A 57,671-nucleotide genomic window follows, 5' to 3' on the forward strand; every position below is an offset into this window, starting at 1 on the left:
AGGTAACGCAGAACGGCGCGGGCCGCCCCACTATCTGGAGCCAGGCCGGGGCCGATGCCCTGTCTATCAACGGGCTGCCCGGCCTACCCGGCCAGGCTATTCCGCTGGGCGTGCGCGTGAGCGAAGCCGGCCGGCACACCCTCGTGCTCACCAGCCAGCTGAACCTACCCGCCGGTACCCGCGTGCTGCTCGAAGACCGGCTGCTCAACCGCAAGCAGGACCTCTCGCTCGACTCGGTGTATTCCTTCACTCTGCACCCCGACTCCGTGCGCCAGCGCTTCTACCTCTGGTTGGGTGCGGGCTCGGTAACGGCTACCGCTCCGGCGGCGCTGCAGGCCGGCACCGCCCTGTATCCCAACCCCACCACAACCGGCTTTGCCACGCTGGAAGTGCACGGGCTGAAAGAGCAGGGCCCAGTAACGGGTAGTATCTACAACAGCATCGGCCAGCGGGTAAAGCAGCTCACCCTGCGCCCCCGTCAGGGCGTGGTGCGCCAGCAGCTGGACCTGCGGGCCCTGCCTACGGGCGTGTACACGGTGCGCCTGCAGGCGGCCGAGGGCACCGTTGTCAAGCGCCTCGTGAAAGACTAGCCACCTCGTTTTTTCATGCATTCGAGCACCCCGGTGGGCTTCCTGCCGGGGTGCTTTTTAATTAAGCGCAGTGCTTAGGCTACTGGTGATGGTAGCTTCTAAGCGCCACAATAGGCAAGGCCTTTTGGTGGTATGAGAAAATAATATCTGTTTTGAGTAATATACCTTGAGTATCGGATAAAAATCTGGTTTCTGACGGTAGTGGTGTTCCCAAACTTCTGGTCGACATATACATGCGTGCTTTCGTTGTTGTAACTGCTGGTCTATTGACGGTAGCCGGTCTACTGGACGCTTTTCCGGCGGCGGCCCAACCGGACGCGGGCCGCAATGCCCGCCTCGATTCGCTGGAGGCGCGCCTACCCCAGCAGCCGCAGCCCGACACCAATCGGGTGAAGACGCTAAACGAGCTGGTGTGGGAAAACCGCAACAGCCGCCCGCAGCGGGCCCTGGCGCTGGCGGCTGAGGCCCTGCAACTGGGGCAGCAGCTCAGTTACCGCAAGGGCCTGGCCAAAACCTATATTCTGCGGGGTATTCTTTACGCTACCACGGGCCGCTACCGGGAGGCCATTGCCGATTTTGAAGCCTGCCGCCGGGAACGGGCCGCCCTTGGCGACTGGCAGGGCGTAGCCGGCGCCATCAACAACGTGGGGGAGGTGCTGGCCATGCAGGGGTATTACCGGCAAGCCGTGGAGCACTATATCCGGGCGCTGAGGCTGGAAGAAAAGTACGGCACCCCCGAACGCATTGCCGCCGACTGGGCCAACATCGGCATGGTCTACCAGCAAATGGGGCGCTACCGCGAGGCCCTGGCGTACCACCGGCAGTACCTGTACCTGCCCGGCCGCACCCGCGATGCGTACAACGATGCCCAGGCCCACAACATCGTGGGGCAGGATTTTGCGAAGCTCGGCCAAGCCGACTCGGCTCAGGTTCATTTTCAGCAGGCCCTGCGCATCAGCCAGCAGGCCGCCGACCGCCAGAACCAGGTGCAGGCTCAGGCTGGGTTGGGCGGTTTGGCCCTGGCCCGGCGGCAGCACGAACTGGCCCAGGCCTACTTTCAGAGTGCCCTCACCCTGGCCCGCACCCTCGACGACCAGGCGGCCGTAGCATCCCAGCTCAACTCCCTGGGAGAGCTGGCGCTGCGCCAAAATCAGCCGGCCGCCGCGGTACCCTATTTTGAGGAAGCGCGCCAGCTAAGCCGCCGTATTCGCTCGGCCGAGGCTGTACGTACAGCCCTGCAAGGCCTGGCTGCTGCCTACGCTCGTATGAGCCGCTACCCGGAGGCCTATCGGTATCAGCAGCAGGTGATGCAGGTAAAGGACTCGTTGCTGAACGAAGCCAGTGCCCGCCAGATTACGGAAATGCAGGTGCGCTATGATACGGAGCGCAAGGAAGCCCGTAATCAGCTGCAGGCCGCCCAGCTGCGCACCCAGCAGCAACTGCTGCGCCGCCGCAACGTGCAGCTGGTGGCCGGACTGGCCGTGGTAAGCTTGCTAGTGCTGGTCGGGTGGCTATTGTACACGCGGCAGCGCCTGCGCGAGCAGGTAGCCCACGAGCAGGAGCGTCAGCAGCAGGAACGCCAGCGCGTGGCGGCGGTGCTGGAAGCCGAAGAAAACGAGCGGCGCCGCATCGGCTCCGATCTGCACGACGGTATTGGTCAGCTACTCACCGCCGCCAAGCTCAACCTCCACGCCCTCGAGCAGCGCGGCCCCCGCTCCGAGGAACAGGCTGCCCTGCTGCACAACGCCATCGACGTGGTGGATGAGTCCTTTCGGGAAGTGCGGGGAATTTCGCACAACCTCATGCCGAATGTGCTGTTGACGCGGGGTCTGCCGGCTGCCGTGCGCGACCTGGCTGCCAAGATGACTACCTACCACACCGGCCCCCAAATTGTGATAGAGGTGTTTGGGCTGGAAGAGGAACGCTTGGCCTCAACTACGGAAAGCGTCCTGTTTCGCGTGATTCAGGAGTTGATGCAAAACGTCATCAAGCACGCGCAGGCCACGCGCGTAAACCTGCAGCTGGTACGCAACGAGCAGGAGCTGACCGTGGTAGTAGAGGATGATGGCATCGGCTTCGACCCATTGCAGCCCGGTAAAGGGGCTGGTATCGGGCTGCGCAACATGCGCACGCGTCTGGCTTACCTGGGCGGGGAGGCCCACATCGATGCCACTCCTGGCCATGGTACCACCATCACGCTGGAGGTACCGTTAGTGCCAGGCCAGAGGTACGTTGCTAGCCGTCCGCTGAGCAAGTCGGCCTAGTTATGCTAATCAGGCGGGGGCGGCTTCGCCCGTAGGAAAAGCCGCCCCCGCCTGCGGGATGCTCAGCGCGGCTATACCGAAATCAGCTTGTAGCGCAGCGCGTACTGAATCAGGCCCACAATGGACTTGGACTTGGTCTTGGTGAAGATGTTTTTGCGGTGGGTTTCCACCGTCCGCTCGCTAATAAAGAGCTTCTGGGCAATATCGGCGTTGGAATATTCGCCGGCAATCAGCTGCAGAATCTCCTGTTCCCGGAGCGTGAGCGGCACGGGCCGGTCGCCCTGCTCCCGCGTGACGGGCACGTCGAGGTGGTCGAGCAATGTGGCGCCTACTTCGGCATTGAAGAACGTGCGCCCGGCGGCCACCCGCCGGATGGCGGTGCTCAGTTCCGCCGCGTTGGTGTTCTTGAGCAGGTAGCCCGAGCCCCCGGCCGCCAGCACTTCCTGCACCGAGGCATGGTCGTGAAACATGCTGAGAGCCAGCACATGTACCCCCGGGTGCGCTTCCCGGATGGCCTGCGTAAGCTGCACCCCCGACATCTGCGGCATGTTCAGGTCCACCACGGCCACCTGCACTTCGGGGTGCTCGCGCAGGCGGCGCAGGGCCTCCGCACCCGAGTTGGCCGTGGCTACTACGGGTAGGTCGGTTTCGTCCTGCAATAGCACCCGCACGCCTTCCAGCACCAGCTGGTGGTCATCAACCAGCATCACGGGAATGGGCAGCGCAGCAACGGAAGCAGAGGCAGGATACATAAGGAAACTAAAACGGAAGGCTGATTACGTACCGAGGCACGGACCGAGGAGGCTGCAGGACAAGCTCTGGGAAGGCAGGGCCAAAGGGCGGCTACTTTACTCCAGCGGCATCTGGCCAAACCACAACGTTTTGCCAGTCTTGTTCTCGCCGAAAAATACCACTTGGCGGCCACCATCCCCAACCGGCAGCAAAGGAAATTTATTGCTCATGTAGTATTTGCCTTCCTTGGATACGCCAAACGTCTTTTGGGCGCTGATGGTGGCGCTGGCCAGCTCGATGCGCGTGACGCTGGGGTAGCTGATGGTTTCGCGCTGGGTAGGCTCAAACAGCCCACCCCGGGCGCCGTCCTCCGTCAGGCCATTTACCGTGCGGAACCCATCCAGCTCCTGCACTATCCAGTACACGCTCTTGGCATCGGGGGTGGCGCGCATAAACTGGCCCGTGGGCATGGCCTTGGCGGTGCTGTTGTTTTCGGCGCGGCGCAGGCCATACTGGGCCCGCAGCTGCCCTTGCTTGTCGAAGTGAAACAGCAGCAGGTCCCCGTAGGTGGTTTCAATGGCGTCGTTGCCGGAAGCGCGGCCATTGGCCAGGGTGTTGAGCATCTTGTTGCCCCCGCCCGATACTTTGTAGTTCTGCCCGCCCACGAAGATGTCGCCGTTGGGCGTTTCGGAGGCCAGGTTGATGCGGAATCTTTTGCCCGTGTAATCAGGGGTGCGCTTCTGGCCCTCGGGCACGCGCTGCTTTTTCTCGAACTCCTTGAGGTCGGTGGCGGTAAGCCAGGCCACGCGGCCCTGTTGCACTTTCAGTAGCTGGAAATGCTTGCCCTTGAACTCGTCGCCGGTGGGCACTTCGGCGTGAAACTTTTTCTGGTCGTCGATGGCGGGACCGTAAGCCAGCACGCCGCCGTCGGCCATGGGCACGAAGCCCGCCACCTGCCAGCCGCTGTTCGGGGAATTCACGGCCAGCTTTTCCTTTACCTGTCCATCGGCCGAGACGCGCAGGTACTGGTAGTCGGTGGCTTTGTGAGCATCCTTAAGCTTACCGGCGCCTTTGGTGTAGGCCAGCATAATGGCCACATCGGGGGCCACTGTGAGCTGGCTGTCGTCGGCATCCTCGTCGGTATCCAGGGCAATGGGGCCCATTTCCACGAAGCTCTGGGCCACATCGGTTTCCAAATAGGTGTCGCGCGCCAGTTCCAGCTGGCTGTTGAAGTACAGCAGGTGCAGGCCAATCTTCATGCCCTTCACGTTGCTAAGCTTCACGTTTTCCGAGGCCAGCACCAGCACACCCCCGTTCACGTCGTCGTCTACGTGGCTGAGGTAGTGGTAGCCGGCTCCGCTTTCCGTTTTGGGCTTTTCGGTGTTCAGCAGCTTCACCTTCTTGCGGTAGCCCCCGCCCAGCCAGCTCCACTTGTAGTCGATGCGCTTGCGGCGAAGCAGCAGGGTGCCGGCTGGGTTTTTCAAGGCACTCACGAAGCTGGCCCCCGGAATCATGCTGGCCGCGCCCCCGGCCATGCCCGTGCTGACTTCCATGGTCACGGCTTCCTTGCTGAAATTTTCGCCGCGGTAGCCTTTCACCTTTTCCATGGGGATGGTCGCCTCATCAATACCCAGCAGGTTGTACTTGGTATCGAAGTGGTAGGTCTGAGTGGCTACCTGCTTGTCGGTTGATTTTGTCACGAACAGCATGTCCACTTTCCCAGCCTCGTTGTTCACGTTCACCTCCGACAGGTAGCCGCGCTTGGCCTTGCCCGACACGTCGTGGGTTTTTTCTACCTCCAGGTGCTGGGCAAAAACGGGCGTGCCCAGCATGGCAGCCAGGGCGGTGAAAAGCAGGGTGCGGTGCGTAAACATTGGGCTGAACGTGAGGAAAAACAAGCAGTATTGCTTTCCTCAAAGGAACAGCGCCCAAAGGCCGGCGTCAATCCGCGCTACGGGGCATTTTATCTGCCAGCTACCCCGCAGTAAGGGCTCCGTGCTGGTACGGAGCCCTTACTGCAATTTTTTCGAAAAGAGCCACTGATTGCCGGCAAAGCGCCTTTCCAGCCCCAGGCAAGCATGCCGGGGCACCGAAGCTGGCCGGGTCTCTATTCCGTGGCTGGCAGGGCCAGCACCGGCAGGGTAGCATGGCGAATAACGTCGGCCGTGATGCTCCGGTGAAACAGGCTGCCCAGCACGCTGCGGCGGCGGGCCAGCAGCAGCAGCAAATCGGCCTGGGCATCGTGGGCGGCTTCCCGGATGCCTACCGCCACTTCCAGGTGGCGCACCCCGCGGGGGCGCACCTGCTCGAACCCGGTCAGGATGCCTGCTTGCAGCATGCGCGTATGGGCCGTGGCGCAAGAGTCACTTTCTTCCGGCTCTACCACGTGCACCAGGGTGAGCACAGCATCCGGGGCCAACAGTTGGCGCGGCAGCGCGGCTATGGCCGCAGGTAGCTGCACGGGGTAGTCGTCGGCGGAGAGCACCGCTGCCCGGGGAGGCACGGCGGCCGTGCTGCCCACTGGTACAATCAGCAGGGGAAGCCGGCACTCGCGCAGCAGGTCCAGGGAGGTGGTGTGCACCAGCGGGTCGGGAATAGCTTCGCTGTCGGGCTTGCCTACTACCAGCAGCTGGGGCTGGTGGTGAGCAATAACCTCGCGGGTAGCCTGCATCATCTGGGCCGAGGCTACTTCTACCCGCACAGGCACCTGGACAGCAGCCGTGCGCAAGGCCAGCGCGGCGGCAATTTCTCCCTCGCTGAGGTGAGGAATTTTCCCGGAAAAGGTTTCCGGGTCAAGCCAGGAGGTCCGGCGCACGTGCAGCAGCACCAGGGAAGTGTTCAGGTGCGCAGCCAGCGCGGCGGCGTAGGCCAGGGCCTGATCGGCAGCGGGCGAGAAATCCGTGAGAACGAGAAGAGGAGCAGCCATACGCAGGGCAAGATAGAAGGCAAGAGAAAAACGAGCAACCCTACGAGAAAGGCACAAACATACCAACGCCGCCCGGCAGCTGCCGGGCGGCGTGGAAGCCAAGCTTCAGCAGCTTAGCGGTTGTTGTCGTCGATGGGGTTGTTGAAGTCCGGGTACAGCCGTTCTTCGCCCTGGGTATCGGTATCGGGGTCAGGGCCCGTGACGGAGCTGCCGGTCGGGATACCGGTGGTTTCTTCTTCGAGTCGGGCGGAGGTATCGAGGGTACCTTCTTCGTCGCGCTTATAGCCGTATAGCTCCTCGCGGTGCTTGCGCTGCTCTTCCGTGAGGTGGGCGCCGGCCTTAGGGTCGAGGGCCCCGGCCGGGTCCTGGGGGTTGGGGTTGTCAGTTGCCATGGGAGGGAGAAAGTAAAATCAAACGAAAAGAGCCGGCTTACTTGCCCGGAATGCCTTTGCCGTGGTCGTCGCGCAGGGCGCTGAACTCGTCGGGGTTGTCGTTGCTGCCGTCGTTGTAGTTGGGTAGCCGGTCTTCGTTGGTCTCAGCGGGGCCATTGCTGTGGTTGGCGGGCTCGGCAGTTTCCCAGTTGCGGGTGCCGCTACCATAGCGCGGGTCGTCCTTGGCCCAGCCTTCGCGCTGCTCGGTATATTCGGCGTCGGACACGGCCCGTACTTCCTGGGAGTCCAGGTTCTGGGGCACACTGCCGCGCTGCTCGGGCGCCGGGGTAGAGGGAGCGGCTACGCCGCCCGGGTTGGCACCGGCCGGGCGCTGGCGTGAGGTCGAAGCAGTAGGCGTGGCGTGGCCAAACTCGCCGTACTGAGGGGTATGGTTGGTGCGCGGAGTGCCATCCTGCGAAAAGGCAGCATCATCGGGCGTAGGCGTCAGGTTATCGGGTTGCTCTTGCATGGGAGGGAAACGTGAGGGAGTACAGAGAATACATCAGGGTACGCAGGAGCGTACCGTCCAGTTGTGCCGGCGGGCACTAGCGAGGTCGGATAGCCCCGCGCTTGGTAGTTGCGTATACGAGGGGGCCACGCTAGTGGATATTTTTCGTTGGTTTTTCCAGTTACCTTTCCTTACATGCCCAACGCCCGTATTCAACACCATCCCCAGGATCAAGAATTTACCGCCGAGCTGAGCGGAGCTACTGCGGAACTGGCTTACAGCCGTCCCGATGAGCAGACCATAGACTTCACTCACACCTTTGTAGATGAGGCCCTGCGCGGGCAGGGCGTAGGTGAGCAACTGGCCCGCCACGGCCTCGCCTTTGCCCGGGAGGAAAAGCTGCGGGTCCGGACCTCCTGCCGCTTCATGCAGATCTTCGTGAAAAAGCACCACGAGGAGTACGCCGATTTGCTGGCTGGATAAGCACTGCCCCGCCAACCCATCCAAAAAGAAGCCGGCCCGGCTCTGCTCTTTCTTCGTGAAAGAACAAAGCCGGGCCGGCCGTTGCACTGGTGTGATGTTAGTGGCGTACCACTACCCGGCCCGTGTACCGGACGGGGCCAGCCTGCACTTGCACGGAGTAGAGGCCCGCGGGCAGCCCGGCCGTGCGAATGGTAGTGACGCTGCTGCTAGCCAACTGCGTGCAGACGCGCTGCCCGACGGTGTTGAACAAGCTGATGGTAGCACCTGCCGCGCCCTGGGGCAGACGTACCAGCACCGATTCGGAAGCCGGATTGGGGTAAAGCTCCAGGCCGCCCAGCGCAGTAGCGGGGCGGGTGCTGGTCGTAGTGCAGGCTGTGCTGGTGTAGCTGCCTACGCCCGTAAAGCTGTTCGTGCCAACAGCTTGCCAGGTGGCGGCCGCAGCTTCGTTCCAGCGGACCGAGCCCATGGTTACCGTGGGCAGGCGCACCAGCGTGTTGTTGAGCGTAGTACCGCCAGCAACGGCCCAGCCTACGGTTGCGCCCGGGTCCTGGCCAGGCTGGCCGATAACGTCCAGGGTATCGGTGCCTGAGAACAGGGCTATAGCGTCGTTGCCGTTGAAGAAGGTTACCTGGGCCGTGGTGTTGTCGGCCTGGGTCAGCACGGCTGCATCGGAGCCCCCGTTGGCAATAACGTACACGTCGTGCGCGGCCAGGGTACCCGTCAGGCTGAACGAATACAGAGGAGTTTTGTCGCCATTGGCAAACAGCTCCACCCGGTGACCAGCCAGATCCACGGCATTGGCCGAGGGGTTGTAGATTTCCAGCACTTTAGTATTCCCGCCCGACGACTCAATATACTGCGAGAAGTACAGGGAGGCGCAGGGCGTACCGGCCGGCGTCAGGTCGTCGTTGACGATGGTAAGCGCGTGCGTGGAGGGCGTGCCGAGTACGGCATTGCCGCCGGTGGGCGTACCCAGGCGCAGCAGTAGGGTTTCGCTGGCTTCCGGGGTTAGGTCGCCGCGTACAATCACGCCCACGGTCTGCCGCTGGGGTACGGGCGCGTTGGTAAAAGTGAGCGTGGTTTTCTCCAGGGTGTAGTCCTCGCTGCCGGCCGTGGTACCGGCCGCGTCAACCAGTAGCGGCACCTGGATATCGGTGGCCGGAGCCGCTCCGCTCAGGATTACTTCAATGGTATAGACCGAGGTGCCGTCGTTGCCTTCCGTGGCGGAGCCGGTGGCTACCTGGAAGCTGAGCGTGGGCACGTCGCCGTCGTCGTTGGTAATGGTGAGCGTGTGCGTCAGGTTGGTGCCGGAAGCCAGGCCCGCTGAAAGGCTGCGCAGCTGCAGCTGTACTGTTTCACTGGCCTCGGCCGTAGCATCACCCAGCACCGTGATGGTGACGGGAACCGACGTGACCGTGGGTGAGAAGGTGAGTGTCTGCGTCGAAAAGGTGTAGTCTTCCGTCGCCGTTGCCGACGACTGCGCCCCCGCTACGGCCACTTCCACCGTTTGGGTGGTAGTGGGAGCCATATCCAGGCTCACGTTCACGGTATAGGTTTTCGTGCCGCTGTTGCCTTCGTCTATCGTGCCCGTCGCCGCCGCAAACGATACACTCGGGCTGGCCGTAAAGCCCCAGGCGCGGGCTACCAGCTCGGGATAAGCAATGTAGGGGTTGAAGTTGCCCTGAGCCTTGGCGGCGCGCCGGTTCCGCTCCGTCTCGTGCTTGTCTACCGGGTCTTGCAGGTGCCATTTGTAGAGTGTTTCCAGGTCGGCCACGGCCGTGATAACGCCCTTGCCCGAGTCGAAGCTCTGGCCGGCATGCATGGTGTAGAAATAGAAGACGGCCCGGGCCAGGTTGCCTTTGTGGTCTTCGCGGGGCTCAAACTGGGAGCCGGTATCCTCGCTGTACTCCTCGATGTTGGCCGTAGGCTTGGCGCTGGTGCCCTGCGTACCGCGGATCCACTTGGTGGTTTTGTCGTCGGGAATGTCGGCGAAGGGGTCGGAGCCCCGGTCGCTGTTCCACTGGTCGTAGGTGGGAAACAGGTGGTGGATGTCGGACTTCATCCGTTCCACCTCGTTAAACCACGACTGCGGCACGGTGTGCTCGCAGTTGATGGGAGCCACCCCCGTACTCGTGCCGGTGGAATCAAGCTTAAACGACAGCTGGTAGCCCGAGTACACGCACGTGAGCTTATTGTCGTAGTTATCCACGTAGTTGTACATGCGGCCCCGGGCCAGGTTGTAGCCCAGCACCTGGCGCTTGCCGTCGTACCAGTTTTCCCGAAGCCAGGTTTTGAGGGCCTCGCCTTTGAGGCTGGCGTCCGGCGCAGCCGGGAGCTTGGTTTGGGCATGTGCCGCGCCCGTAGCCAGCAGCAGCCCGGTCAGACACAAGGAGAAAAAGTGTTTCATACGCAATGGTGAGATGAAAAAACCCGCGGGCCTAGCCCGTAAATGTCGGGAATATGCGCGGGAAACTGCCAGCCGGCGGGCACAAAAAAAGCCCGGCGAAAAGTTTCGCCGGGCTTGCGTACCCCGTACGGGGGCAGAGGGTTAGCGCGTGGGCATCAGCACCGTATCCACCACGTGCGTGACGCCGTTGCTGGACACTATGTTGGGAATCGTTACGGTAGAGGTGCCGCCTTTGGCATCCTGAATCGTTACGCTGTTGCCGGCGCGGCGCACCGTTAGCATTTCGCCTTCCACGGTCGTCAGCTGCTGGCCGTCTTTCAGGTCGGCCGCCAGGTAGCGGCCGGGCACTACGTGGTAGGTGAGGATGGTGCTGAGCTTAGCCTTGTTTTCGGGCATCACCAAGGTTGAAACGGTGCCAGCCGGCAGTTTGTCAAAGGCGGCGTTGGTGGGCGCAAATACCGTGAACGGGCCGGCGCCCTGCAGGGTGCCTACCAGGTCGGCGGCCTTCACGGCGGTTACCAGGGTGGTGTGCTCCGAAGAGCCCAGGGCATTGGCTACAATGTCCTTGTCGGGCGTCATCATGGCGCCGCCTACCATCACGCCGGCCGAGGAGCCCATGCTGGCGTTGCTCATGCCGTTGCCCATGTCGGTAGAGACTTTGTCGCCTTTCATGGGCTTGGTGGTGGCCTTCATCTTGTCGCCCTTGCCCGATTTGCCCTTCATCTTCTTCTTGCCATCCTTGGCGTCCTTGGTTTTCATCACCATGTCGCCATCTTTGGTCTTGGTCTTCTCATCGTCCGTTTTCGTGCTGGTTTGCGCGCGTAGAGCGGGGGCGGTGGCTACTGTGAGGGCAAGGCCCAGGGCCAGCGTGGAAAAGAGGCTTTTGATCATCATCGTAAGGAAAGGTTAAGTAAAGGGTGGGAAGATTTGACCCTTACATACGCAGGCCCGCGCAAAATGGCTTGCGCCGCCGGCCACCCCGGCACGGCCAGCGGTGTGGGCAATACAAACTAGCCTGCGGCATCCACCACGTAAAGTGCTGCCTGCTAAGCTCGACGGTTGCGGCGGGCTGCACCTGCCGGGCTCCATCTTCCGCAAAAAAGAATAGCGGAAATCAGCCGCCAGAAAAGTAGCCGATGGGGGAGAGGCCGCTTTTTAGTGCTTGCCGGATTTCCGGCCCGATGGGTACGGCGGGTAGTATGCAGGCCCCGTGCTCCAGCGTCTGCGAAAAGCCGCTGGAGCACGGGGCTATACCTTTCACGGCTTTGCAAGTAAGCAGCACCCTTTGGCCCCGGGTACTGCAGCCGACCAACTGATTGGGGCCGTTAGCCGGCGGCTACTAAAATTTCCAGGCTTACAAACCGGCCCTGCTCAAACTGATACACCAACTGGCTGCCGGCCGGCCCAAGCACCTTCTGGTCGTCGGGCTGCACGGTGAGCGTAGCGACTCCCTGCTCCGAGCCTTGCAACTGAACCGGCACACCAAAAGTCTGGGCCAGCAAGGCCTGCGTTTTCGTTAGGTCGCTCATAGAATAGGGTGGGTGAAGGAAAGCGGATATGGAAAATGCTGAACGTGAAAGTACGGCCTCAGCCCGCGTTGGGGCAAGCTGCACGGCAGGCTGACTAGGCTGGTTGGCTGCCGGCTAGTGGGAGTTGGTGTTGGTAAGTAAATGGTAGGCTGGTTGCACCAGGGTACCCGCTGCTTGGGCTCCAGGCAGCGCCTACCGTAGCGCCGCTAAGGGAAGTTGCAGGAGCTCCGTAGTTTTCTTTTGAGCCTACTGAATTACCGCGGGCTCCAAGATGAAATCACGTAAATTCAGCTTCCAAGGGTCTTTTTTGCAGCTCGCGGGGCACCGATTCCGTTTGAGAAATGCACCGGGGCGGCAGCTGCTGCCCCGCCACGTAGCCAACCTCAGCTCCTATGAAACCCACTGCCCGCACCTCCGCCCAGCGCCCGTCGCTTGCGAGTCGGCCCACGCCGGCTCCTGTGCCCCGCAATTCCTTCTCCATCGAAGACCTACCCCTGCCCGGCGAGTAGGATCAGGATTTTCTTCCTCTGCTGGCGCACCCACTGTCAGCGGGACGCCTGGAGATACTTGGCCGCCCACGCTGGTAGCCCGCGCTGCCTGCGCTCGGGAGCCCCTCCACCCCGGAGGGGCTTTTTTGTAGCCGGTCGGGCCAAGCGGGCGGCAATAGCGCAGCAGGTTGAAGCAGCCTGCCGCCCGTCAATGGTCCGTAGCCGGGCAGAGCGGCACACCCGCCTCTGGTCCCGGCAACGCTGTTTTCTGCTTAAGTTCGGCCTTTCTTACCCTGGGTTCTGCGCTCGTGAATCAGTATATACGTCTGCTGTGGGTGCTGCTCACGGCCCGCTTTCGCCCCGCATGCCCGGTGCTGGGTCCTTGCTACACTTCCTTCCGGGTAGGCCTGACGGATCTGGATATGCTGCGCCACGTCAACAACGGTGTCTACTTATCCATGGGCGACGTGGGCCGCATGGACTTGCTGCTGCGCTCCGGCCTGTGGGCCCGGCTTAAACGGACGATGCCCTTCGCCGTAGTGGCGGCCGAAACCATTCAGTTCAGCCGCCCCTTGAACCTGTGGCAGGCGTTTCGCCTCGAAACCTGCGTGCTTGGTTGGGATGACCGGTTTTTCTACTTGCAGCAACGCTTTCTGCGCGGGGAGCAGGCCGTGGCTACCGCCGTAGTAGCCTTGCGGTTCCTGCGCCGAAGCGGGGGCACGGTGGGGCCGGAGGAAGTCTTGACCACGGCCGGTCAGCAACTGGCGTCGCCGGTTCTGCCCCCGTGGGTAGCCAACTGGAGCACGGCCATGCGCGGCCTGCGCCAGCAATAAGTGGGGCGCTTTGTGCCCTTACATTTTCGCTCTTAAGTAAACCAGCGCATGAGTACAAGCAACGGCCCCCGGTTTCAGACCCCGGCAGGCGTGATTATCGGACGGCGCGATGGAGCCATGGTGCGGGCTACGGGTATTCGGTACGCCCGCGCGGCCCGGTTTCAGGCCCCCGTTCCGGAGCCCGATACCGCCGCACCCATCGAGGCCACTACCCCGGGGCCGGCCTGCCCGCAGGTAGTCGACTCTATTCTGGGCCAGGCGCTGGGGCCGGTGCTGGCGGGCGTTACCTACAGCGAAGACTGCCTGCGCCTCTCCGTAACCCTGCCCGCGGATGTGGTGCCGGCCGAACAACTGCCGGTCTTGTTCTGGATTCACGGCGGCTCCTACGTGTCGGGGGCCGGCGACCTGGCCTTCTACGACCCGGTTCACTTAGTGACGGAGCAGCGGGTAGTTGTGGTGGCCGTGACGTACCGTCTGGGGCTGTTCGGGTTCCTGGGCACGGCCAACGGTCCGGCAAATCTGGGGCTGTTGGATTTGCTGGCCGCCCTCCGCTGGGTACAGCGCAACATAGTGGCCTTTGGCGGCCACCCCGGCAACGTTACCTTGCTGGGCCACTCCTCCGGGGGCGACGCCGCGGCTCATCTCATGATTACGGAAGGGGCGCAGGGGCTATTCCGGCGCGTAATCCTGCACAGTGCCCCGCTAGGTCTGGCCCGCAACCGCTCCGCCATGACGCGGGCCATGGCCGCGGCCGTGGGGCCCTTCGCGGCGGCAGCCTCGGGCGATGAGGTGCTGGCCCGCGAACCGCGCGCCTGGGCGGCCGCGCGTCGCTTTGGCTTGAAAAGCGGCATGCCCTTTGGCACGCAGTACGGCGAGTTTCCGTTGCCCGCTGAAGCGCAGTCCGAGGTCGCCTGGCGCGCCGTGGCGAAAGATGTGGACGTGCTGATTGGGGACACAGCCGAGGAGCTACGTTTTTTTGCCGTCATCGACCCCAAGTTCAACTGGCTGCTCCGCGTGCCCGGGCTGGGCGCGCCCATCATCCGCCTGCTGGTAAAAGCCGGCTCCCACCGGATTTACTCCGGGCCGGCCACCACCTTTGCCCGGCGCCACGCCCGGGCCGGGGGCCGCGCCTACCGGTTCACGTTCATCTACCGGGCCCCGGGCAGCGTGTTTGGCGCCGCCCACACCATGGACCTGCCTATGCTATTTGGCACGCAGCAAACCTGGGCCGGCGTGCCCCTGCTCGGGCAGGCAAAGTGGGCCGACGTGGAGGCAGCGGGCCGCCGAGTGAGGCAGCTCTGGGCTGATTTCGCCCGTACCGGCGTGCTACCATCCCGCATGCTAATTCCAGAGGTGCTGGCGGTGCACCAGGTATAATCCCGCTCTTCGCCTCGCTGACTAGCACAAACGAGGGCTGAGGCCCCTCGACGCGGCGGTTTTGCGCCGGCGTTACAGTTTGAGGGAGGATGTTCTGACCAGCAAATCGGGCTGGAGGACAATGCGGCGGGGCGAAAACTTGCTGCCGCGTTCCTCCCGCATCTCCAGAAACAGCCGCACTGCCGACTGGCCCATCTGCTCGCAGCGCTGGTCAACGGACGTGAGCATAGGCTCCGTCAGGGAGGTGAAGGTTTCGTTGCTGAACCCGGCCAGGGCAATATCCTGGGGCGACTTAAAGCCCTGCCGCTTGAGCTCCTGCAGGGCGCCCACCGCGGAAAAGTCGCTCGAGGAAAATACGGCATCCGGCGGCTGCGGCAGGGCCAGCATCTGCTGCATGCCGGCGCAACCGTCTTCCAGGGTCATGTCGCAGTAAAAAAACAGCTCCTCTTCGATGGGCAGGCCGGCTTCCAGCAGCGCGTCGATGTAGCCCTGGCGGCGGTTTTTATAGATGTTCAGGTGCTGAGGGCCCCCAAAGTGGGCAATGCGGCGGCAGCCCTGGGCAATCAGGTGCTTGGTGGACTGGTAGCCGCCTTCCCGGTCGTCGAGCACCACGGCATTCACGTCCAGGCCATCCAGCACCCGGTCGAAGAACACCAGCGGAATTTCCTGCTTGCGTACTTTCTCAAAGTGCCGGAAGTCCCGGGTCGTGCGCGACATCGACACCAAAATGCCTTCTACCTGGGCGCTGAGCAGCGTTTCGATGTTTTTCCGCTCGTGGGTCACGTCCTCGTTTGACTGGCAGATCATGATGTTGTAGCCCGCCTTGGTGGCAATGGTTTCGATGCCTTTGACTACCAGGGTAAAGAAGTGGCCGTCGATGTGGGGCACCAGCACGCCCAGCAGGTTGCTGCGGCCCTTGCGCAGGCCGGCAGCTAGGTGGTTGGGCTGGTAGTGCAGCTCCTTAGCCAGCTTCCACACCCGCTTTTTGGTGGAGTCGCTGATGCCCGGATGGTCGCTCAGAGCGCGGGAAACCGTCGAAACGGAAACTCCCAGCTGTAGGGCCAGATCCGTAATAGATGCTTTTGAGCGTGCCAAGGTATTGCGGCTAAAGAGAGAGGCCCTTTGTGCTGGCAGTAGTGCAAAAGGCGTGCAAAAATTTATGCAAAAGTACGCAATGATCTTGCAAGCTGGCCGGCTTCTTTTTCCAGCGCCGACGGTTGAGCTTAGTAAGCCGCTAAGGCAGGGGCTGCGGCGTGTAGCTGGGCCCCTGGCAGCGGGGGCCTAGCGTAGTCCAGGTTAGAGGATCAATGCACAGCTGGCGCTCTGTCATTTCCTTGTTCCAAGCATGGTACACCAAGTATTCGGTTTTGCCATCAGGACTGAGAACGTGGGAGTGGTGGCCCGGGCCGCGCACATGGCCCGCTACGGCGGCCAGCACGCGCGGCCCCTGGCCGCCGCCAGCCTCGGAGTAGGGGCCCATGATGGAGTCAGCAACGCAATAGTCCACGCCGTAGCGGGGCGTCAGGAAGTTGGCGCCGCTGTAGAAGCAGTAGTATTTACCGCCGTGCTGGCGCACAAAAGGTCCTTCCAGGGTGTGCCACTCGGGGAAGGTCTGACCGCCGTACAAAGGCATGGTGCGGTTTTTCTCGAACACCGTCCAGTCGTGGCGGGCCCGCATGACCGTGCGGCTTTCCCCGGCCAGGCGCGTCATGTCCAGCAGCCGGTCTACTACCAGCCCGGTGCCGGGGCGGTAGCCATCCGCCGAGTCAATAAAGTCACGAGCATAAAACAGGTACCACTGCCCGTCGGTATCCTGAAAGGGGTGGGCATCGATGGTGAACTTGCTTGCAGGCACATCCAGCAGCGCCGCCTGGGTGTAGGGCCCTTGCGGGGTAGAACTGGTAGCTACGTGCAGGCGGTGGCCCACACTGGCGCCAATGGCCCCGCCACCCATGGAGTAGTACATGTAAAACGTGCCGTTGTGAAACACTACCTCGGGGGCCCAGAAGTCGGCCCCTTCGGCCCCGGCCGGGGGCATGAGGGCCCCGCCGGCCGGCTTCCAGTCGACCAGGTTATCGGAGGTGAGCAGGGTGAAGATGCGCCCATCAGGCGTGCGCCCCTGCCCGGTGGTGCCGAAGGCGTAGTAGCGGCCTGCGTGGCGTAGCACGAAGGGGTCGGGAAACTGGCCGGCATATACGGGGTTGGTATACATGCGGGCAGCTGCGGCGCAGGCCGTCTGGTTGAGCAAGGCCAGGGACGCCAGGCCAGCGGTGGCCTGCTGCAGGAAGTTGCGACGGGAAGGCATAGAAAACGGGAAAGTAAAGCGACGAGGCCGCTGGGCTACCTCGGAGGCCGGGCAGCGCAAGGAGTATAAGGAAATGGCGGAAGAAAAGGACGGGAGCAAGATGCAGATAAAAATGCAAACGTTTGCATATTTTCTTGGCGGGGCGTAGCTTGCGGCAGCTCTCCGTTGTCTGGCCATCGGTTCAAGCCCGTTCCGGCTGGTTCCGGGGCGGTTGCCAGATACCCCGTCACGCCTCGGGCTGCGCCGCCCGCCCCGGGTATGGGACGCACTTGTCTACCTGAGCCACAGGTAGCTGCTCTGCCCCGTTTTCCTGATTTTCTTCCTCGCCTGACATTGAAACCTGCATGAACAAGCTGCTGCTGATTCTTTTCCTGCTGACGTCAACCAGCACCTTCGCCCAGAAAACCAAAATCAAAACCAAAGGCCCAGCGGCTACTGTCGCCGCGCAGGGCCAGCGCTGGTCGGCGGAGCGGGCCAACGCCTGGTACCGGCAGCATCCCTGGATGTCGGGGGCCAACTTCACGCCCAGCACGGCCATCAACCAGTTGGAAATGTGGCAGGCTGAAACCTTCGACCCCGCCACCATCGACAAGGAGCTGGGCTGGGCCGAGGGCATCGGCTTCAACACCATGCGCGTCTTTCTGCACAGCCTGGCCTGGCAGCAGGATCCGCAGGGCTTCAAAAAGCGGGTAAACGACTACCTGGCCATGGCCGACAAGCACCACATCCAGACCATTCTGGTGTTTTTCGATGACTGCTGGAACAAAGATGCGAAAGTAGGCCTGCAGCCCGCGCCCAAGCCGGGCATTCATAACTCCGGCTGGGTGCAGGACCCGGGCGACCCGGCCTCCCGCGACTCGGCCACGTTCGTGAAGCTTAAGCCCTACGTGCAGGACGTGCTGCGCACCTTTGCCAACGACAAGCGCGTGCTGCTCTGGGATTTGTACAATGAGCCCGGCAATAGTAATAAGGGAATTTCGTCGATGCCGCTGCTGCGCAACGTGTTTGCCTGGGCCCGTGAGGTAAACCCCAGCCAGCCCCTGAGCGTGGGCCTCTGGAACTGGGGCTTCAAAGAGCTCAACACCTTCCAGGCCCTGAACTCCGACGTGCTGACCTACCATAACTACGATGAGGTACCCGCCCACGAGCGGGTGATTGAACTGCTCAAGACTCACGGCCGCCCCATGATCTGCACCGAGTACATGGCCCGGCCGCGTAACTCGCGCTTCGTTAACATCATGCCTCTGCTGAAGAAAAACAACATCGGCGCCATCAACTGGGGCCTTGTGGATGGCAAAACCAACACCAAGTACCAGTGGGACGTGCCCGTGGCCGACGGTGGGGAGCCTGGCGAATGGTTCCACGAGGTATTCCGCAAAGACGGCACGCCCTACCACCCGGACGAAACCGACCTCATCCGCAAAACCAACGGCAAGTAAACGGGGTGACACAGGCCGTTGGGCAACCTCAGCGGCTTCTGCGCAACCATCTGCGTCCTCTGCGGGAACCGCCATCAGCAAACACGGCAACTACCGCCTGAAAAAATGCTTGTATGAAACCATCGTCCCTGCTGCTACTCCTGGGGCTGCTGGCTGGCAATTGTACCCGCGCTCCGCAGCAACCCGCTGCCACGGTCACTGCAGCTACCTTCACCAATCCGCTGCTGCCCGCCGGGGCCGACCCCTGGAGCATCTACCACCACGGCTACTACTACTACACGCACACCACCGGCCGCAATATCACCCTCTGGAAAACGCCTTCGCTTAGCCAGTTGCAAACCGCCCCCAGCAAAGTAGTGTGGACGCCGCCGGCCACCGGCCCCAACTCCCGCGAAATCTGGGCACCCGAGCTGCACCGCCTCAATGGCAAGTGGTACCTCTACTACGCCGCCGACGCCGGCCGCAACCCCGACCACCGGCTGTTCGTGCTCGAAAACAGCGCCGCCGACCCACTGGAAGGCAGCTGGGAAGACAAAGGCCAGATCACCGACGCCACCAACAAGTGGGCTATCGACGGCTCGGTGTTCGAGCACCGGGGGCAGCTGTACTTTGTGTGGTCGGGGTGGGAGGGAGACACCAATGGCCGCCAGGACATCTACCTGGCCCGCATGAAAAATCCCTGGACCATCGAAGGCCCGCGGGTGCGCGTCTCCACGCCGACTTACGCATGGGAGCGAAACGGCGACCTGAACAACCCCAACGACCCGCCGCACGTGGATGTGAACGAAGGCCCCGAGGTACTCAGCCACGCGGGTAAGCTTTACCTCATTTACTCCGCCAGTGGCTGCTGGACGGATACTTACGCCCTGGGCATGCTCACTGCCTCCGCCCAGGCCGACCTGCTACAGCCCACATCCTGGACCAAGTCGCCGACGCCGGTGTTTCAGCAAAACGCGGCCAACAAGGTGTACGCGCCCGGTCACAACTCCTTCTTCAAGTCCCCCGACGGCAAAGAGGACTGGATTCTGTACCACGCCAACGATGAGCCCGGCCAGGGCTGCGGTCGGTTCCGCACGCCCCGCGCCCAGCCCTTCACCTGGAACGCCGATGGCTCCCCCAACTTTGGCAACCCCGTGCCGATAGGCCAGCCGCTAGCGCGGCCTTCGGGGGAGCAGTAACGGGTACCTGGGTTGAGAAATACCAATAGAAGGGGCCATAAAAGCGTCTGTTATCCTGAGCAAAGCAAAGGACCTTATCACGCCTGCTGTTCTAGCGTGATAAGGCCCTTTGCTTTGCTCAGTATAACAGACGTTTCCAGTTAGTTAGTCACCCGTTTACACCGTTTGCTTGTAGTGCACGGCGGGCAGCTCGCGCAGGCGCTGGGCGGCCGCCTCGGGGGTGATGTCGCGCTGCGGGTCGCCCAGCATTTCGTAGCCCACCATAAACTTGCGCACCGTAGCCGAGCGCAGCAGAGGGGGGTAGAAGTGCATATGCAGGTGCCACTCCGGGTGCTCCAGCCCATCGGTGGGGCGCTGGTGCAGGCCGGCGGAGTAGGGGAAGGAAATCTGGAACAGGTTGTCGTAGCGAATAGTGAGCTGCTGCAGTATGCTGGCAAAAGCGTCTTTTTCTTCGTCCGAGAGCTGGGTGATGTCCGCGACGTGGCGGCGCGGCAGTACCAGCGTCTCGAAGGGCCACACGGCCCAATAGGGCACCAGGGCTACCCAATGCGCGTTTTCCAGCACTACCCGCTGCTGCTCCTGCAGCTCCAGGGTCAGGTAGTCGGTGAGCAGGCTGCGGCCGTGCTCCTGAAAGTAGGCGGCTTGTTGCACAGTCTCCTTAGCCGGCTTACCGGGCACAGTGCGCTGGGCCCAGATCTGCCCGTGCGGGTGCGGGTTCGAGCAGCCCATTACCTGGCCCTTGTTCTCGAAAATCTGCACGTAGTTGATATCGGGGCGGGCACCCAGTTCGCGGAACTGCTCCACCCACACGTCTACCACCCCACGGATGGCCGCTTCATCCATTTCGGGTAGCGTAAGATCGTGGCGGGGCGAAAAGCAGATAACGCGGCCCACCCCCGACTCAGCTTCGGCCCGCAACAGCCCACCCACGTTCACCGTGCCCACGGGCGCATCGGCGGTAAGGGCCGCAAAGTCGTTGTCGAACACAAACGTGCCCGTGTAGGGCGGGTTCACCGCGCCGCCGGCGCGGGTGTTGCCGGGGCAGAGGTAGCAGGTGGAGTCGTAAGCCGGGCGCTGCTCAGCCTCAGTGGTTTCCTGCTGCCCCTGCCAGGGGCGCTTGGAGCGGTGCGGCGACACCAGCAGCCACTCCCCGGTAAGGGCGTTGTAGCGGCGGTGGGGGTGTTCGGTGATGTCAAACTCAGCCATGAAGAAAGGAAACGGAAGTAAGTATTAGGAAACGGCAACGGGTGACAGCGCACCTACGCCATCGACAATCGTGGTTTGGTACGTTTCCAGGGCAATACCCGTTTGCTTTTCATAGGCGGGCCGCATGGCGGCCACAAACTCCTCTACGGCGTCGGCCGCCACCAGATTGATGGTGCAGCCGCCAAAGCCCCCGCCCATCATGCGGGCACCCACCACGCCCGGCAGGGGGCGGGCCAGCTCTACCAGGATGTCCAGCTCCGGGCAGCTAACCTCGTACTGGTCGCGCAGGCCGGCGTGGGAAGCGTACATCTCCTGGCCAAAGGCCGGCAGATCGTGGGCCAGCAGGTGCTGGCAGGCGCGCTCCACGCGCAGGTTTTCCTCTACCACGTAGCGGCAGCGCCGGTACACCACCTCGCCCAGTTCCGCCTGGTGCTTTTCGAGCTGCTCCAGGGTGGCATCGCGCAGGGAGTGTACTTCGGGATAATACTGCTGCAATACAGTTACGCCCTGCTCACACTCCCGGCGGCGCGTGTTGTACTCCGAGCTAGCCAGGGAGTGTTTTACCCCGGAGTTACAGAGCACTACATAGTATGCCTCCGCGTCGAAGGGGAAATAGGCATAGTCTAGGGAGCGGCAATCGAGGCGCACCACGTGCCCGGCCCGCCCAAACAAGCTGGCGAACTGGTCCATGATTCCGCACTGCACCCCGGCGTACTCGTGTTCGGCTTTCTGGCCGAAGCGGGCCAGCTCCAGCCGGTCGAGGCGAGTGGCCAGCAAAGTATCGAGGGCAAACGCCAGCCCGCACTCCACCGCCGCCGACGAGGACATGCCCGCCCCCATGGGAATATTGCCCCCAAACACGCAGTCGAACCCCTGCAGCGGGAGGCCGCGCCGCTGGAACTGGGCGGCTACGCCCAGCAGGTAGTTGGCCCAGTGCGTGGGGCCGGGTGCCAGCTCCCGCACATCCGTGGTATAGGTTTCCTGGTTGTCATAGGCGAACAGCCGCACAGTAGTGCCAGCGGTAAGCCCCACGGCGAAGATAATTTCCCGATTGATGGCAGCGGGCAGCACAAATCCCCCGTTGTAATCGGTGTGTTCGCCAATAAGGTTGATGCGACCGGGAGCCCGCACGAGCAGGGGGGGATGCTGGAAACGGTCCTGGAAGGCTGCCAAAATCAACTCAGCTAGCATAGTGGTCAAGAGAAAGGTGGGGCCCAGTGCCGGGCATGGAGGAGAGGTGAAGTACTAAGGTGAGTATTTAGAACGGTCCGTGCAAACGTTTGTCAAAATTCTCCACGCCTATATTCAGCACGGGTTGGGTAAAATGGCGCTGACGCTCCGGTAAAAGCATTTTATAGGATTTAACACCACTTTAGTTATCCTCATGAGCTCAGCAATAGAAGTATTTCTTTTGATATTTCTTGACAATTGCTTGAATCGTGCTTATTCTTACGCTGCCTTAGCCCAGTAGCCCAACCTGGATCCTGCACGTCCTGGGTCAGAAATCCGGCTTTCATCCTGTTTTTCGTCCTTTTTCTTCAGTCTCACCGCAGCGTAGATCCTTCTTTGCAAACGTTTGCCTTGGCAACACTAGTGCAAACGTTTGCAATACTTCCTCCCCTTACCAATCCCACAAATTCTTTCCTATGAACAAATCTTACCTTAGGCTGGGGCGGCAAGCAGCACCGGCTTTCCTGTGCCTGTTGCCCCTGGCAACGGTGGCCCCGGTAGGGGCGCAAGCAGCCATACCCACGGCGGCCGTGAACCTGAGGAAGGTGCCCGCGCAGCCAGTGTCCGGTACTGTACTGGACGAAAAAGGACAGGCCATGCCCGGCGTAACGGTGCTGGAAAAAGGCACCAGCAACGGTGTAACTACGGACAGCAACGGCCGCTACACGCTTTCCGTGGGCGACAACGCCACCCTGATTTTTTCCTTTGTAGGCTACACCACCCAGGAGGTGGCGGTGAATGGCCGCAGCGACGTGTCCATCACGCTTGGCCAGGATACCAAACTGCTCAATGACGTAGTTGTGGTGGGCTACCTACGCCTGCCCACCGAGCAGGTTACGGGCTCCGTTACGAAGGTAGACCAGGAACAAATCCGGCGGGCACCAGTGGCTTCTGTTACGGAGGCCCTGCAGGGCCGTGCGGCTGGGGTGCAGGTCGTTAACTCCGGGGCGCCCGGCCAAGACCCCATCGTGAATATCCGCGGGATAGGCAGCATTCAAGCGGGCAGTTCCCCACTTTACATCATCGATGGCGTGTGGACCCGCGAAATCCGCGATATCAACCCCAGTGACGTGGAGTCGTCCACAATTCTGAAAGATGCGGCTTCGCTGGCGCCGTACGGCTCGCGCGGGGCCAACGGGGTGATTATCATCACCACCCGTCGTGGTAAGCAAGGCAAGCCCGCCGTCAACTTCAACAGCTACGCCGGGGTACAGAACATTACGCGTACCTACGACCTGGCCGGCACCGAGCAGTGGGCCGATATCACCCGGCAGATGTACATTAACGCGGGCAAGGAAGGGGAGATATACAGTGGTGCCGCCAACCCGCCCGCCATCAATACCGACTGGCAGAAGGCCCTGATTCAGCGGGGAGGGGTGCAGAGCCACAACGTGGGCCTGAGCGGGGCCAGCGAGTCGGCTAACTACAATGTGTCGCTTGGCTATTTCAACCAGAAGGGCACCATCATCGGACCCAAGTTTGACCGCTACAGCGTGCGGGTGAACACCGGTGCCAACCGGGGCCGCTTCCGCATCGAGCAGTCGGCCCAGCTTTCCCGGGCCATGACCACCCGTGTGAACGGCATTCCGTTCATCGACGTGCTGCGCATGCTGCCCATTATTCCGGTAAAGGACCCCACAACAGTAAGCGGCTACGGCATCGGCAACACCAATCAGGTGACCTTCGGCACCAACCCCGTGGGCCTGCAGGATGTGTACCACAACACCAACCTGGAAAACCGCCTTATTGGCTCCCTTGCCCCGGAAATTAAGCTGTTTGACTTCCTGAGCTACCGCCTGAACCTGGGCATGGAGTACGTGGGCTTCGTGGACCGTACCGAGAGCAAGTACGGCCAAGCTGCGGGCCTACGCATGAACGAGCCGATTCGGCCTTCGCAGCTTTTCGAAAACCGGGGCGAGCGGGTGTTCTTGCTGGCTGAAAACACCCTGAACTTCCAGCGCAGCTTCGGCAAGCACAACGTGAACGCCGTGGTGGGGTACACCGAGCAAAAAAATACGTTCCGCAATACCATTGCCGATGCCCAGGGCTTCGGCACGGGCCCCACGTACTACTGGGCGTTTCCGGGGGCTACGGGTGCGGCCAGCGTGGGCGGCGAAACCCGCCGCTGGACGAAACGGTCCTACCTGAGCCAGCTGGCATACGACTTCGACGACAGGTACCTGCTCACGGCCGCCGTGCGCCGCGACGGAACTTCGCTGGTTGACCCCGTCAACAAATGGGGAACCTTCTCAGCCTTCTCTTTAGGCTGGCGCATCAGCAAGGAAGCTTTCTTTGAAAATGTACCACTGGTCAGCGACCTGAAGTTGCGCGCCAGCTACGGTCAGCTCGGCAACGACAACCTCCTGGAATACCTGTACCAAGGCGTACTAAATACCAACGTAAACTACCCACTTGGCGGGGGCGGTTCGCAGCCAGTGCAAAATGGCTCTATTCAGGCACAGCTGGCCAGCAAAAACCTGAGCTGGGAAGAGCGCCGCACGACCAACGTAGGCTTTGATGCAGGTTTCCTGGATAACCGCCTCACGTTGGGAGCCGACTACTACATTGCCCGTACAACGGGGGCCCTCGTGAACCCAACTATTCCGCTCTACCTGGGTAACCAGGGGGGAAATCCTTTCACCAACCTGGGCGAGTTGGAAAACCGCGGCTTTGAGTTTCAGGCCGGCTTCCAGAACACCACTGGCGACTTCCGCTACGGGGTGAATGCCAACCTGACGACGCTGCGCAACAAGGTAACCCGCCTCGCTTTTGAAGGCCAGAACTATTCCGGTGGCCCGAGCGGGGTAGCCCGTACCGAAGTAGGCCACAACATAGGGGCGTTCTACCTGCGGCACATGGTCGGCATCTTCCAGAGCGAGGAAGAAATTCAGAACTACAAAAGCGCTGATGGCAAAGTCATTCAGCCCGGCGCCAAGCCCGGCGACGTGAAGTATGAAGACATCAACAACGACGGGACTATTTCCGACCTCGACCGGCGCTTTATCGACACGGTGTTCCCCAAGCTGCAGTATGGCTTCAACCTGAACCTGGGCTACAAAGGCTTCGACCTCTCGGCCCTCTTCCAGGGGGTGTCGGGCAACGAAATCTTCAACGTAACCCGTTACTGGACCGACCGCATGGATGACAACGGGAACTTCCGCGCCGACATCCGGCCCTGGACGCCCACCAATCCATCTACCACCACGCCCCGACCCCTACTGGGAGGCGGCGAAAACGCGCTGCAGACCTCGGACCGCTGGCTGGAGAACGGGGCTTACCTGCGCCTGAAGAACCTGCAAGTAAGCTACTCTCTGCCCAAGCCCATGACGGAGAAGCTGGCTGGCATCGGCAGCGTGCGGTTTACCATCACGGCTGCTAACCTGTTCACCATCACCGACTACACCGGCTACGACCCGGAAATTGTGGGGGCTGGCCCGTTGGCCCGCGGCGTCGACGACGGCAACTACCCCAACGTGCGCACCATCACGGGCGGCCTGCAGGTAGGCTTCTAATCTCCCACCCACTTCTTGCTGATTTCACGCATGACCTTCTATAAAAAACGGCTGCTGGCCCTGCTAGCCGGCACCTTGCTGCTTTCCACGAGCTGCGAGAAAGACCTTCTTGACCAGCCCAACCCCAACCTGCCCACCGCCGAAACCTTCTGGCAGAACAGCCAGGACGCTAACAAAGGCGTGCTGGCCGCCTACAGCGGCTTGCAGCAGCTGGGGAACTACCGCCGCTGGATTTACTTTGCCTACGACCTGCGCTCCGACGAAGGCTTCTCCAGCAGCCCCTGGCCCGAACTGCAGAACTTCACTAAGTTTATCCTGGCCGACTACAACTTCGTCGTAAACACCGACGTCTGGGGGCACCACTACGTGGGCATCAACCGGTGCAACCAGGTCCTGGCCTACGTGCCGGCCATCGAGATGGACGCTACGCTGAAGGCACAGCTGCTGGGCGAAGCCCGCTTTATCCGGGCCCTGCACTACTTCAACCTCGTGTCGCTGTACGGGCGCCCCGTAATGGCTACCGAGCCCGCTACGGCGGATTACCGTCCCGCGCAGGCGGCCTCGGAGCAGGAAGTCTGGGACTTCATTGTGCAGGACTTGGAAGCGGCAAAAGCCGGACTGCCCGTATCCTATTCCGGCAACGACATTGGGCGCGCTACCAAGGGTGCGGCCACCGCGCTGCTGGGCAAGGCCTACATGCAGCAGCGTAAGTGGGCCGAGGCCAGCGCGCAACTGGCCGAGGTCATCGGCTCGGGCCGGTACTCCCTGACGCCCGACTACCGCGACAACTTCCGCCACGACCGGGAAAACAACTCGGAGTCGGTGTTTGAGGTGCAGTTTACGGCTGAGTACAGCGCCGACCGCGACGACGACTACGCCGGGGCCTCCGAGGCCAGCCAGCGCGCTCAGTTCTTCGGACTGCCCGGCAAAGGCTGGACCGACGGCGAAGCCCGCGCTTGGCTGATTGATGAGTTCCTGAAAGAGAAGACGGCTACCGGTAAAAAGGACCCCCGCCTGGCGGCCACGCTCTTCTTCAGCCGCAACCGGTCCGGTTACCCCAACGACCCCACCGACCCCGTGGACCAGGACGACAAGGCCTACGATAACCTGACCCTGGACCAGCGCTTCGCCACGGAAGCCTACAACCGGGGCCGCGTATACTGGCGCAAGTACGAAAACGACTACTGGAAAAATGCGGAAGGCTACTATTCGCCCATCAACCACCGCGTACTGCGCTACGCCGATGTACTGCTTTCCCAGGCCGAGTGCCTGAACGAGGAGGGCAAAACCGGCGAAGCGCTGCCGCTCGTGAACCAGGTTCGGGCCCGCGTGGGCCTGGCCCCGCTCGGCAGCCTGGGGCAGGAGGCCCTGCGTGCCCAGCTCATGCACGAGCGGGTAACGGAACTGGCCGGGGAAAGCTGGCGCTGGCACGACCTACGCCGCTGGGGCCTGCTCGACAGCCAGGCCGGCGTGGACGAGCTGAAAGCCCGCGACCCCGACTTCAACAACTTTGAAGTAGGGAAATCGGCCCTGCTGCCCATTCCGCGCACCGACGTGGACATTGCCAACCTGACCCAAAACCCGGGCTGGAAATAAGCTCCGCCGCACGCCCGGAGCATTGGCGGAGCCCTTGCGTCGGGCGTGTTTTCTTATCTGCCGCTACTTTTCCCTTGCTTATGTTTTCCCCTCTATACCGGGCGGCCAGCGTCCTGCTTCTTTCCTCACTAACGCTGCTGGGCTGCAAGAAAGACAAGCCGGCCCCCTACGTACCCAACGCGCCCACCACTAGCACCACTTTTAAGAACCCGCTCCTGCCCGCCGGCCCCGACCCCTGGGTGTACCGGAAGGATAACACCTACTACTACATGAGCACCACGGGCGGCAACATCACCATCCGCAAAACGGAAAAGATGTCGGAGCTGGGTTCGGGAGTGAGCACCGTAGTCTGGTCGCCCCAGCAGGGTGGCGTAAACCAGCGCGACCTGTGGGCCCCCGAGCTGTATTTCTTTGATGGGAAGTGGTACATCTACTACTCCGCCGACCCATTTTGCTGCGCCGGGCACCGCGTGCACGTGCTGGAGAATGCCTCCGCTGATCCTACCACCGGTACCTGGGTGTACAAGGGCCGCATTGCCAGCCCCAACCAGGACCTGTGGGCCATCGACGGCACTGTGCTGGAGCAGAATGGCAAGCGCTACCTGATCTGGTCGGGCCACGAAATTGAGGCGACCGGGGAGCAGCGCCTCTACATTTCGGAGATGAGCAACCCCTGGACGCTGGTGGGGCCCCGGGTGCAGCTATCCAAACCCGACTACAGCTGGGAAACCGTTGGCGACCCGGACGTAAACGAAGGGCCCGAAATCCTGAAGCACGGCGACAAAACCTTCCTGGTGTACTCGGCCAGCCACTGCAGCACCGACGACTATGCCTTGGGCATGCTCACCGCTTCAGCCACTGCCGACCCCATGCTGCCCGCCTCTTGGACGAAGTCGGCCACGCCGGTGTTCACCAAGAACCCGGCTGGCCAAGCATATGGCCCGGGCCACAACGGGTTCTTCCAGTCGAAAGACGGCACCGAGGACTGGATTATCTACCACGCCAATCCCCAGGCCGGCCAGGGCTGCGGCGACCAGCGCAGCCCGCGCATTCAGAAGTTCACGTGGAATGCCGATGGCACGCCCAACTTTGGTACGCCGGTAGCCCTGGGCACTGCGTTGCCCAAGCCGTCGGGCGAGTAAGCAGGCCAGGCCCGATTCCTTTTCGTTTTTAAACGCTGAGACCTTGCCACAACCCGTTTTAAGTACAACTATTCATCGTTTCGGGGGCTCATGGGCCTTGGGGTTGGCCTTGCTGGCGGCCTGCCAGCAGCCGGCCACCACCAGCCGCCCTCCCGAAACCAGCCGGCCGCAGTCCACGGCCACCGCGGCGGCTATTCCCAACCCCGTGCTGCCCGGCGACTTTCCCGACCCATCCGTAGTGAAGGTGGGCAATACGTATTGGGCTACGGCTACGTCCTCTAACTGGGGCCCCACGTTTCCGCTGCTGAAATCTACCAACCTCACGAGCTGGGAACTAGTAGGCCACGTGTTTCCGGGCGAGCGGCCGGCCTGGGCCGATTATTATTTCTGGGCCCCGGAAATCAGCCAGGAAGGTGCCAAAACCTACGTGTTTTACACCGCCCACAAGCGGGGCGGTAACCTGGCCGTAGGCGTAGCCAGTGCCGACAATCCGGCCGGCCCTTACACCGACCACGGCCCCCTAGTTGGGCAGCCCGACGGCTCCATTGACGGTTTCCCGATGCGGGACGAGAAAGGGCAGCTTTACCTGATCTGGAAAGAGGACGGCAACAGTGTGCAGCAGCCCACGCCCATCTGGGCGCAACGACTGAACGATACGCGCACGGCCCTGGTAGGGGAGAAGCAGGAGCTGTTTCGAAACGACCCCAGCACCTGGGAAGGCAACCTGGTGGAAGGGGTATCCATTGTGCAGCACCAGGGGTACTTCTATGCCTTTTATGCCGGCAACGGTTGCTGCGGCCGCGGCTGTACCTATGCTACGGGCGTGGCGCGGGCCAAAAACCTGCTCGGCCCCTGGGAGAAATACGCCCGCAACCCCATTCTTATCAACAACGACACCTGGAAGTGCCCCGGCCATGGCACGGCCGTAGAGCACCAGGGCCGCTGGTATATGCTTCATCATGCTTACCATACAGGCAGCCAGGAGTTCGTGGGCCGCCAGGGTGTGCTAAGTGAGTTTACCTGGGCGGCCTCCGGCTGGCCTGAATTTAAGGGCGGCAGCACACCAGCGGCTCCAGCGGCGCCCACGCCGGTGGCTTTCACCGATGAGTTTACGGGTAAGGCCCTGCAGCCTTCCTGGCAGTGGCCGGTAGAGCAGCGCCCTGCCTTCGCTCTGCGGGGCGGGCAGCTGCAGCTCACCGCCCGCCCCGACCATGCTGGGGCGGCCCTGGGTCAGTCGACTACCACGCCGGGCTACACCGCTACTACCACGCTGCTTAACCCAGCTAGCCTGCCCGCGGGCAGCCAGGCCGGCCTGGCCGCGCACGGCGACCCGGATAATCTGCTGTCGGTAGTAGCGGGTGGCGGCAAGGTGCAGCTGGTCCAAGTGGAAAAAGGCCAGTTCAAAACCCTGGCCGAGGCGGCACTCCCGGCTACCAAAGCCTTGCGCCTTCGTTTGCAGGCCCAGCAAGGGAGCCGGTTCAGCTTTGCCTGGAGTGCCGATGAAGGCAAAACCTGGCAGCCCCTACCCGCCGATGGAGCCGCCGTCAATGGGGCATACCTGCCCCCGTGGGACCGGGGCATCCGGGCCGGGGTGCTGGCCCACGGGCCGGCTACTACCGTGGCTTCCTTCGAGCAGTTTTCTCTCGTTCCCAACCCTTAAAGAACGGGTGCTCCGACGTAAGGCTTTTTTGGAAAACCTCCTCGTCGGCGCCCCTGCTCTCTTCTTTCTTTCCTGTCTATGACTTCTTTTTCCCGCACCGGGGTAGTGACAACCGGCCTGGCCAGCTTGCTGCTGACGGCCGCCTGCCAGCAGTCAGATACCACCACCGGTACATCGACTGATGCTGCCTCCGCTGCCGCTGCCGCTACTACTCAGTCAGCCTCCCGTACCATGCCCACTTCCAGCGTCTTCGGCCAAATGGCAGACGGCACCCAGGTGCAGCTCTACACCCTTACCAATGCCCACGGCCTGAAGGCCACCATTACCAACTACGGTGGCACGCTCACCAGCCTGCTGGTGCCCGACAAAAACGGTAAGCTCGGCGACGTAGTCTTAGGCTTCGACAGTTTGGAAGGGTACCTGGCACCCGTTTACAAGCAGGAGGGGCCTTACTTCGGGGCGTTAATTGGGCGCTACGGCAACCGCATTGCTAAGGGCAAGTTCACCCTGGAAGGCAAGCAGTACACCATTGCCACCAACAACGCGCCCAACACCCTGCACGGTGGCAAAGAAGGGTTCGACAAAAAGCTGTGGCAGGCTACCCCGGGCACCTCGGCTGATGGGCAGACGCTGACGCTGACATACCAAAGCAAGGATGGGGAGGAAGGCTACCCCGGCACGCTCAACGTAAAGGTAGTGTACACGCTTACGGAAGATGATGGTCTGCGCCTGGACTACACCGCTACCACCGATAAGCCGACGGTGCTTAACCTCACCAACCACAGCTACTTCAACCTCAACCTGGCTTCCAAGCAGGGAATCCTGGACCATGAGCTGACGCTGAACGCCGACCGGTTTACCCCCGTCGACAACACCCTTATTCCAACCGGGGTACTGCAGCCGGTGCAGGGCACGCCCATGGATTTCCGCCAGCCCCACCGCATAGGGGAAAGAATCAAGCAGGTGCCCGGCGCAGCCCCCGGGGGCTACGACCACAACTGGGTACTGGCCGACGCCCAGCGCAGCAGCATTGCACAGGCGGCCACGGTGTATGAGCCCACCACGGGCCGCACCATGCAGGTGTTCACCGACCAGCCGGGCGTGCAGTTCTACTCCTCCAACTTCCTGAAGGGCAACCTCAAAGGCAAGGAGGGCATGACCTACAACCAGTACGCCGGCCTCTGCCTGGAAACCCAGCACTTCCCCGATTCGCCCAACCGCCCCAATTTCCCCAGCACGGAGCTCAAGCCCGGCGAGACGTTCCGCTCCACCACCGAATACCGGTTTAGCGTGCGCAAGTAGCCCGCCGCTTTTCTCTTCTCCTTACGACGCCTGCCTTCTTTGTACTAATGGGAAATGGATTTAACACCCTGGATTTAAGCGTGTTTCTGCTGTATCTGGTGGGCGTATCAGCCTACGGATACTATGTGTACCGCAGCAAGCAGCAAGCCCAGGTAACCACGCAGGACTATTTTCTGGCCGAAGGCTCCCTGACGTGGTGGGCCATTGGGGCCTCCATGATTGCCTCCAACATCTCGGCCGAGCAGTTTATTGGCATGTCGGGCTCCGGCTTTTCGCTGGGGGTAGCCATTGCAGCCTACGAGTGGGTAGCCGCTATTGTCCTCATTTTCGTGGCGGTGTTCTTCATGCCGATTTACCTCCGGCAGAAGATTTACACCATGCCGCAGTTTCTGGAGCAGCGCTATAACTCCACGCTCAGCCTGATCATGAGCATTTTCTGGCTGTTCCTGTACGTGCTCGTCAACCTCACGGCCATTCTCTACCTCGGCGCCCTGGCTATCAATAACCTGACTGGCGGGGAGCATTTTCATCTGGTGCTTATTGGCCTGGCGGTATTTGCCCTGGTGCTCACGCTGGGCGGCATGAAAGTGGTGGGCTACACCGACGTAGTGCAGGTAACCGTGCTCATCGTGGGTGGCCTGGCCACGTCCTACATTGCCCTGACGCTGGTGAGCGAGAAATTCGGCCTCGGCCACAACATTTTCGCCGGTTTTCAGGCCATGATGCGCGACGCTGACGACCATTTTCACATGGTCTTCGAAAAACCCGGGCCCGGCGCTTCCCAGGCCTACATCGGCAAGTACCTGGCGCTGCCGGGGCTGGCTATGTACGCCGCCGGGCAGTGGGTGGCCAACCTCAACTACTGGGGCTGCAACCAGTACATTACCCAGCGTGCCCTGGGCGCCAACCTGCACACGGCCCGCACGGGTATCTTGTTCGCCGGGCTGATCAAAATCATCATGCCCGTGATAGTGATGCTGCCGGGCATTGCGGCCTATGTGCTGCACAAGAACGGCAGCCTACAGGCTGAAATGGCCCCCGGCGGTTCTTTCAACCCCGACAACGCTTACTCTGCCATTCTCAATTTCCTGCCCAATGGCCTCAAGGGCTTGTCCTTGGCGGCACTGACGGCGGCAATTGTGGCCTCCTTGGCGGGCAAGGTGAACTCCATTTCCACCATCTTCACCCTCGACATCTACAAGCGCTACCTGCACAAGGAAGCCACCGAGCAGAAGCAGGTGTGGGTGGGCCGCCTCACCATTCTGGTAGCCATGCTGCTGGCTGTGCTGCTCACTTGGGAAGACGTGCTGGGCATTGGGGGCGAGGGTGGTTTCATCTTCATCCAGAAGTACACGGGCTTTATCTCCCCGGGCATCGTGGCGGTGTTCCTGCTGGGCATGTTCTGGAAGCGCACCACGGGTACGGCAGCCGTGGCCGGGATGCTGGCGGGCTTCCTGCTCTCGGTGTTCTTCAACAACTTCGCTCCCAGTGTGCTGGGCCACGACAATATCCTGTACACTGCTTTCCCCAACGGTCAGGGCGGCTACGAAATTCCCTTCCTGATCTGCATGGGCTGGTCGTTTTTCTTCACCGTGGTGCTGATGGTCCTGGTCAGTCTGGCCGGGCCCCGCCTCAACCCCAAAGCCCTGCACCTGGAGCCGGGCATGTTCAAGGTGAGCCCCCAGACGCTGACGCTGATTGTGATTACGCTGCTGCTGATTACGGCTTTGTACGTCAAGTTTTGGTAGAAAAGCGGCCAGTGAGGGCTAGTCGTCTTCACAGGCCGTTGCTGTTCGTTGCGCTTTCGTTTGGTATCAACTTATTCCTTTTTCACCTAATCCAACTCCCCATGAAAAACACTTTACGCCTGCCCAATCTGATAGCAGCCCTGCTGCTGGTCCTGCTCACCGCGCCGGCGCTGTGGGCCCAAACGCCCGGTATTGTCTCGGGCGGAGTATACAAGTTCACGCACAAAGGCGTGACGCCGGCCGTATGCCTCGATGTCGACAACAACCTGGCTACGCCCGGGACCCGCATTCACCAGTGGCTCGACAACGGCAACGATGCCCAACGCTTCGTGGTGACGCTCCAGACCGACGGCAGCTACAAACTGATGCACCTGAACACCGACCAGTTCGTGCAGCCCGTGGGTGGTGCCACCGAGCACGGCACCCGTATCGAGCAAAACAACAGCACCGACGCCGACTATCAGCGCTGGACGCTGCAGGACATGGGCGAAGGCTACTACAAAGTGACGCTGAAAGGCACCAATCAGTGCCTGGAGGTAGCCGGCAACAGCCCCGACCCTGGCGCCGACGTGCAGCTGTGGGATGATAACGGCAACGACGCCCAGCGCTGGCTGATAGAGCGCATGGACGCAACCACCGGCAACAAGCGCGCCGCAGGCCCTGCGTTCAGCCTGACGGCTTCGCCCAACCCGTTCTCGCAGCAGTTGCGGGTAGAAGTGCAGGGCCTCGCCAACGGCCCGGCCCGCATCAGCCTGTGTGATATGCTCGGCCGCTCGGTGTACAGCGAAGCCGTGGAGCTGCGCCGCGGCCCGAACACGCTGCCCGTGCGCACTTCGGCTCCCGCCGGCCTGTACGTGCTGCGTGTGCAGCAAGGCGCTTCGGTGCAGCAGCTCACCCTGGTGCAGCGCTAGTCGCAGCCTTAAGGTTATTTGGTAAAAAGAAAGCCCCTTGCGCGTAGCAAGGGGCTTTCTTTTTGAAGGTTGGTGCCAATAAGCTGCCAAGAAAAGCTACCACTTCACGGCGGCTGTCAAGAAGAAGCTGCGCGGGTCGGCGGGCAGGATGCCGGGGCCCGGGTAGCCCGTGGCGCGGCGGGTGAAGTAAATGGCATTGCCCAGGTTGTTCACGCTGCCTTCCAGCTTCAGCCACTTCCGCTCCCACGACACAGAGGCGTCCCAGATGTGGTAGGCCGGAATCAAGCCCACCACGGCCGAGTTGGCATCCGGCTGCGAGTCCTGAGGGCTGTTGGGGGCGTTGGTGGCTTCCGAGAACTGATCGGCCAGGTAGGTGAACTGCAGCGAGGCCTTAAACGGCCCGTACCCGCCCTGCATCCCTGTCTTCAGGTTTACCTGGGGCACAAATTCCACCTGCTTGCCTACCACCTGCGCGTTCTGGCTGGCTGTGTAGCGGCTGCGGATCAGGGCCGCATTCCCGAAAACCGACCAGCGCCAGGCCCCCGGCTCAGCGGTGGGGCGCAGCACCCGCAGCACGTCGGCCTCGGCGTAGGACTCTATCCCCAGAATGAGGGCCCGGCCGATGTTGCCGCGAAAGCGCAGGGTGCGGTCGTTGGTATCGAAGGTCTGCACTTCCCCGATGCGGTTGTTGTAGCGTAGGGCAAATAGGCTCAGGTCGTAGGTGAGCCACTGGCCCTGCTCCCCGCGCAAACCCAGGTCGGCGGAGTAGCCCCGCTCGTCGCGCAGGTTGGGGTCAATCACCAGGGAGTTGTTGGCAATCTGCATGTCGCTAAAGGTGATGGAGCGGTAGTTCTGCGACACGTTGGCGTACAGCTCGCGTTCCTCCACGGCTTTGTAGCTGGCCCCCAGGCCCCCAATCACGAGGGAGCGGGGGCTGGTGCGCTGCTCCCGGAAGGTGTTGTTGGCGATGATGTTGCCGGCCAGGTCGCGCTCCACGCTGCCGTAGCTGCCCTCGGCCTGGGTGCGGATGTACTCGTAGCGCAGACCCGGCGTCAGGGAAAACTTCGGCCCGAAGTAGAAGATGTTTTCGGCAAACACCGCCGCATTGTAGTTGGGAAAGCGGTAGTCGGAGTAGGCCGATTGGCTGCTCTCGCCTTCCTCGGGGCGCACAAAGCGGAAATCGGCCCCGCGGCCGGCCGGCCCGAAGCCCTGCACGCTGTGGTTGTAGCCCCGGTACAGGCGCGTGCCCACCAGTAGCACCCCGCTGTTGGCTTCGCTGAGGGTATAACGGTTCAGGTAGCGGGCTTCCAGGCCCACGTTGCGAAACTGCCCCGTAATCAGGTCGCGCAGCTGCGCCTCGTCATCGGCGCGCTCCACAAAGTTGGGGCGGTAGCCCAGGGATTTGCGCGAAGCTAGTAGCCCAAACGTGGTCAGGTTGACGTTGGCCCGGGAACTCAGTTTCCAGTCGGCGGAAAGGTTAAACAGGTTCCAGTCCACGTCAAACCAGTTGCGCGCCCGGTTACTCTGGCGGGCGTCGCGCGCGAACTGCCGGTCGCTGAGGCCCCCGGGCTGCTGGGCCAGGTAGTTCATGTGGGTGAACTGGGCGCCAAGTTTCAGGTTTTCAGTTAGTTGGTAGCGCACGTCGGCGTAGGCAGTTTTGCTGTCGAAGTGGGCGTTGGGGCGCCACCCGTCCCCGCGCTTGTACTGGGCAAAGGCGTAGTAGCTGAGCTTCTTCACCGTGCCGCTCACGCTGTTGAAGGAGTTGAAGAAGCCGTAAGAGCCCACTGTCTGCCGCGCCACCACACTGATGGTTTTGTCGGGCTCGGGCTTGCGCAGCTCAAAGTTCAGCAAGCCCCCAAACTGGGTGCCGTACTGCAGCGAAGCCGCCCCGCGTACCAGCTGAATGCGCTTGATGGCTTCGATGGGAGGCGTGTAGTAGCTTTCGGGGTAGCCCAGGGCGTCGGCGGAAATGTCGTAGCCATTCTGGCGCACGTTGAAGTTGGCCGTGCGGTTGGGGTCGAGGCCGCGCCCGCCAATGCTTAGCTGCAGGCCGCCCTGGTCGCTTTCCCAGATGTTGAGGCCGGCCACCCGGGCGTACACCTGGCGGGCGTTGTTGGTGGCCAAGTTGGCCACCAGGTTGTCGGGCACAATCACCTCCGACTTTTTAGCTGCGAAGATGGCCGTGCCCTCCACCTCGCGCAGGCGCGTTTGCCCGAAACGGGCCTGGGGGGCGGCTACCACCACCTCCCCGAGCTGCCGCTCCCGGCGCACAAGCTCAAATTCAAATGTGCCGCCGCTGGCGGGCAGCTCTACCTGGGTGCGCAGCGCTTCGTGGTCGATGGAGGAGAGCTGCAGCTGCTGGCGGCCGGGCGCCAGCCGGGAGAGTGTAAACAGGCCGGTGCTGTCGGTGCGGGCAATCTGGCGGGAGCCGCGCACGTACACCTCACACCCAGCCACGGGGCGGTTGGTGGTGGCCTCGCGCACGCGCCCCTGCAGGGTAGCCTGCTGCGCCACGGCGGCGCTGGCCGTGAGCATGCACACGGCCAGCGCCGCGCTATAAACCGGTAATCTCATCATCGAAGGGTAAAATCCAGGACTTGGGCCGCCAGTCGTCGCGGATGCGGGCCAGGTCCACGGTGGGGTCAATAAACGCCTTGCCCAGGCGGCCGTTCAGGCTCACGTAGGCATCGGCATATACCTGCGGGGCGTGCATGCCTTGGCGGGCGTAGTAGTCGTGCAGGTAGTGGGCAAACTGCACCAGCATATCGGGCTGGGTGCTCATCATCTTTTCCTGGAGCACGCTCAGGTGCTCGTAGTTGTTCACGAGCCGGGCTTGTTTGGTTTGGCCGTCGACTACTTTAAACTGCACCTGTCCCATCTTCTCCATGAGCATTACCCGCCAGGAAAACCGGTAGCCCTCCTCGGTCCAGAACAGCTCGTGGGGGTAGAGCAGGTAGCGGAAAGGCACCAGCAGCTGCACCAGGAAAAATGTGCCTAGGCCCAGGAGCAGCAGGCGGCGCACGGCCGGCCGGTAAACCAGCGGGGCCGCAGGGCGGGGGAAGGACGGAGCCTGGCCGAACAGGCGGCGCAGCTGCTGCAGCACCCGCTCGTGCCACTCAGCGGGAAAGAAAATCAGCGCGGCCACCATCATCACGTAGGGAAACATGCCAATAGGGAACAGCACCGCCGTGAGCACGTGAAACACCACCACGGTGGCGTAGGCCCAGGCCCGGGTACGGCGCCAGAGCAGGAAGAAGGGCACTGTGAGGTCGTAGAAGGCGCCGAACCAGCTAAAAGCGTAGGCCACCCAGACTTGCCCAAGCAGCGGCCCGATAAGGGGTAGGTCGTTTTTGGCCGGCAGCCAAATGCGCAAGGGCATAGCGTGTATCAGCCAGTCGGAATTGAGCTTGGCCAACCCGGCGTACACATACACGATGCCCATGAGCAGGCGCAGGGCATCCACCGTCCAGCGGGGCACCTGATTGCGCCAGCGGCTGGGGGGCCGGTGCGCGTCGAGGGAGAAGTAGCGCCCGGCTGGCAGCACTACCAGGAGCAAGGCCACCAAGCTCACGAAGTAGTAGTGGTTGAGGTAAGTGCTTTTGTCCATGAGCTCGATGTAGGTGAAGCTCAGAAACAGCCCCGCCGCCGCTGTGTGGTACCAGTAGCCCACGGCCACCAGCAGGGCGCACACGCCGCACACCGCAAACAGCCCGTAGGTGTAGGGCCCCAGGGGCTTTATCCACTCAAAGCCGTAGTAGCTGAAGAAGAACTTCGGCTGCAGATACAGTTCGGCTATCCAGCCCTTGGCCCAGAAACGCACAACGCTGGCCAGTACCAGCAGGCCAAAAGCCAACCGGAACGTAGCCAGCGGAGCCGCTGGGGTAAGCGCGTGCAGGGAGTACGGCAGCCGTCGTGCGGGCATTAGTCGCCGTCGTTGTCGACGTACGTTACCGTGATGCCCAGGGCCGAGGTCATATCCACCTTGATCATGCGCACGGCTTTCTGCATCTCGTTGTAGGAAGCCACGGCGTCGGCATTCCGGGCCGTGAGGGCCGTGTACAGGTCGGGGCTCAGGGAGTACAGCTGCTGGTATGAAGCATCAAACTGGGTGCTGATCAGGCTGCTCAGTGCCTGATCCGTGCGGCTGTCTTTGGCGCCCAGGGCATCCAGGTAGCTTTTCAGGGAAGGCTGCCCGGCGCGGCCGTTGAAGAATTTCTGCACCGCCGTGTGGGCCGTGAGGGCCAGCTGCAGGGGCAGGCCCCCGCGGAAGTAGTACGCTTCCATCTTGGCCGGTAGGGGAGTGCCCGTCATTACACCGGCCGGGATGCCCACTTTGCCGGCCCGCAGGTAGCGCTCAAAGTACTGGGAGTAAGCATTGATAACCCGCGAAAGCGAGGAGCTGGCATCGGTGCCGGTGTTGGCGATGAAGGTGTCGCGGTAAGAGCCGTTCCACTGGGTGTACACAGTGCCGAAGGTCTGCTCCATCTCGGTTACCACATCGGTGAGGTAGCGGCGGTGGTTGGCGGAGGTGGCAAACAGCTGGGCAATGGCCGCGTCGTCGGCCGCCGAGCCGTTGAGTAGGTAATCCAAGGCTGGGAAGCCCTGCTGAGGAATAGCCGTAGACAGCTCGAAGTTGTAGCTGCCCGTGCTGATATTGTTGTTGATACCGGTTACATCGGCCGGGTAAATGTTGAAGTGGTTGCGCAGGCTTGCTTGCTCGGCCGGGCCCACCTCAAACATTTCTACTTTCTGCCACTCCACATACGCCAGCTGCCAGGCGTCGCGCGCTTCCTGCAGGGTAGCTTGGGAAGGCGCCGCCGTAAAGGCCGTTGTTTTGGCTTTCAGCACCACCAGCTTGTCGTTTAAGCGCTGGTAGCCCGGCTTCATCAGGCTGTCGGCCCAGTACGTGAGCAGGGCCCGGCGGTCTACGGCGGCATCGGGCCCGGGCGTATCAGTACCCGCGTTCTTCTCGCAGCTGATCATACCGAGCGCGCCAAGCAGAAGCGCAAAAGCAAACAAAACGGACTTTTTCATTGACAAGGCTTTTTTCCGGCCAAGGTCAGGAAGTAAAAGCTGTCTTACTTCCTGACCTTGCGTTCCTGGCATAGCAGGGCCGAAAGTTACTGAATATTGAACTTGGCTTTGATGGCGTTGACGGCGGCGTCGGCCTGGGCGTTGGTCAGGCTCCAGGCACCCTGGCTGCCCGACATGAGCCCGGCGAGCAGGTTGTCGGAGAAGGCCGCGTCGGCGCCGTACTTGGTGCAGAACCGCAGGGAGTAAATAAAGCCGAGGCCTTCACCCAGGGCATGGGCCTTCACATCCAGGGCAGAGGCGGCCTTCCAATTGTTCAGGTAAGACACCGCAGCCAGGGCAATAGTTTTCTCCAGCTCCGTGCGAATAATCTCGGCCTGGGCTTTCATGCCGGCTGCGTCGTTGTTTACGATAGCGGCGCGCCCTTTCAGGAAAGCCATGTACACGGCGGGCGAGGCCGGGCCGTTCTTTTCGTTCAGGTAGCCAGCCAGGAAACGTTCCCGCGGGGTGGCGGCAATGTCCGTGGTCATAATGGCGTTTTTCGTTAGGAAGCCGTAGGCCAGGTCCCAGTTGTGCTCCAGCTCCGAGTAGGTTTTGCCGGCTACCACTTTGCTGTTATCAGCCTTCAGGGCGTTGTCCGTCAGCAACAGGTTGTTGATCTGGTCGAGCAGTACCGCCCCAATCAGGGCTTTCTGGATAACCTGGTTGACTTCGTACCCATTGGCATCCACGAGGTAGCGGCCCAGGCGGCCGGCGTTGCCGGGAGTAGCCACGTTGTTTACCGACTGGCTGGCCGTAGCCAGCTGGCTGATGCTTTGCTCAATGTAAGTGCGGGCAGCTTCGGCGTTTGTAGCGGGGAAGGAGGCTGCCGTGCTGCCGCGCAAAGACAGACCCGAGGTATTCAGCTCGGCGGTGGTAAAATAGCCGCCGGTGTTGGCATACAGGCCGCGCAGCTTGGCCTCGTCCAGGGTAGCGGGTACCGCCGGTGCTGCTACGGCTACCTGTGCCATGTACGTATTAAACTCCGTAAACATGTCCAGGCGCTGGTTGGCGGCCGTCAGGTCCACCGTCGACTGGCCGCTGGCGTCCTTAAATGACTCCGTATACTTAGAAGAGGCCGTCAGTGTGCTGGTGTCCATCTTGGCGCGCAGGGCCGGGGCCGTCTCGCTATCATCCTTATCACAGGACGTAAAACCGAAACTCAGGGCCAGGAGGGCAACAGCAGCAAATCTGAAAGTCATTGGAAAGAGGATTGGGTGAATAGGAGCACAAAAGTAATCTGCTATTTGGAATCATTACAAACAGTTGATAAAATTATTTAGACTATTTCTGAAAAAGGCAACAGAGCGCATCGTTCACCTGTGTGCGCGACGTCCTGTTTCTTCCGGGGCAAGAAGCAGAAAGCCGTCAGTTACTGCTAAACCCGCAGCCGGCCGAAAGGGTTAATCCGGCCGCCAGCTCCGTGGCCGGTACTGCTGGCTGTTCCTGCCGGCAGTACCGACCACAACCATTCAGACAAAAAGCCATGGCGCCAAACAAGGGCCTACTGATGAGCTTTTTTGTCCAGGTAATGGCCGCTTTTCAGCTGGGTATAATACCTTAGTATTAAAATTTTAGAATATACACCGGTCTCCATATGACGACTCAGTCGGCTTGGCCTGTCAAGCGCTATTGGGCACCGATGGTCTGGCTCTGGGGCCTGTTGCTGTTCGCCGCGACCCCAGCGGTGCGGGCGGGCAGCCCCGACTGGCAGCGCGACCCAGTGCTTAGCCCCTTGCTGATTCAGCAAATGGTGACCGACCCGACGGGCCTGCGCTGGGTAGCCACCGACGAAGGCGTATACCGCTACGATGGCTACGGCCTGGTATCCCTGCAAAGCCTGGTGCGCCAGGGGCCGCGCCTGCGAGTGGAACTGGTGACGGTGCTGGCCCTCGACCGGAAAGGGCACCTGTGGCTGGGCTCGGAGTCGGGGCTGTTTCGGTTTGACGCGCGCAGCGGGCAATTGATGCCCGTGCCGCTGCCCCTGGCTTTGGATGAGCGCCCCCGGGTGAAAGCCCTGCAGCACGACCCGCGCACCGACCGCCTCTGGGTGGGCTACGGTGCCGGAGCTGTGGCCGTGCTGGCCGCCGCTGCCCCGCTGCACCCGCTGTTTCCCGTCAGACGGGTGGCCGATACCGACTTTTACTTCACCCTCGAAACCGGCGGCTCCGGCGCTTGGCTGGCCAACGATCAGGCCACGCTCTATCACCTCGATGCCCGGGGCGCGGTATGCCAACGCCTGCAGGCCCCCGAGCTGCTGCTGCCAGTGGCGGGTACCCGGCCCCAGCGCTTCTACAGCCATCGGGCCCTCTACGCGCTGGACTCGGCCGGTGCTCTGCGCCCCGTGTGCCGCTGGCCCCGGGCGTTGCCCGAAGGCAGCGACCGGCCCTACGTGACCGACAGCACCCTTGACGTGCTGGCGCAGGGGCAGTGGGTGCACGTAAGTGGCGTGCGTGGCCCCCGCCCGCGCCTGCGGGTGACCCCCGCAGCCCTGAGCCCCGATGATAACAATACCCGCAATTATAGCCTCGACCGCGACGCCTATGGCAACTGGTGGTGCTTTGCCCGCACCTGGCGCGGCTGCTACCGCTACCGCCAGGCGCAGGCCCTGGTACAGCCCCTGGCCCGCGCCGGTGGTCAGCCGCTGAGCAGCACCCGTTTAATTGCCCGCCTGCCCGATGGCCGCCTGCTGGTCTCCACCTACGGCGGCGCTTTCACCCAGGCGGCCGATTCGCCGACTGCCCGGCTGCGGCCCTTCCCGCTGTGGCTGCGCCTGCCACCTCAGCCGCAGCCATACGCGGCCGTCTTCGATGCCATACACTGTGACCCTTCCTCCCGCACGGCTGTGGTGGCCGATGAGCTATGGGGTGTGGCCCGGCTTGACCTCAAGACGGGGCTGGTGAGCAACCTGGCCGGTGGTCCGGTAAACCAGTGGAGCCGTCTCACCAACGGCCCCACCCGGGCCTACACTCTGCTGGCCGACCACGGCGGGCGCCTCTGGGCCGGCGGCCACACCGGCTTGTTCCTGCTCAGCCCCGACCGGCGTGCGCTTCGCCGTTACCAAAATAACCGCCCCGACTGGCCCCTGCACAAGCTCGACATCGTGGGCCTGGCCGAAGACCCCCGCGACCACGCGCTGTGGGTAGCCACCAACGGCGGCTTGTTCTGGTTGCCACCCAACCAGCCGGGGGACCTACGCGTGTTTGCCGTGGCCGCGAGCCCCGGGCGCCGTCTGCCCACCGATGCCCTTACCGCGGTGCGCTCGGCCGGGCCCGGCCAGGCCTGGGTGGGCACCCGCGACCAGGGCCTGCTGCTGGTTGATGCCCAGGCTGGCTTGGTGCGTCAGGTGAGTGTGAACGAGGGCCTGCCCAGCCATAGCTTGGCCTCGGTGCTGCCCGATGGGCGGGGTAACCTGTGGCTGGGCACCTACGCCGGCCTGGTGCGCTTCACCCCGGGCTCGGAACACTTGGCGGTTTTTGGCGAATCCGAAGGCCTGCACGACACGGAGCTTAACCGCTACTCCGGCCTGGCTGAGCCGGACGGCACCCTATGGTTTGGCGGCACGGGAGGGGTCTTCCAGTGGCAGCCTGGCTTGATGACGGCGAGTCTGAAACGCAAGCCGCGGCTGCTGCTTACCGAGCTGGGTTTGCCCGCTGGCGCTTCCGTAAGCGTCCGGCCCCTGCCCGCCGAGCTGGTGCCGTCCCTGCAACTGGCCGCGGGGCCTAACGCTTTCGTAGAGCTGCGCCTGGCGCTGACTAATTTTTTGCCCCTGAGCAGGCCCGCTATAGTTACCGTCTGCTTGAGGCCGATAGCCGGCGGCGCACCGCCTGGCTCAACACCCCCCGGCGGCTAGTGCTGCGGGGGCTGGCCCCCGGCGACTATACCCTGGAAGTGCGGGCCGAAACGGCGCCGGGCCAGCCTGCCCTCAACCACCTGTACCTGCCCCTGCACGTGGCGGCCAGCTGGCAGCAGCAGCCGCTGGTATGGCTCCTGCTGGCCGGACTGCTGCTGGCCCTGGGCTATGGCACCTACTGGCTGCGCTTGCGCCGGGCGCTGCGCGACGCCCACCGGCGCGCCGAGCTGGCGGCCAACCTCCACGACGAAGTGGGGGCCTTGCTCACCCGCGTCACCATGCTGGCCGAGGTGCTGCGTGATCAGCACCTGCCCTCGGCGGCCTCCGCTACTGGCCCATACCCCGACTCCCGCACGACCTTTGACCGTCTGCTCTATAATAGTCGGGCCGCCGTGCAAACCATGCGCGATGTGGTCTGGGGTATTGATTCGCGAACCGACTCGATGGGTGCCCTGGTTGACCGTATGCGCGACCATCTCGACCAAACAGCCGCCGCCGCTGGCCTCACGGCCACGTTTGATTGCCAGGGGGCGAATAAGGGCCAGGCCTTGCCCACCCTGGTACGGCAGTACGTGTACCTGCTTTTTAAGGAGGCCGTGACCAACACCGCCCGGCACGCCCGAGCGGCCACCGGCATCAGGGTGCTGCTGCGCCGTGAGCGAAAGGAGTTGCTGTTGGAAGTGTGCGACGATGGCCAGCCCCATATCGCCGGGCCCCGCTGCTCAGTGGGTATGGGCCTGCGCAATATGCGGCAGCGGGCACAGGCCATCGGGGCCGATTTGCGAACGGGGCCGCGCCCCGATGGCCAGCCCGGTTACTACGTAGGTGTGCGGCTGCCAATAGCGTAAAGACCGTTGTTAGAGCAGGCCACGGGCCGCCCGGCTCAGCAGCTCGATCCGGCCGCTAACGTGCAGCTTGCGGTATACCGTTTTGACGTAGCTGCGCACGGTTTCGGGGCGAAGCTCCAGGCGCTGCGCAATTTCCTTATCGGCCAGGCCATCGACTATGGCTTCGAGCACCTGCTGCTCGCGGGCAGAAAGGCTGTTGGGATGGGTAGCCGCCACCGGCTTGAAGTGGTTGAGCACCCGGCGGGCCACGGCCGGGCTAAACGTGCCTCCCCCGGCTGCTACGTCCCGAATGGCCTGTTGCACCTCAGCCAAGGGCAGGTTTTTGAGCAAATAGCCGCTGGCCCCCCGGCTCAGCGCCAGGTAAATGCGGTCGGGGTCGTCGAACATCGTTTGCACGATGACCTCGGCCTGGGGCAGGCGCTCCTTAATGAGCGGCAGCGTATCCAACCCACTCAGGCCCGGCAAACCCAGGTCGAGCAGCACCACATCGGGGGGGAGCGAATTGCTTAGCTCGGCCAGAAAGTCTTCGGACGACTCGCACACCAGTACGCAGCGCATGCCCGGCTGCTGGTCGAGGTAATGACTGAGCAGGAAGCGTACCTCGGGGTCATCTTCAATAATGGCAAGGGCAAGTGGGAGCATGAACGTGCAAAAAAGATTTCCTAAGCTCGACGCTTTCATACTACCCGCAACGGGGGACAGTGTTTTGGAATAAACCGTTTTGTGCGGACAGATCAAACGATAAGTTGGTTTTGGCGGGCCGTTAGGGGCAAGGCGCAGTACCACTCACGGCAGGTGAGCAGCCGCTACGCCCTGCCTTTTTTGGCTCCGCCGCGCCAAGTGGGTACCCCCAAATGAGGGTAGTGTCGGAATTGTGACGGCTGCGGGAAACAGGGAGCTTTGCCCACTACTGACCAGGCTGTCCGGCCCCTCCCGTGTTGTTGGGAACGGTAGGCTGCCCGCTTCTTTTTTTTCAGCCTGATGAAACAAACGTACCCGCTTGCCGCCGCTCTTCGACTTCTTATTTCATCTATAAAGACCCGCTTACGGCCTGCAATTCGCTCCGGGCGGGGGGCGCGGGGCCTGGGTCGATACTGGATTGTAATCCTGCTGCTGAGCCTGCCGCTAATGGGGTGGGCGCAACCCACTATTACGGGCTTTACACCCACCAACGGACCAGTGGGCACGAGTGTGACTGTGACGGGCACCAACCTGGCCGGGGCCACGGCCATAACGGTAAATGGCACGGCTGGCACCCTCGTAGGCGTGCCCACAGCCACGAGCCTGACCTTCACGGTGGGTGTAGGTAGCAGTACGGGCCTCCTTAGGGTGACTACACCGGGGGGCATGGGCACCAGCAGCACCAGTTTCACGGTCCAGCCCAACATCACGGGGCTGAGCCCCACGCGCAACCTGCGCAACGCACCGGCCGCCAGCAACGTGGCCGTAACCTTCAGCCAGCCTATGGCTAACACCACCGCTACCCAGCAGGCCGTGCGCGTATTCAGCCCGCAGCGGGGCGGCCTAATGTTTGGTGGCACCCGGGGAACGGCTACGGTAAGCGGCAGCACCATTACCCTTAACCCCACTACGGACTTCCAGCCCGGGGAAACGGTTTTCGTGACGACCACCACCGGCGCCGGTAGCTCCGCCGGTCCAACGCTGGGCACGCCCCACGTACACCAGTTTACAACGGCCGTCGGCGGCACAGGCCGGGGAAATTTTGCCCGCTTGCCTAGCGCCCCGGCCGCCGATGCGGGCATCAACCCCAGCAGCGTGGCCATCGGCGACGTGGACGGTGATGGCGACCTGGACTACGTGACGGCCAACAACAACAGCCTCAACATTGTCGGGGAGCATACCGTCAGCGTCCGTCTCAACAACGGCTCGGGTACCTTTGCGCCGCCCGCCCTCAACGCCAACGTGCCCGTGGGCAACAACCCGCGCGGCGTAGCCTTGGGCGACCTCGACGGCGATGGGGACCTGGATTTCGTAAGCGCCAACTACAGCGGCAATTCGGCCAGTGTGCGCTTTAACGACGGCGCAGGCAGGTTTACCGGTACGGGTACCATCACCATGGGCACCAACCCCTTCGGTCTGGCCCTGGGCGACCTCGACACCGACGGGGACCTCGACATCATCAACACCAACGCCAACAACAGCTATCTGAGCACCCTGCTCAATCAGGGGGCGCCTACCATCACCAGTTTCACGCCTACGGCCGGAGCAACGGGTACGACCATTAGCATTACGGGTACCAACCTGTTGGGGACGACGGCTATTACCTTCAGCGGTACGAGCGGCAACGTGGTGACCACGGGCTTCACCGTGGCATCTGCTACGAGCCTTACCGGCGTAGTGGTGCCAGCCGGGGCCGTAACGGGGCCCTTGACCGTGACGACGGCCGGGGGCACGAGCGTGGCCAGCTCCGGCAGCTTTACGGTGGTGCCGCCGTTGCTCATCAGCAGCACCAGCCCGGTGGCCAACGCCCGGGCCGCTACGGCAACCGGGCCGGTCGCCATAACCTTCAACCAGGCCCTGACGACGGGCAGCACGGGGGCGCTGCGGGTGTTTAGCGCCCAGCGCGGGGGACTGCGCACGACAGCCAGCGGCAGCACCACGGTGACTGGGGCAGTGCTGAGCTTCGCGCCCACGTATGCTTTCCGGCCGGGTGAGACGGTGCAGGCTACGGTACGTACCACGGCTACGGCGGCAGTGGGCGGCAGCCTGGCCACGGCGCGGGTGCTTCAGTTCACGGCGGCCGCGGGCCCGGGGCCAGGTACCTTCAGCGGTACCGCCAACCCGGCCGTGGCCAGTAACCCCGAGAGCGTGGCGGCGGCTGACGTGGATGGTGATGGCGACCTGGACATCCTCTCGGCCAGCAGCAGCGGCAATACGGTGAGCGTCCGCCTCAACGACGGTAGCAGCAACTTCACCGGCACCACCAACGTGCCCGTCGGCAGCAGCCCCTTGAGCGTGGTAGCAGCCGACGTGAATGGCGACGGTGCCCTGGATATCCTCTCGGCCAACCAACAAGCCAACAGCGTGAGCGTCCGCCTGAACGACGGCAGCGGCAACTTCTCGGGCACCACCAACGTGGCCGTGGGTAGCCAGCCCTACAGCGTGGCGGCGGCCGACGTGAACGGCGACGGGAACCTGGACATCCTCTCGGCCAACTTTAGCAGTAACTCGGTGAGCGTCCGCCTCAACGATGGTAGCGGCAACTTTACCGGCACCACCAACGTGGCCGTCGGCACCAACCCTATCAGCGTAGTAGCGGCCGACGTGGATAGAGACGGCGACCTGGATATCCTGGCCGCGAACTTTAGCAGTAACAACGTAAGTGTGTGCCTCAACAACGGCTCTGGTACGTTCTCGGGCACCATCAATTGGCTCATGGGCAGCTTACCTCGGAGCGTGGTAGCAGCCGACGTGGACGGCGACGGCGACCTGGACATGCTGACCGCCAACCGACAAGCCAACAGCGTAAGTGTGCGCCGCAACGACGGCTTCGGCGACTTCTCGGGCGGTACCAGCAACGTAACCGTGGGTAACCTGCCCTACAGCGTGGTAGCAGCCGACGTGAACGGTGACGGTGCCCTAGATATTCTCACGGCCAACCAACAAGCCAATAGTGTGAGCGTCCGCCTGAACGACGGCAGCGGTGCGTTCAGCGGCACAACGAACGTGAGTGTGGGCAACAGCCCCGTCAGCATAGTGGCGGCCGACGTGGACGGCGACAACGACCTGGATCTACTCACGGCAAGCTATGGAGCCGCTAATGTGAGCGTGCGCCTCAACCAAGTGCCTCTGCCGGTGCTCACGTCTGTCAGTCCGGGCATTGGCGTACCGGGCAGCGTGTTGACCCTGACAGGCGCTAACCTAACGGGCACTACCACCGTCAACTTCGCTGGCAGCGCCGGCCCCAAAACCGTCAGCAGCGGCTTCACAGCCACGGCCACGAGCATCAGCGGCATTGTGGTGCCGGACGGCGCCCGGAGCGGGCCGATAACTGTGACGACGGCCAATGGTACGAGCGTCGTAGTAGGAACAGTGTTCTTTTCCCGAGCCAACACCCTGGTCGCGGGTACCAACCACACGGTAGCGGTTCGGGCCGACGGTACGCTCTGGGCCTGGGGCCGTAATAACTTCGGCCAGCTGGGCAATAATACTACTACCGACAGCGCCGTGCCCGTGCAGGTAGGCACCGGCATCACCTGGGTAAGTGCCTCAGCGGGCCTCTACCACACGGTAGCAGTCCGGGCTGACGGCACGCTCTGGGCCTGGGGCTACAACTTCTACGGCCAGCTGGGCAATAATACGACCAGCAGTAGCCTAGTGCCCGTGCAGGTAGGCACCGGTACCACCTGGGTGAGCGCGGCGGCGGGCGGTGATGGACATACCGTAGCGGTTCGGGCCGACGGTACGCTCTGGGCCTGGGGGCGCAACAATTCCGGTCAGTTGGGTAATAACAGTCTCACCGACAGTCCAGTGCCCGTGCAGGTAGGCGCCGGTACCACTTGGGTAAGTGCCGGGGCAAATAACCTGCACACGGTGGCGGTGCAGGCCGATGGCACCCTCTGGGCCTGGGGCTTCAATGGAACCGGCCAGCTGGGCAACAACAGCACCACCAACAGCCGGGTGCCCGTGCAGGTAGGAGCAGCCACCACGTGGGGGAGTGCGGCAGCCGGCGACGCGCACACGGTGGGCGAGCAAAGCTGCGGCGCCGTCTGGGCCTGGGGCCGCAACAGCTCGGGGCAGGTGGGTGACGGCACCAACACCCAGCGCAACAGCCCGGTGTTGGTGTACAGCCCCATCAGCCTGCTTACGTTTACACCCGCCAGCGCTGCCCCGGGTGCTACGGTAGTTGTAACGGGCACCGGCCTGAGCGGCCTGACCTCGCTCACCGTGAACGGGGCCGATGCCTTCGCCAGCCTCAGCAGTAACACGGCCACGGGCTTCACCTTCGTGGTGCCAGCCGGGGCCACCGCTACGGGTATCACCATGGTGGGCAACGGCTGCGGCACAGCCAGCAGCACCGACTTTACCGTAATCGTGGCACCGACCCTTACGGCCGTTAGCCCGGCTGCCGAGCTGGTAGGTTTGCCCGTTACGCTCACGGGAACAGGCTTCATGTCAGGTAGTACCGTTACTATTGGTGGAGTTGCCGCCAGCGTTACCTATAATTCCCCCACCAGCCTCACGGCCGTAGTTCCGGCTGGGGCAGCCGGTGGCAGCAGCGCGGTAGTCGTCAGTACGCCCGGCGGCAGCAGCCCCGGCACCCCAGCTTTCCCTGTGCTGACGGTGTACGATGCCCCGGTCGCCACCTGCCCCGCTACGCTGCCCTACCTGGCTACCGGCGACGGGCAGTGGCACTACCTGTTTGCCAGCAACGGTCAGGTGGTGGCGGCCCTGCAGGATACCCGCGCCGCGCTAGGCAGCGTCACGGTGAACTTTCGGGTAATCGGCCCGACCGGCCCCGTAGGCCAGGACGGCCGGGGCCGTTATTACCTCGACCGGAACTTCAAGATCAGCGCCAGCGGTGGCAACGACTTCGTCGGGGCCACCGTGCCCGTACGCTTCTTTGCCTTGGCGTCGGAATTGGCCCGCCTAGCTGCCGTCGACCCTGGGACTACCCTGGCTGCCCTCACCACCACCCAGTACAGCGGGCCCAACGAGGACTGCGACTTCGCCAATAACGACATAGTAAGCGGCGAGTTTCGCACTCTGGCTGCCCCGGGCAGTACCGTCGGCAATGGCGTGCCCTGGTTGGTGAGCGAAGTAGCCGTGGCCGACCACTTCTCCGAGTTTTACCTTACGGCCAGCTCCGGCCCGCTGCCGGTGGAGCTGACCGGCTTCACGGCTCAGACCCAGGAAGCGGCGGTGCAATTGCGCTGGCGCACGGCGTCAGAAACCAATAGCCAGCGTTATGATATTGAGCGCAGCGACGATGGGAAACGGTTTGAGAAGATCGGGGAACAGGCTGCCCAGGGCACCAAAACCAGCGCTACTACCTATGTCTACCACGATGCCCGCGCCCGCCTGCATGCCTTCGCTCATGACCGGTATTACCGCCTGCGGCAGGTGGATACCGATGGCGCGTTCAGCTACTCGCCCGTGCGGGTAGTTACGCTGGGCAGCGCGTCTGCGGGCCTGGCGCTGTTTCCTAATCCTACTCGTGCAGCCGTCACGCTCACGGGGCGGTGCCCGGTGCGCCAGTGCGTGTTTCCGATTCCCTGGGCCGCACCGTAGCCACCGCCACCGCCGATGCTGCGGGTACGGCACACTTGGTACTGCCTGCCGGGCTGGCGGCAGGCGTATACTCAGTGCGTAGCGGCGGACCGGCGCAGCGGCTGCTGGTGGAATAGGAGAGGAGGTACGCTTTGTTGCTGTGGGCTGGGCTTTCTGGGCTCTTTCCGGTTTGCTGCCGGGGTGCGTGCCCACTACGTCGTTTTCATCATTTTGCTCTACCGCGCTTCGCTATGCTTTCCCGCTTTTTTCGCCCTTTTCGTTTCGGCTCTTTTTTGGGGTGCTAGTCTTACTGCTACTGTTGGCAGCGGGTCGGGCGGTACGTGGCCAGGCCTCCTGCCCGCCGCCTGCCGGCTCTACCGGCGCCCACTGTCCGGCTGGGTGAAGCTCGTGCTCTGGCTGGCCAGTATGGTGCTTGCCGATATTGTCTGCCGCCTGCTGTTTGGGAGTATACCGTGGTGGTAGGGTAGAAGCAACGCCGCTTTTTCACTTCATTTTTGCGAGTTGTTTCACCCTATAAAATAAAACCCCGCCAGAACGATTCTGACGGGGTTTATTCTGTGTGGTCGCGCCAGTAATATAACCCTAGATAGTTCAAGTTATTAAAAGTGCCTTCAATGCTCTTTAAATGAAGATTTATTTCAGTTTTGTTACTTCCATTTAACTATAATTTATTCGATACTGATACTATTTCGATATCAACGGTATCGGATTGGGCGTATCTTTGGGTATCATTTCACCCTAACCGCTCACACAATGGCCCGCACGAAGACCAAAGCAGCCGTACTCGTTCTCCGGCAGCCTGCTAATGGTTTGGCAAACCTTACAGTTGAGTACCGTGACGTTCACGATAAATTTAAACGCATCAATACTCGTATCAAGGTTATCCCCAAGTACTGGGATGCCAGCACGAACACTATACGGGCCAACGGAAGTAGCAACCCGGTAGCGGACACCAAGACAGCCCGCGAAAAATTAGCAGAGGTTAACGCTATCATTGCAGAGCTAGAACGGAAGCTCAAGCGGATGCCAGCGGTTACAGAATTAAGTGACGCATTAGAAGCAGCGGAAGCACCGAAAGCAGATACAACCCTATTGCTTCCGACCTTACTGGAATGGATGAATACACCCCGCATCCAACCGTGGGCAGACAACACCCGGAAAAGCTTCAAAACGCTTTATAATAATCTTGAAGCTTACCAAACGGCGACTCGTACGGTATTGCGTTTTGATACGTTCACAAAGCAGGTCATAATAGACTTTCAACACTGGTTATTAAAGACCTATGATTATAAAAATTCAGTATTGGTTAAGCGTGTAGGACTACTGAGACAGTTTTTGCAGGAGGTGAGTGATAGTCATTCCGTAAAGGTTGCTATTAATCATATTAAGCCTCTCTACGGCAACAAAACGACTCGGCCCTTCACATTATCTGTTGCAGAAATAGAAGCTCTTAGAACGCTTGAAACAGGCTCAAAAAAGCTAGAACGAATTCAGGACTTGATGACGCTGCAAATCTTTACTGGGTTCCGGCATTCAGACTTAATCCGAATCAGTCGCAAGGACGTTAACTATATGGAGGAAGTAATAACTATACGCCAGCAAAAGACAGGAGACAAGCTAACGATTCCATTGTTTCCCTATGCTGCGTTAGTTCTACAGAAGTATACCGATACCGAAACAGGTGAAATTAATCTTCCAAAATATTCACTTCAAAAGTTCAACGATTATCTTAAAGAGCTTGCGGCATTGGTGCCAGAATTGAAAGAAAAAAAATATACAAAGGAGTCTCTACGTGGCAAGACTTCAACCAAAGACGAAGTGTCTCGGTGTGAAATGGTTCGCTCTCACGTCCTGCGCTACTCCTTCGTTACGATGTGTTTAAATTTAGGCTACACTGAAACAGAAACCCGCCAAATGTCAGGACATAAGACAATGGCTGCTTTTCAACGATATGTAGGCATAACAGCAGTTGCTCCTAAAGCGGCTAATCGCTTTACCGATGCTTACTCGAAAGCATTACAGTAGTATATAACATCTCAATAGCAATTTGGCCGCTTCCTTTGTTGGGTGCGGCTTTTTTGTTTGCTATTGGGTTTGCTAAATATGACACATAGTTTTGCTATACCATTCTATACTATTTACAGTAAGATTGAGAGATATATGAAAAATAAACAAATGAATGTAAGGCTATCAGAACGACTATTAGCACTAACTGCTACGTACTGCGAGGATAATGAAATGACTGTTAGTCAATTGGTTAGATTGCTATTAAAGCAACATTTAACACAGAGTAATAAAGTAGGATAATAATAAAAAAGCCAGTCGGACAGGACTGGCTAATTCGGCTGAATAGAATAATGATTAAAGATACATATAGCAATAAAGGAAATAATAGGCTGCAAATTGACACAATTCAAATTATTTTTTCAAAATCATATGTTAGTAAATACAAATTTACTGACTTCATTCCGAAAATAGTAGATGGGGGCAAGGTAATTTGGGAGTATAAAGGTCAATTTGGTTTAAACTATGTAAAGATTGATGATAATGCGGGCAAGTGTATGATGAAATTTTCTTCAAAAGTATTAGGGGCGAACTATCCGGATATGATAACAATAGATACTATTCGGGAATGTCTCAAAAATATCGTTGGAAGCGAAGTTATTGTGTTTGATGTGGATATGGTTATTAAGACTGCGGACGTGCTGCTATGCCACGTTGCAAAGCATCTGCGGCTTTCTAAGCCGTTGCCTGAATATGTGCGCCTTTTAAAGTTGCTGAATATTAACACCAACTATCTATTGACAGATTATCTAAGCGGAATCACTTTTTTGAGAAGATGTAAAAGCTCGAAATCAAAAGAATACTTCAAGATATATGATAAGGAATTGGAATATATGCTCCGAAAAAATTCTAGTTTTCGAGATAGTTTAAGTAAAGAGGAAAAGAATGAGCACTTGCGGTATTACCAGAACTGTACGAAAGTGGAATGCGAGCTAATGAATCAGAAAAAAATTCGTCAATACCTGAATATACCAAAGACGATAAATATAACCTTAGAAAATGTGCTAACTAGTAGTGAGAATCCAATACTGAAAATGTTTAATAAAATACATACCCCTATTATCAAGGATACATCTTTACGTAATACCGTAAATGAAGATAAAGAGCAAGCATTCATCAAAGAACTTACACAAAAGGAATCCTTAATATTTACAAGTGCTGCTTTCTATCAATATGATTTGGGTAGGATTCGTTATGGTCTAGCAGAACGATTTAAAAGAGCGGCATCTGTGTCGGAGAATATGAAACAATACAAGTCAATCGTTCAACGATGGAAGATTTTCGAGTCTGATATAAGTTCAGACTCTATCGGACTGATAGAACAACTGAGAGAGGCTATGATTTATGAGAATAAGCCAGCAATACAGAGTCCTATTGTCAAGGAGACATCTTTACGTAAATCCGTAAATCCAGTAGATAATTTAACATCTGAACAGAGACAAGGGTTATTAGAAAACATAAAGAGTTTAGAGTTAGAAGACTTCTTTGATATGACAACGTTAAGGGTTAAGGAAAGAGATGACGACGATATACCATTTTAAAAAAACAAAGAAGTACGGGCGAGTGTCCGTACTTTTTTATACGTTCCATAACGCCGTATTATTGCTCCCTTATCCACTCACATTGCGGTATATGGCACCCCCCGCCCCCGGGGCATCGCTAAGCAACTCCCCCTCCGGCCCTATAGAACGGCAATCGGTTGGCGTATCCTGTTGTTGTGTACAACTTCAATGCCCTAGTGGAAAACCGTTGGGACTGCATTCATACTTTTTTGTTTAGAAATGAGTTGCTCTTCACATATTATAATTTTTTATAAATTGTCCTTAACTCACTGATATCATCAAGAAAATGGCACGTAAATCACAATCACCACTGAGCTTGCTGGAAAGTGTTCTAGCAGACTTGAAAGCACAGGAAGCACAACCTAAAGAAGCGAAAGCAGCACGAGAGCCAAAGCAGCCACAGGTAGATGTAAAGAAAGCACTGAGCTTGTTCCGCAAATCGCATAATCTTCTTTCGGAAGCTATTGCTGTATTGGAAAGCCAGACTGAATCTAAGTCAACTCGTGCAGCTAAAGAAGAGAGAGAAGTAGACCCAGAAGCGCCTTTCGGGCGCAAAGCGGATGGTACTCCTGCAAAGCCAAGAGGTAGAAAGAAAGCGAATGGATAAGCTATTCAAACCTCTACTACTACTACTGCTAGCTGCATTGGTGGTAGCAGTATATAACCTTAGCCAGCACGATAGATATCACGAAGTGAGAGATGGTGAAAATCTTTTACTAATGGATACACATACAGGCACTATCTATTCTGCGAATGGAAACGGTAAATGGGGTGCTGTCTTTGAAAAGTAGGACTGATGTTCGATAAAGTATTCAAAATTCTTCTGCTACTACTGCTAGCTGCATTGGTTGTAGTGATTTATAAGCACAGTCAAACAAGCAGGTACCAGCAAGCTACCCTTGATGGTGGAATAATTGTGCTTGATACACAGACTGGTGAGGTTCGAGATGCTACCGATGCTGAAGAATAAAATAAAATGTTATGAACTTTGACAAGCTGTTCAAGCCTCTTCTGATACTGGCGCTATTAGCTTTAGTGGTAGTAGTGTATATGAACAGTCAGAGGAATAGGTATCAATTAATTAGCAGAAACTTGATGCTAGACACTCAAACTGGTGCTACTTATGGCAGAGCCAGTTCAAGCGGAGAATGGATGCTGAGAAGTAAAGCACCATAACAGATTGTAATAAAAAGAAAGAACCAGCTCTAACAGGCTGGTTTTTTTATGCCCTTACTTATCTACATCACCAGTACTCAAATCAGCTTTATACACGCGCTGTACTGCATCCTCAGCTTCGCTTCGATTTCTCTTTATCTTTAGACTTATTCTTATCTCTTTTAGACTTATTCTCAGCTATCGTTCAGTTAATCGATAGAATGAGTAAGGAAGAACGTCAAGCGTTCAGCAAGAAGAAGTGTTATGAGAAGAGAATAAACGAGTGGTATAAGCTACATCCGGATCATGAGCAACCTATAGAAAATGTATGAATGTTATCAGGCAAGTCATACCTGCTCTACAAGAAAATATAGAACGCTATCAGCTCAAGCTAGATGCTAGAGAGCAGCAGTAACCTACTTCGCTGCTCGTAATGCAGGCTCTATTCTATCCGAGTAGGTAGAGATAGAATCAGAAAAAATAATTGTGTGAAGCTGCATCAAGCGATATCTGAAGCGAAAGCTACTGGTGCTACACTACTGATAGCAAAGCTTGACAGCCTAGCTTGGAGCCCTTGATTTCACACCTAGTTTGGTGTTAAGTCATTGTATTATAAGAAATTATGTTTACGTTCTCAATTCTTCGGTATCTTGGGAGAACTCACTCAAGCTTTCTTATTGTAAAATATGAAGTATAAGCGCTTATATTTTATATAAAAACCTATCTACCAGTATTTTATAAACTGGTAGATAGAATACAAGCATAATACTTCGTATTATGCAGTATAGTAACGTCTTTACTTCCACCCAAGAGGAATAAATTCTGTTTTGATATATAAAGTGATAAATTTACTTTGTATATTTCAATAGCATCTTCTCTTTCATACCATCCCAGAATGGACTATAAGAGCATTAGTGTAGAAAGTTTTTCGGAGTATATAGATTTAATGTCTATTGTCTTAATTACTGTTACAGATATAGAAAAAAAATGTCTTCATGAAAAGCTAACACCTTTGCTGGGGCTTGATGAGATATTAGTAGTACAAGAAAAGTTTTATACATACTATATAGGCATGTTAGGTAAGTATGCAGTATGCCATGTTGCCTCAAGAATGGGTACGAGTGGAGCAGCAGCTTCAATAATGACAGTACAACAAGCAGTTGAGTTTATTAAACCATCTTTCATTATAATGGTTGGAATTGCTTTTGGAGTTAATAAAAAAGAACAAAGAGTAGGTGATGTGTTGGTATCTGAGCTTATAGTGCAATATGAGAACATGAAAATAAAGAAAGGCAAGATTGAATGTAGAGGATATAAACAAATGTCTAGTGTTTTGCTGTTAAATAGATTCACCAATCCTATTGGGTGGAAATTTAATCTGACGCCTAAACGGGATTCCAAAGTGTTGTCAGGCAATATACTATCTGGCGAAAAGTTGATTGACGATATAAAGTATAGGGAACAATTGGTTAAACTATTTGATCCTGTTATCGGCGGAGAGATGGAAGGCACTGGTTTAGCATCAGTAGCACATGCTTACAGCAAAGACTGGCTAGTAGTTAAAGGCATCTGTGATTTTGCGGATGGAAAAAAAGCAATAAATAAAATCAAAAAGCAATACACAGCTGCTAGAGCCGCTGTTGATCTTTGTGCTAGTGTGTTTGACGATAATTATACTTTTAAAGACCTAGCAGTATTTCCATATAATAATCAATATGATAATAATGATAATGCATATATAGTTGATCAAATTGTATTTAGAAATGCTACTTTTAACGCTTATTCTATTTCTAAAGAAGAATATTATCTCAATAGGGATGTAGATAATTTATATGCTAATTATATAAATTTTAAATACAATATATGGGTTTTTGGTGGCAGTGGCTTCGGGAAAACTTGTATGACCTTTAGAAATCTTGTCCAAGCAGGTAAGAAAATATTTGTTATCGATTTTTCAAGCATTGATACTGATAATATGTTATCGGTTTTTGAATATATGCAGAGAAGACTTATGGATTCTGCAAGTTATAAAGGTGATCCTATATTTTCACCTACGAGTATAATGCAGGCAATGGATAATATCTGTGATATAATTAATAAATATTATGATAATGCATATATAATAATGGAAGAGATGCCGCTAAATAATAAGCAAGAGGATTTATTTAAGAATATGCTATCTTTGATTGTCAAAAATTCAATCCAGTATCCTGACTCAACAGTAAATTTTGCATTTACTTCAATAAATAATCCTAAAGATGATACATCTTTAATGATTGATAAGATTGGTGAAAAAATTAACTTTATCGAAGCCCAGCAATGGACAAAAGCTGAAATGGAAGGCCTTTTAGATATAATGGCTGTTGCTGTTGATTGTCGATTGAGTGTTGAGTATAAAAATATATTGATAGGCAAATCAGATTTTAACCCAAGGAGGCTTAAAACATATTTCAGAGATTTGATTTTGTATTCGCAGTCTAAAGAGCAGTCTTTTGAGTTTTTGGTGAAACAGTACTTTGAAATCAAATTTGGCCATGCATAATAAAATTCTGAAATCATATACTATTATTCCTGATCATCTTTACGTTCGGAGAGAAGCTGATCGTCTGGTTGAATTCATAATAAATGACACAGGTCGCCCCGGTTATGTCTTAGTTGCTAGACAAATGGGCAAGACGAATTTGCTTCTTAATGCAAAGGAACAGTTAATAGGCCCAGAAGATGCGTGTGTTTATGTAGATTTCTCAAATTCATTTAGAAGTGCACGCGAGTGTTTTCGATATATTATTGACTTAGCAATCGATACTAACATTGAAAAATTACATTTTCTATCTGATACTATATCAAAAATGCGTAAAGAAAGTGATGAAGTTGATCATGTTGAACATTTATTAGAATTGCGATTACTGCTACAAGTAATAAAAGGCAAGCTAATTATTCTAATTGATGAAGTGGACGCAATGACTACTGTCCAATTTTCAGATGTTATTTTTAAACAAATTAGGAGCATATATTTCTCTAGGACGAATTATCCAATTTTGCATAAATTGAATTATATTCTTTCTGGAGTCGGAGAGCCATCTAAGTTAATTCAAGATTCTAAAATATCGCCTTTTAATATTGGTCAAGA

At 59.3% G+C, this 57,671-nt stretch carries 40 protein-coding genes (2 of these 40 running past the window's edge); 23 read left to right on the forward strand and 17 right to left on the reverse strand.

Translation table 11 applies throughout. The annotated features are described in order from the left end of the window. Nucleotides 1-590, forward strand: the end of a protein-coding gene (locus tag HER32_RS17335; RefSeq protein WP_168682788.1) for a T9SS type A sorting domain-containing protein. 9,205 nt of this gene lie to the left of the window's left edge; 590 of the gene's 9,795 nt are visible here — the last part of the coding sequence; its start codon lies off the left edge, out of view; its stop codon occupies nucleotides 588-590. A gap of 233 nt (nucleotides 591-823) precedes the next feature. Beyond that, nucleotides 824-2,854 carry a tetratricopeptide repeat protein gene (locus HER32_RS17340; protein WP_168682789.1) on the forward strand — a complete coding sequence of 677 codons (2,031 nt, stop codon included), beginning with the start codon at nucleotides 824-826 and terminating at the stop codon, nucleotides 2,852-2,854. A 71-nt stretch (nucleotides 2,855-2,925) separates the two neighbouring features. Here the strand turns inward: HER32_RS17340 and HER32_RS17345 are convergent, their stop codons facing one another. From HER32_RS17345 to HER32_RS17365, 5 genes are all read right to left on the reverse strand, one after another. Continuing rightward, nucleotides 2,926-3,606 (reverse strand): response regulator transcription factor, encoded by a 681-nt coding sequence (locus HER32_RS17345; RefSeq protein ID WP_149070487.1) that lies wholly within the window; start codon nucleotides 3,604-3,606, stop codon nucleotides 2,926-2,928. A gap of 96 nt (nucleotides 3,607-3,702) precedes the next feature. Further along, on the reverse strand, nucleotides 3,703-5,460 hold the full coding sequence (locus tag HER32_RS17350) for a hypothetical protein (protein ID WP_168682790.1): 1,758 nt from the start codon (nucleotides 5,458-5,460) through the stop codon (nucleotides 3,703-3,705). A gap of 233 nt (nucleotides 5,461-5,693) precedes the next feature. Next, entirely contained in the window at nucleotides 5,694-6,512 is an 819-nt protein-coding gene (locus tag HER32_RS17355; RefSeq protein WP_149070485.1) for a universal stress protein, read from the reverse strand. A 113-nt stretch (nucleotides 6,513-6,625) separates the two neighbouring features. Beyond that, nucleotides 6,626-6,904: a hypothetical protein gene (locus tag HER32_RS17360; protein WP_149070484.1), complete on the reverse strand. Its 279-nt coding sequence runs from the start codon at nucleotides 6,902-6,904 to the stop codon at nucleotides 6,626-6,628. A gap of 37 nt (nucleotides 6,905-6,941) precedes the next feature. Next, nucleotides 6,942-7,412 carry a hypothetical protein gene (locus HER32_RS17365; RefSeq protein WP_168682791.1) on the reverse strand — a complete coding sequence of 157 codons (471 nt, stop codon included), beginning with the start codon at nucleotides 7,410-7,412 and terminating at the stop codon, nucleotides 6,942-6,944. A gap of 174 nt (nucleotides 7,413-7,586) precedes the next feature. Between HER32_RS17365 and HER32_RS17370 the strand changes: the two genes are divergently transcribed. Next, a complete protein-coding gene (locus HER32_RS17370) occupies nucleotides 7,587-7,874 on the forward strand; it encodes a GNAT family N-acetyltransferase (RefSeq protein ID WP_168682792.1) in 288 nt (95 codons plus the stop codon). A gap of 97 nt (nucleotides 7,875-7,971) precedes the next feature. Here the strand turns inward: HER32_RS17370 and HER32_RS17375 are convergent, their stop codons facing one another. The 3 genes from HER32_RS17375 to HER32_RS17385 form a co-directional block, all read right to left on the reverse strand. Next, nucleotides 7,972-10,281: an endonuclease gene (locus HER32_RS17375; protein ID WP_168682793.1), complete on the reverse strand. Its 2,310-nt coding sequence runs from the start codon at nucleotides 10,279-10,281 to the stop codon at nucleotides 7,972-7,974. 141 nt (nucleotides 10,282-10,422) lie between these two features. Then, nucleotides 10,423-11,175: a fasciclin domain-containing protein gene (locus HER32_RS17380; protein WP_317169645.1), complete on the reverse strand. Its 753-nt coding sequence runs from the start codon at nucleotides 11,173-11,175 to the stop codon at nucleotides 10,423-10,425. 431 nt (nucleotides 11,176-11,606) lie between these two features. Further along, nucleotides 11,607-11,810, reverse strand: coding sequence for a hypothetical protein (locus HER32_RS17385; RefSeq protein WP_149070480.1), 204 nt, complete (start codon nucleotides 11,808-11,810; stop codon nucleotides 11,607-11,609). A 796-nt stretch (nucleotides 11,811-12,606) separates the two neighbouring features. Here HER32_RS17385 and HER32_RS17390 point away from each other — a divergent pair. Beyond that, on the forward strand, nucleotides 12,607-13,131 hold the full coding sequence (locus HER32_RS17390; protein ID WP_168682794.1) for a thioesterase family protein: 525 nt from the start codon (nucleotides 12,607-12,609) through the stop codon (nucleotides 13,129-13,131). Between the two features lie 48 nt (nucleotides 13,132-13,179). Continuing rightward, nucleotides 13,180-14,508, forward strand: a complete 1,329-nt coding sequence (locus tag HER32_RS17395; RefSeq protein WP_168682795.1) for a carboxylesterase family protein — start codon at nucleotides 13,180-13,182, stop codon at nucleotides 14,506-14,508. A 72-nt stretch (nucleotides 14,509-14,580) separates the two neighbouring features. Here HER32_RS17395 and HER32_RS17400 read toward each other — a convergent pair whose 3' ends face one another. Both HER32_RS17400 and HER32_RS17405 read right to left on the reverse strand, forming a co-directional pair. Beyond that, entirely contained in the window at nucleotides 14,581-15,603 is a 1,023-nt protein-coding gene (locus HER32_RS17400; RefSeq protein WP_149070477.1) for a LacI family DNA-binding transcriptional regulator, read from the reverse strand. 139 nt (nucleotides 15,604-15,742) lie between these two features. Next, complete coding sequence (locus tag HER32_RS17405; protein WP_168682796.1) at nucleotides 15,743-16,813, reverse strand: glycoside hydrolase family 43 protein; 1,071 nt, start codon at nucleotides 16,811-16,813, stop codon at nucleotides 15,743-15,745. A gap of 344 nt (nucleotides 16,814-17,157) precedes the next feature. Between HER32_RS17405 and HER32_RS17410 the strand changes: the two genes are divergently transcribed. Together HER32_RS17410 and HER32_RS17415 are read left to right on the forward strand one after the other, a co-directional pair. Next, on the forward strand, nucleotides 17,158-18,252 hold the full coding sequence (locus HER32_RS17410; protein WP_149070475.1) for a cellulase family glycosylhydrolase: 1,095 nt from the start codon (nucleotides 17,158-17,160) through the stop codon (nucleotides 18,250-18,252). 113 nt (nucleotides 18,253-18,365) lie between these two features. Next, entirely contained in the window at nucleotides 18,366-19,430 is a 1,065-nt protein-coding gene (locus HER32_RS17415) for a family 43 glycosylhydrolase (RefSeq protein ID WP_168682797.1), read from the forward strand. Nucleotides 19,431-19,586: 156 nt separating this feature from the next. Here HER32_RS17415 and HER32_RS17420 read toward each other — a convergent pair whose 3' ends face one another. Both HER32_RS17420 and galK read right to left on the reverse strand, forming a co-directional pair. Next, complete coding sequence (locus tag HER32_RS17420; protein ID WP_168682798.1) at nucleotides 19,587-20,636, reverse strand: UDP-glucose--hexose-1-phosphate uridylyltransferase; 1,050 nt, start codon at nucleotides 20,634-20,636, stop codon at nucleotides 19,587-19,589. Nucleotides 20,637-20,660: 24 nt separating this feature from the next. Beyond that, entirely contained in the window at nucleotides 20,661-21,827 is a 1,167-nt protein-coding gene (gene galK, locus HER32_RS17425) for a galactokinase (RefSeq protein WP_168682799.1), read from the reverse strand. A 455-nt stretch (nucleotides 21,828-22,282) separates the two neighbouring features. On the opposite strand from galK, the gene HER32_RS17430 reads away from it, so the two are divergent. The 7 genes from HER32_RS17430 to HER32_RS17460 all read left to right on the forward strand — a co-directional run bounded on the left by HER32_RS17430 (nucleotide 22,283) and on the right by HER32_RS17460 (nucleotide 33,737). Continuing rightward, nucleotides 22,283-25,378 carry a SusC/RagA family TonB-linked outer membrane protein gene (locus tag HER32_RS17430; RefSeq protein ID WP_168682800.1) on the forward strand — a complete coding sequence of 1,032 codons (3,096 nt, stop codon included), beginning with the start codon at nucleotides 22,283-22,285 and terminating at the stop codon, nucleotides 25,376-25,378. A 30-nt stretch (nucleotides 25,379-25,408) separates the two neighbouring features. Then, complete coding sequence (locus HER32_RS17435; RefSeq protein WP_168682801.1) at nucleotides 25,409-26,974, forward strand: RagB/SusD family nutrient uptake outer membrane protein; 1,566 nt, start codon at nucleotides 25,409-25,411, stop codon at nucleotides 26,972-26,974. Nucleotides 26,975-27,054: 80 nt separating this feature from the next. Further along, the gene (locus HER32_RS17440) at nucleotides 27,055-28,116 is read left to right on the forward strand and encodes a family 43 glycosylhydrolase (protein WP_149070469.1); all 1,062 of its coding nucleotides are present in this window, start codon (nucleotides 27,055-27,057) and stop codon (nucleotides 28,114-28,116) included. A 43-nt stretch (nucleotides 28,117-28,159) separates the two neighbouring features. Continuing rightward, a complete protein-coding gene (locus HER32_RS17445; protein ID WP_232066296.1) occupies nucleotides 28,160-29,776 on the forward strand; it encodes a family 43 glycosylhydrolase in 1,617 nt (538 codons plus the stop codon). Nucleotides 29,777-29,854: 78 nt separating this feature from the next. Then, the gene (locus tag HER32_RS17450; RefSeq protein ID WP_168682802.1) at nucleotides 29,855-31,078 is read left to right on the forward strand and encodes an aldose epimerase family protein; all 1,224 of its coding nucleotides are present in this window, start codon (nucleotides 29,855-29,857) and stop codon (nucleotides 31,076-31,078) included. A gap of 47 nt (nucleotides 31,079-31,125) precedes the next feature. Beyond that, the gene (locus HER32_RS17455) at nucleotides 31,126-32,826 is read left to right on the forward strand and encodes a sodium:solute symporter family transporter (RefSeq protein WP_168682803.1); all 1,701 of its coding nucleotides are present in this window, start codon (nucleotides 31,126-31,128) and stop codon (nucleotides 32,824-32,826) included. Nucleotides 32,827-32,927: 101 nt separating this feature from the next. Next, nucleotides 32,928-33,737: an RICIN domain-containing protein gene (locus tag HER32_RS17460; RefSeq protein WP_149070467.1), complete on the forward strand. Its 810-nt coding sequence runs from the start codon at nucleotides 32,928-32,930 to the stop codon at nucleotides 33,735-33,737. A 96-nt stretch (nucleotides 33,738-33,833) separates the two neighbouring features. Here HER32_RS17460 and HER32_RS17465 read toward each other — a convergent pair whose 3' ends face one another. The 4 genes from HER32_RS17465 to HER32_RS17480 form a co-directional block, all read right to left on the reverse strand. Beyond that, nucleotides 33,834-36,314 (reverse strand): TonB-dependent receptor domain-containing protein, encoded by a 2,481-nt coding sequence (locus tag HER32_RS17465; RefSeq protein ID WP_168682804.1) that lies wholly within the window; start codon nucleotides 36,312-36,314, stop codon nucleotides 33,834-33,836. Next, entirely contained in the window at nucleotides 36,292-37,659 is a 1,368-nt protein-coding gene (locus tag HER32_RS17470; protein WP_168682805.1) for an HTTM domain-containing protein, read from the reverse strand. Before HER32_RS17470 ends, HER32_RS17465 begins: the two co-directional genes overlap by 23 nt. Continuing rightward, on the reverse strand, nucleotides 37,659-38,771 hold the full coding sequence (locus HER32_RS17475) for an imelysin family protein (protein WP_168682806.1): 1,113 nt from the start codon (nucleotides 38,769-38,771) through the stop codon (nucleotides 37,659-37,661). The genes HER32_RS17470 and HER32_RS17475 overlap by 1 nt, the downstream gene beginning before the upstream one ends. Nucleotides 38,772-38,857: 86 nt before the next feature. Continuing rightward, nucleotides 38,858-40,009 (reverse strand): DUF4856 domain-containing protein, encoded by a 1,152-nt coding sequence (locus HER32_RS17480; RefSeq protein ID WP_168682807.1) that lies wholly within the window; start codon nucleotides 40,007-40,009, stop codon nucleotides 38,858-38,860. Nucleotides 40,010-40,449: 440 nt separating this feature from the next. Between HER32_RS17480 and HER32_RS17485 the strand changes: the two genes are divergently transcribed. Beyond that, the gene (locus tag HER32_RS17485; RefSeq protein ID WP_168682808.1) at nucleotides 40,450-42,660 is read left to right on the forward strand and encodes a hypothetical protein; all 2,211 of its coding nucleotides are present in this window, start codon (nucleotides 40,450-40,452) and stop codon (nucleotides 42,658-42,660) included. Next, nucleotides 42,660-43,508: a sensor histidine kinase gene (locus HER32_RS17490; RefSeq protein ID WP_168682809.1), complete on the forward strand. Its 849-nt coding sequence runs from the start codon at nucleotides 42,660-42,662 to the stop codon at nucleotides 43,506-43,508. The genes HER32_RS17485 and HER32_RS17490 overlap by 1 nt, the downstream gene beginning before the upstream one ends. Nucleotides 43,509-43,517: 9 nt before the next feature. Here HER32_RS17490 and HER32_RS17495 read toward each other — a convergent pair whose 3' ends face one another. After that, nucleotides 43,518-44,150 carry a response regulator transcription factor gene (locus HER32_RS17495; protein ID WP_168682810.1) on the reverse strand — a complete coding sequence of 211 codons (633 nt, stop codon included), beginning with the start codon at nucleotides 44,148-44,150 and terminating at the stop codon, nucleotides 43,518-43,520. Between the two features lie 486 nt (nucleotides 44,151-44,636). Between HER32_RS17495 and HER32_RS17500 the strand changes: the two genes are divergently transcribed. The 7 genes from HER32_RS17500 to HER32_RS17530 form a co-directional block, all read left to right on the forward strand. Further along, complete coding sequence (locus tag HER32_RS17500) at nucleotides 44,637-49,760, forward strand: FG-GAP-like repeat-containing protein (protein ID WP_168682811.1); 5,124 nt, start codon at nucleotides 44,637-44,639, stop codon at nucleotides 49,758-49,760. Further along, nucleotides 49,727-49,876: a hypothetical protein gene (locus HER32_RS17505; RefSeq protein ID WP_168682812.1), complete on the forward strand. Its 150-nt coding sequence runs from the start codon at nucleotides 49,727-49,729 to the stop codon at nucleotides 49,874-49,876. Before HER32_RS17500 ends, HER32_RS17505 begins: the two co-directional genes overlap by 34 nt. A 637-nt stretch (nucleotides 49,877-50,513) precedes the next feature. Continuing rightward, on the forward strand, nucleotides 50,514-51,785 hold the full coding sequence (locus HER32_RS17510; protein ID WP_168682813.1) for a tyrosine-type recombinase/integrase: 1,272 nt from the start codon (nucleotides 50,514-50,516) through the stop codon (nucleotides 51,783-51,785). A 332-nt stretch (nucleotides 51,786-52,117) separates the two neighbouring features. Beyond that, nucleotides 52,118-53,365: a hypothetical protein gene (locus HER32_RS17515; protein WP_168682814.1), complete on the forward strand. Its 1,248-nt coding sequence runs from the start codon at nucleotides 52,118-52,120 to the stop codon at nucleotides 53,363-53,365. Between the two features lie 307 nt (nucleotides 53,366-53,672). Beyond that, complete coding sequence (locus HER32_RS17520; RefSeq protein WP_168682815.1) at nucleotides 53,673-53,993, forward strand: hypothetical protein; 321 nt, start codon at nucleotides 53,673-53,675, stop codon at nucleotides 53,991-53,993. A 1,443-nt stretch (nucleotides 53,994-55,436) separates the two neighbouring features. Next, complete coding sequence (locus HER32_RS17525) at nucleotides 55,437-57,083, forward strand: 5'-methylthioadenosine/S-adenosylhomocysteine nucleosidase (protein WP_168682816.1); 1,647 nt, start codon at nucleotides 55,437-55,439, stop codon at nucleotides 57,081-57,083. Then, on the forward strand, nucleotides 57,076-57,671 hold the 5' end (the start) of the coding sequence (locus HER32_RS17530; RefSeq protein ID WP_168682817.1) for an AAA-like domain-containing protein. 2,029 nt of this gene lie beyond the right edge of the window; the window shows 596 of its 2,625 coding nt (coding positions 1-596); it begins with the start codon at nucleotides 57,076-57,078; the stop codon falls past the right edge of the window. The genes HER32_RS17525 and HER32_RS17530 overlap by 8 nt, the downstream gene beginning before the upstream one ends.

Source organism: Hymenobacter sp. BT18 (genome assembly GCF_012273015.1).
Classification (GTDB): Bacteria; Bacteroidota; Bacteroidia; order Cytophagales; family Hymenobacteraceae; genus Hymenobacter; species Hymenobacter lutimineralis.

Bases quoted from the DNA above. Each gene is read 5' to 3' on its own strand.
- HER32_RS17470 (WP_168682805.1), bottom strand. From the start codon at position 37,659: ATGCCCGCACGACGGCTGCCGTACTCCCTGCACGCGCTTACCCCAGCG.
- HER32_RS17375 (WP_168682793.1), bottom strand. From the start codon at position 10,281: ATGAAACACTTTTTCTCCTTGTGTCTGACCGGGCTGCTGCTGGCTACG.
- HER32_RS17435 (WP_168682801.1), top strand. From the start codon at position 25,409: ATGACCTTCTATAAAAAACGGCTGCTGGCCCTGCTAGCCGGCACCTTG.
- HER32_RS17510 (WP_168682813.1), top strand. From the start codon at position 50,514: ATGGCCCGCACGAAGACCAAAGCAGCCGTACTCGTTCTCCGGCAGCCT.
- HER32_RS17395 (WP_168682795.1), top strand. From the start codon at position 13,180: ATGAGTACAAGCAACGGCCCCCGGTTTCAGACCCCGGCAGGCGTGATT.
- HER32_RS17450 (WP_168682802.1), top strand. From the start codon at position 29,855: ATGACTTCTTTTTCCCGCACCGGGGTAGTGACAACCGGCCTGGCCAGC.
- HER32_RS17475 (WP_168682806.1), bottom strand. From the start codon at position 38,771: ATGAAAAAGTCCGTTTTGTTTGCTTTTGCGCTTCTGCTTGGCGCGCTC.
- HER32_RS17385 (WP_149070480.1), bottom strand. From the start codon at position 11,810: ATGAGCGACCTAACGAAAACGCAGGCCTTGCTGGCCCAGACTTTTGGT.
- HER32_RS17365 (WP_168682791.1), bottom strand. From the start codon at position 7,412: ATGCAAGAGCAACCCGATAACCTGACGCCTACGCCCGATGATGCTGCC.
- HER32_RS17515 (WP_168682814.1), top strand. From the start codon at position 52,118: ATGATTAAAGATACATATAGCAATAAAGGAAATAATAGGCTGCAAATT.
- HER32_RS17410 (WP_149070475.1), top strand. From the start codon at position 17,158: ATGAACAAGCTGCTGCTGATTCTTTTCCTGCTGACGTCAACCAGCACC.
- HER32_RS17525 (WP_168682816.1), top strand. From the start codon at position 55,437: ATGGACTATAAGAGCATTAGTGTAGAAAGTTTTTCGGAGTATATAGAT.
- HER32_RS17520 (WP_168682815.1), top strand. From the start codon at position 53,673: ATGGCACGTAAATCACAATCACCACTGAGCTTGCTGGAAAGTGTTCTA.
- HER32_RS17355 (WP_149070485.1), bottom strand. From the start codon at position 6,512: ATGGCTGCTCCTCTTCTCGTTCTCACGGATTTCTCGCCCGCTGCCGAT.
- HER32_RS17405 (WP_168682796.1), bottom strand. From the start codon at position 16,813: ATGCCTTCCCGTCGCAACTTCCTGCAGCAGGCCACCGCTGGCCTGGCG.
- HER32_RS17500 (WP_168682811.1), top strand. From the start codon at position 44,637: ATGGGGTGGGCGCAACCCACTATTACGGGCTTTACACCCACCAACGGA.
- HER32_RS17370 (WP_168682792.1), top strand. From the start codon at position 7,587: ATGCCCAACGCCCGTATTCAACACCATCCCCAGGATCAAGAATTTACC.
- galK (WP_168682799.1), bottom strand. From the start codon at position 21,827: ATGCTAGCTGAGTTGATTTTGGCAGCCTTCCAGGACCGTTTCCAGCAT.
- HER32_RS17340 (WP_168682789.1), top strand. From the start codon at position 824: ATGCGTGCTTTCGTTGTTGTAACTGCTGGTCTATTGACGGTAGCCGGT.
- HER32_RS17345 (WP_149070487.1), bottom strand. From the start codon at position 3,606: ATGTATCCTGCCTCTGCTTCCGTTGCTGCGCTGCCCATTCCCGTGATG.
- HER32_RS17460 (WP_149070467.1), top strand. From the start codon at position 32,928: ATGAAAAACACTTTACGCCTGCCCAATCTGATAGCAGCCCTGCTGCTG.
- HER32_RS17415 (WP_168682797.1), top strand. From the start codon at position 18,366: ATGAAACCATCGTCCCTGCTGCTACTCCTGGGGCTGCTGGCTGGCAAT.
- HER32_RS17465 (WP_168682804.1), bottom strand. From the start codon at position 36,314: ATGATGAGATTACCGGTTTATAGCGCGGCGCTGGCCGTGTGCATGCTC.
- HER32_RS17455 (WP_168682803.1), top strand. From the start codon at position 31,126: ATGGGAAATGGATTTAACACCCTGGATTTAAGCGTGTTTCTGCTGTAT.
- HER32_RS17350 (WP_168682790.1), bottom strand. From the start codon at position 5,460: ATGTTTACGCACCGCACCCTGCTTTTCACCGCCCTGGCTGCCATGCTG.
- HER32_RS17420 (WP_168682798.1), bottom strand. From the start codon at position 20,636: ATGGCTGAGTTTGACATCACCGAACACCCCCACCGCCGCTACAACGCC.
- HER32_RS17485 (WP_168682808.1), top strand. From the start codon at position 40,450: ATGGTCTGGCTCTGGGGCCTGTTGCTGTTCGCCGCGACCCCAGCGGTG.
- HER32_RS17430 (WP_168682800.1), top strand. From the start codon at position 22,283: ATGAACAAATCTTACCTTAGGCTGGGGCGGCAAGCAGCACCGGCTTTC.
- HER32_RS17495 (WP_168682810.1), bottom strand. From the start codon at position 44,150: ATGCTCCCACTTGCCCTTGCCATTATTGAAGATGACCCCGAGGTACGC.
- HER32_RS17480 (WP_168682807.1), bottom strand. From the start codon at position 40,009: ATGACTTTCAGATTTGCTGCTGTTGCCCTCCTGGCCCTGAGTTTCGGT.
- HER32_RS17380 (WP_317169645.1), bottom strand. From the start codon at position 11,175: ATGATGATCAAAAGCCTCTTTTCCACGCTGGCCCTGGGCCTTGCCCTC.
- HER32_RS17440 (WP_149070469.1), top strand. From the start codon at position 27,055: ATGTTTTCCCCTCTATACCGGGCGGCCAGCGTCCTGCTTCTTTCCTCA.
- HER32_RS17360 (WP_149070484.1), bottom strand. From the start codon at position 6,904: ATGGCAACTGACAACCCCAACCCCCAGGACCCGGCCGGGGCCCTCGAC.